Annotated in this window: 43 protein-coding genes and 1 other RNA gene (1 of these 44 only partly in view); 21 read left to right on the top strand and 23 right to left on the bottom strand. The window is 53.1% G+C overall.

From position 1 onward, the window contains the following. On the top strand, positions 1-466 hold the 3' end of the coding sequence (locus tag PMI17_RS11585; protein ID WP_007889648.1) for a TerC family protein. Its footprint begins 1100 nt before the window's first position; the window shows 466 of its 1566 coding nt (coding positions 1101-1566); its start codon lies beyond the left edge, outside the window; the stop codon is at positions 464-466. 79 nt (positions 467-545) lie between these two features. Here the strand turns inward: PMI17_RS11585 and PMI17_RS11590 are convergent, their stop codons facing one another. The 4 genes from PMI17_RS11590 to pabB all read right to left on the bottom strand — a co-directional run bounded on the left by PMI17_RS11590 (position 546) and on the right by pabB (position 5824). Next, positions 546-2108, bottom strand: a complete 1563-nt coding sequence (locus PMI17_RS11590; protein WP_007889649.1) for an EAL domain-containing protein — start codon at positions 2106-2108, stop codon at positions 546-548. A gap of 229 nt (positions 2109-2337) precedes the next feature. Continuing rightward, on the bottom strand, positions 2338-3702 hold the full coding sequence (locus tag PMI17_RS11595) for an L-serine ammonia-lyase (RefSeq protein ID WP_007889650.1): 1365 nt from the start codon (positions 3700-3702) through the stop codon (positions 2338-2340). A 192-nt stretch (positions 3703-3894) separates the two neighbouring features. After that, on the bottom strand, positions 3895-4464 hold the full coding sequence (locus PMI17_RS11600; RefSeq protein WP_007889651.1) for a CoA pyrophosphatase: 570 nt from the start codon (positions 4462-4464) through the stop codon (positions 3895-3897). Position 4465: 1 nt separating this feature from the next. Beyond that, on the bottom strand, positions 4466-5824 hold the full coding sequence (pabB, locus tag PMI17_RS11605; RefSeq protein ID WP_036620980.1) for an aminodeoxychorismate synthase component 1: 1359 nt from the start codon (positions 5822-5824) through the stop codon (positions 4466-4468). A gap of 110 nt (positions 5825-5934) precedes the next feature. Here pabB and PMI17_RS11610 point away from each other — a divergent pair, with 110 nt between their 5' ends. Continuing rightward, entirely contained in the window at positions 5935-6135 is a 201-nt protein-coding gene (locus PMI17_RS11610; RefSeq protein ID WP_007889653.1) for a YoaH family protein, read from the top strand. A 13-nt stretch (positions 6136-6148) separates the two neighbouring features. Here PMI17_RS11610 and PMI17_RS11615 read toward each other — a convergent pair whose 3' ends face one another. Next, positions 6149-6493 carry a RidA family protein gene (locus PMI17_RS11615; protein ID WP_007889654.1) on the bottom strand — a complete coding sequence of 115 codons (345 nt, stop codon included), beginning with the start codon at positions 6491-6493 and terminating at the stop codon, positions 6149-6151. 124 nt (positions 6494-6617) lie between these two features. Here PMI17_RS11615 and PMI17_RS11620 point away from each other — a divergent pair, with 124 nt between their 5' ends. From PMI17_RS11620 to rnd, 5 genes are all read left to right on the top strand, one after another. Then, the gene (locus tag PMI17_RS11620; RefSeq protein WP_007889655.1) at positions 6618-8528 is read left to right on the top strand and encodes an ATP-dependent DNA helicase; all 1911 of its coding nucleotides are present in this window, start codon (positions 6618-6620) and stop codon (positions 8526-8528) included. A gap of 52 nt (positions 8529-8580) precedes the next feature. Next, positions 8581-9279, top strand: coding sequence for a tRNA (adenosine(37)-N6)-threonylcarbamoyltransferase complex dimerization subunit type 1 TsaB (gene tsaB / locus PMI17_RS11625; protein ID WP_007889656.1), 699 nt, complete (start codon positions 8581-8583; stop codon positions 9277-9279). Positions 9280-9339: 60 nt separating this feature from the next. Continuing rightward, entirely contained in the window at positions 9340-9933 is a 594-nt protein-coding gene (locus PMI17_RS11630) for a Slp family lipoprotein (protein WP_007889657.1), read from the top strand. Between the two features lie 208 nt (positions 9934-10141). Further along, entirely contained in the window at positions 10142-11818 is a 1677-nt protein-coding gene (gene fadD, locus PMI17_RS11635; protein ID WP_152929130.1) for a long-chain-fatty-acid--CoA ligase FadD, read from the top strand. Between the two features lie 98 nt (positions 11819-11916). Further along, positions 11917-13038, top strand: coding sequence for a ribonuclease D (rnd, locus tag PMI17_RS11640; protein WP_007889660.1), 1122 nt, complete (start codon positions 11917-11919; stop codon positions 13036-13038). Between the two features lie 55 nt (positions 13039-13093). Here rnd and minE read toward each other — a convergent pair whose 3' ends face one another. Genes minE through minC form a run of 3 tightly spaced genes read right to left on the bottom strand, consistent with a single transcriptional unit; the run spans position 13094 to position 14923 of the window. Beyond that, positions 13094-13363: a cell division topological specificity factor MinE gene (gene minE / locus PMI17_RS11645; RefSeq protein ID WP_007889661.1), complete on the bottom strand. Its 270-nt coding sequence runs from the start codon at positions 13361-13363 to the stop codon at positions 13094-13096. A gap of 3 nt (positions 13364-13366) precedes the next feature. Beyond that, a complete protein-coding gene (gene minD / locus PMI17_RS11650) occupies positions 13367-14179 on the bottom strand; it encodes a septum site-determining protein MinD (protein ID WP_007889662.1) in 813 nt (270 codons plus the stop codon). 33 nt (positions 14180-14212) lie between these two features. Next, positions 14213-14923, bottom strand: coding sequence for a septum site-determining protein MinC (minC, locus tag PMI17_RS11655; protein ID WP_007889663.1), 711 nt, complete (start codon positions 14921-14923; stop codon positions 14213-14215). Positions 14924-15076: 153 nt separating this feature from the next. On the opposite strand from minC, the gene PMI17_RS11660 reads away from it, so the two are divergent. The 3 genes from PMI17_RS11660 to PMI17_RS11670 all read left to right on the top strand — a co-directional run bounded on the left by PMI17_RS11660 (position 15077) and on the right by PMI17_RS11670 (position 16790). After that, complete coding sequence (locus PMI17_RS11660) at positions 15077-15352, top strand: YcgL domain-containing protein (RefSeq protein WP_007889664.1); 276 nt, start codon at positions 15077-15079, stop codon at positions 15350-15352. Between the two features lie 267 nt (positions 15353-15619). Then, positions 15620-16279, top strand: coding sequence for a fumarylacetoacetate hydrolase family protein (locus tag PMI17_RS11665; protein ID WP_007889666.1), 660 nt, complete (start codon positions 15620-15622; stop codon positions 16277-16279). Between the two features lie 64 nt (positions 16280-16343). Continuing rightward, the gene (locus PMI17_RS11670; RefSeq protein ID WP_007889667.1) at positions 16344-16790 is read left to right on the top strand and encodes a YcgN family cysteine cluster protein; all 447 of its coding nucleotides are present in this window, start codon (positions 16344-16346) and stop codon (positions 16788-16790) included. A gap of 40 nt (positions 16791-16830) precedes the next feature. Here PMI17_RS11670 and dsbB read toward each other — a convergent pair whose 3' ends face one another. Continuing rightward, positions 16831-17361, bottom strand: a complete 531-nt coding sequence (gene dsbB / locus PMI17_RS11675; protein ID WP_007889668.1) for a disulfide bond formation protein DsbB — start codon at positions 17359-17361, stop codon at positions 16831-16833. A 320-nt stretch (positions 17362-17681) separates the two neighbouring features. Here dsbB and fadR point away from each other — a divergent pair, with 320 nt between their 5' ends. Then, on the top strand, positions 17682-18401 hold the full coding sequence (fadR, locus tag PMI17_RS11680) for a fatty acid metabolism transcriptional regulator FadR (RefSeq protein ID WP_007889669.1): 720 nt from the start codon (positions 17682-17684) through the stop codon (positions 18399-18401). A gap of 46 nt (positions 18402-18447) precedes the next feature. On the opposite strand, the gene PMI17_RS11685 is transcribed toward fadR, so the two are convergent. Then, positions 18448-19983: a SpoVR family protein gene (locus tag PMI17_RS11685; RefSeq protein WP_007889670.1), complete on the bottom strand. Its 1536-nt coding sequence runs from the start codon at positions 19981-19983 to the stop codon at positions 18448-18450. Between the two features lie 494 nt (positions 19984-20477). Here PMI17_RS11685 and PMI17_RS11690 point away from each other — a divergent pair, with 494 nt between their 5' ends. Together PMI17_RS11690 and dadX are read left to right on the top strand one after the other, a co-directional pair. Further along, entirely contained in the window at positions 20478-21779 is a 1302-nt protein-coding gene (locus PMI17_RS11690; RefSeq protein ID WP_007889671.1) for a D-amino acid dehydrogenase, read from the top strand. Between the two features lie 21 nt (positions 21780-21800). Beyond that, complete coding sequence (gene dadX / locus PMI17_RS11695; RefSeq protein ID WP_007889672.1) at positions 21801-22871, top strand: catabolic alanine racemase DadX; 1071 nt, start codon at positions 21801-21803, stop codon at positions 22869-22871. On the opposite strand, the gene PMI17_RS11700 is transcribed toward dadX, so the two are convergent. The 6 genes from PMI17_RS11700 to yeaG form a co-directional block, all read right to left on the bottom strand. Next, a complete protein-coding gene (locus PMI17_RS11700) occupies positions 22864-24057 on the bottom strand; it encodes a multidrug effflux MFS transporter (protein ID WP_007889674.1) in 1194 nt (397 codons plus the stop codon). The two genes, dadX and PMI17_RS11700, sit on opposite strands and share 8 nt — an antisense overlap. A 114-nt stretch (positions 24058-24171) precedes the next feature. After that, positions 24172-25638 (bottom strand): undecaprenyl-phosphate galactose phosphotransferase WbaP, encoded by a 1467-nt coding sequence (wbaP, locus tag PMI17_RS11705; protein WP_007889676.1) that lies wholly within the window; start codon positions 25636-25638, stop codon positions 24172-24174. Positions 25639-26014: 376 nt separating this feature from the next. Then, complete coding sequence (locus tag PMI17_RS11710) at positions 26015-26248, bottom strand: DUF1480 family protein (RefSeq protein ID WP_007889678.1); 234 nt, start codon at positions 26246-26248, stop codon at positions 26015-26017. A 77-nt stretch (positions 26249-26325) separates the two neighbouring features. Then, positions 26326-28053, bottom strand: a complete 1728-nt coding sequence (locus tag PMI17_RS11715) for a potassium/proton antiporter (protein WP_007889680.1) — start codon at positions 28051-28053, stop codon at positions 26326-26328. 231 nt (positions 28054-28284) lie between these two features. Beyond that, complete coding sequence (locus tag PMI17_RS11720) at positions 28285-29562, bottom strand: YeaH/YhbH family protein (protein ID WP_007889682.1); 1278 nt, start codon at positions 29560-29562, stop codon at positions 28285-28287. Between the two features lie 91 nt (positions 29563-29653). Continuing rightward, positions 29654-31588: a protein kinase YeaG gene (gene yeaG / locus PMI17_RS11725; RefSeq protein WP_007889683.1), complete on the bottom strand. Its 1935-nt coding sequence runs from the start codon at positions 31586-31588 to the stop codon at positions 29654-29656. Positions 31589-31995: 407 nt separating this feature from the next. Between yeaG and PMI17_RS11730 the strand changes: the two genes are divergently transcribed. Further along, a complete protein-coding gene (locus tag PMI17_RS11730; RefSeq protein WP_007889686.1) occupies positions 31996-32745 on the top strand; it encodes a MipA/OmpV family protein in 750 nt (249 codons plus the stop codon). Between the two features lie 84 nt (positions 32746-32829). Beyond that, entirely contained in the window at positions 32830-33678 is an 849-nt protein-coding gene (locus tag PMI17_RS11735; RefSeq protein ID WP_007889690.1) for an aldo/keto reductase, read from the top strand. A 21-nt stretch (positions 33679-33699) separates the two neighbouring features. On the opposite strand, the gene PMI17_RS11740 is transcribed toward PMI17_RS11735, so the two are convergent. Both PMI17_RS11740 and gapA read right to left on the bottom strand, forming a co-directional pair. After that, positions 33700-34572 (bottom strand): D-hexose-6-phosphate mutarotase, encoded by an 873-nt coding sequence (locus PMI17_RS11740; protein WP_007889693.1) that lies wholly within the window; start codon positions 34570-34572, stop codon positions 33700-33702. 74 nt (positions 34573-34646) lie between these two features. Continuing rightward, positions 34647-35645: a glyceraldehyde-3-phosphate dehydrogenase gene (gene gapA, locus PMI17_RS11745; protein ID WP_007889697.1), complete on the bottom strand. Its 999-nt coding sequence runs from the start codon at positions 35643-35645 to the stop codon at positions 34647-34649. Between the two features lie 338 nt (positions 35646-35983). On the opposite strand from gapA, the gene msrB reads away from it, so the two are divergent. Together msrB and PMI17_RS11755 are read left to right on the top strand one after the other, a co-directional pair. Next, positions 35984-36394 (top strand): peptide-methionine (R)-S-oxide reductase MsrB, encoded by a 411-nt coding sequence (gene msrB, locus PMI17_RS11750; protein WP_007889699.1) that lies wholly within the window; start codon positions 35984-35986, stop codon positions 36392-36394. Between the two features lie 2 nt (positions 36395-36396). Next, on the top strand, positions 36397-36678 hold the full coding sequence (locus PMI17_RS11755) for a YeaC family protein (RefSeq protein WP_007889700.1): 282 nt from the start codon (positions 36397-36399) through the stop codon (positions 36676-36678). A gap of 34 nt (positions 36679-36712) precedes the next feature. On the opposite strand, the gene pncA is transcribed toward PMI17_RS11755, so the two are convergent. The 3 genes from pncA to sppA all read right to left on the bottom strand — a co-directional run bounded on the left by pncA (position 36713) and on the right by sppA (position 40295). Further along, the gene (gene pncA, locus PMI17_RS11760; protein ID WP_007889701.1) at positions 36713-37321 is read right to left on the bottom strand and encodes a bifunctional nicotinamidase/pyrazinamidase; all 609 of its coding nucleotides are present in this window, start codon (positions 37319-37321) and stop codon (positions 36713-36715) included. A 15-nt stretch (positions 37322-37336) separates the two neighbouring features. After that, positions 37337-38350, bottom strand: coding sequence for an asparaginase (ansA, locus tag PMI17_RS11765; protein WP_007889703.1), 1014 nt, complete (start codon positions 38348-38350; stop codon positions 37337-37339). Positions 38351-38435: 85 nt separating this feature from the next. Then, positions 38436-40295 carry a signal peptide peptidase SppA gene (gene sppA, locus PMI17_RS11770; protein ID WP_007889705.1) on the bottom strand — a complete coding sequence of 620 codons (1860 nt, stop codon included), beginning with the start codon at positions 40293-40295 and terminating at the stop codon, positions 38436-38438. Positions 40296-40464: 169 nt separating this feature from the next. Between sppA and PMI17_RS11775 the strand changes: the two genes are divergently transcribed. The 4 genes from PMI17_RS11775 (at position 40465) to PMI17_RS11790 (ending at position 44453) form a co-directional block, all read left to right on the top strand. Further along, positions 40465-41016, top strand: coding sequence for an NAD(P)H nitroreductase (locus PMI17_RS11775; RefSeq protein WP_007889707.1), 552 nt, complete (start codon positions 40465-40467; stop codon positions 41014-41016). 153 nt (positions 41017-41169) lie between these two features. Continuing rightward, positions 41170-42213 carry a selenide, water dikinase SelD gene (gene selD / locus PMI17_RS11780; protein ID WP_007889709.1) on the top strand — a complete coding sequence of 348 codons (1044 nt, stop codon included), beginning with the start codon at positions 41170-41172 and terminating at the stop codon, positions 42211-42213. Positions 42214-42234: 21 nt separating this feature from the next. Next, positions 42235-44157 carry a DNA topoisomerase III gene (locus PMI17_RS11785; protein WP_007889711.1) on the top strand — a complete coding sequence of 641 codons (1923 nt, stop codon included), beginning with the start codon at positions 42235-42237 and terminating at the stop codon, positions 44155-44157. Then, positions 44157-44453 (top strand): YnjH family protein, encoded by a 297-nt coding sequence (locus PMI17_RS11790; RefSeq protein WP_007889714.1) that lies wholly within the window; start codon positions 44157-44159, stop codon positions 44451-44453. The genes PMI17_RS11785 and PMI17_RS11790 overlap by 1 nt, the downstream gene beginning before the upstream one ends. 34 nt (positions 44454-44487) lie before the next feature. On the opposite strand, the gene xthA is transcribed toward PMI17_RS11790, so the two are convergent. Beyond that, positions 44488-45294, bottom strand: a complete 807-nt coding sequence (xthA, locus tag PMI17_RS11795; RefSeq protein ID WP_007889716.1) for an exodeoxyribonuclease III — start codon at positions 45292-45294, stop codon at positions 44488-44490. Between the two features lie 116 nt (positions 45295-45410). After that, a non-coding RNA gene (locus tag PMI17_RS24835) (RtT sRNA) lies at positions 45411-45539 on the bottom strand. Positions 45540-45585 lie beyond the last annotated feature (46 nt).

The raw sequence follows: 45585 nt of genomic DNA on the forward strand, positions 1-45585 counted from the left end.
TGCTAACACGCCGGCGATCGTGGTACCTGAGACGTTAGACCCGATCAATCTGCTGGGCGTGCTGCGCCGTGCTAAAGGTAGCTTCGTGATCGTCACCAACGAGTTTGGTGTGGTGCAGGGCTTGATCACGCCGCTGGACGTACTGGAAGCGATTGCCGGTGAGTTCCCTGACGAAGATGAAACGCCAGATATTATCGCCGATGGCGACGGTTGGTTAGTGAAGGGCGGGACCGATCTGCACTCGCTGCAGCAGTTACTGGATCACCATGAATTGGTGAAAGCCGATGAAGATCACGCGTCGTTAGCCGGTTTGCTGATAGCGCAAAAAGGCCAGCTGCCGCTGCCAGGTGAGGTGATCGATCTGCCGCCGCTGCATTTCCAGGTGATTGAGGCGACCGATTACCGCATCGATCTGGTGCGCGTGACCAAAGATAAGCCCTTCGATCATGAAGAGCATGAAGAGTAAGTAACGCGCTTGATATGAACAAAAACGGCCATTCCGCAAGGAGTGGCCGTTTTTTTATGGGTGAAATATGTGGAAAAGTTTAGGCGCTCAGCTGGGCCTGATGTTGCGCCAGCCACAGCGGAAAATCTTCAATCGGCATTGGACGCGCGTAGAAATAGCCTTGTAAATGATCGACGCCGCGCTCACGCAGATAATGCGCTTGCTCGGCCGTTTCTACACCTTCGGCAACCAGCGAAATATTCAGGCGTTGCGCCAGTGAAATCACCATATCGGTGACGGTGGCGTTAATCGCATCAGTACCAATCGCGGCGGTAAAAATTTTGTCGATCTTCAAGACATCCGGCTTGAGATCTTTCAGATAAGCCAGCGAGCTGTGACCGGTACCGAAATCATCAATCGCCAGGCGCACGCCAATATCATGTAGCTGCGCTACCACCGATTGGTCGATCACCGGCAAGGCATCGCGTTCGGTCAGTTCGACCACCAGCTTGGGCATTGGATTGGCAGGCCACCAGATACTCTGCAGATCCTCAACTATCGCACGGTCGCGGAAGTGGCTGGCGGCAACGTTAATCGCAATGTGGAACGACGGACATTGCGGCAGATTCGGCAGCTCATTAACCACTTTCGCCAACACAAAGCGCGTTAACGGGGCAATCAGGTTTTGTCGCTCGGCCAGCGGAATAAACACGTCCGGCGCAACCCAACCCTGACGCTGGTTATGCCAACGTAACAGCAACTCCATGCCATCGCACTCACCGCTTTTAGCGTTTATTAACGGCTGGCAGTAGACCATAAATTCGTTGGCCGTGATGCCATAGCTTATCTGCCAGCTAAGACTCATGCGGTTGGCCGTCGCCAGCCAGACGATGTAGCCGATTAACAGGCTGAGCATTAGCGCCAAAGGCAGCTGCGACGGTAAGGTATTCAGTGCCAGGCGCGCCGGAGAAGGGCCGTATAAGGTGATGCTGAAGGGGTAACGTAGTGATGCCTGATCGTAAGCCACTTCGTCTTCAGAAGGCTCGGTCTGCTCAATCAGCGGATTACCATACTCAAGGCTTTGTCCGCCGACATTGAATATGGCTCGCTCAACCCATGGCAGCTGCGGCTCCAGTAGGTAATCGGTCATCAATTCAATATTGATGACCTGCAGCAATCCATCATGATTATTCAGCGATTTTGGCGTCCAGAGCAGCAGCACCGGCGATCCTTTTAACAGATCGTTGTCGGTTGCCAGCATCATGCGCTGGTTGTTGAGCGCCAGCTCAGGATAGGTTTGGCTGAAGGAGAGATTCAGTGGACCAAAAATGCTTGAGCAATACAGCGTATCGTCTTGCACCAGCAGCACGGTGCGCACGGTTTGCAGTGCGGCGATTTTCTCAATCAGCGGATAGCGCACTTGTGCGCAGGGCACACCGACCAAACCGAGGGTGTTATTGGCCGAAACATCCAGTGGCGAGAACATGCGATCGAAACGTTCAATCGCGCGGCTGGCGAAATTTAATGACTGCTGCTCAATACGTGATTTCTCTTCGATGTAGCGAAAAGTCAGCGTCAGAACCAGAACCAGCGAGGCGATCACTAACGCAATAAGCAGACGCTTACGGCGAAATTGACCCACAAATTGCTGGGGAATGAGCATCAGTAACCACCTTGCAAGACAAAGATTGAAGCCAAATTAACGTGAAGGTTATCGGCATTGAGGCGGCCAGGTTTAGTGCGGCAGAATAAAAAATCGGCACTAAAAAAAGCGCGGCCACTCAGGGCCGCGCTCGAAATCAATGTATCTGGTTTACTCTGTTGGAGGTAGCAACGGATGAAGAAAAAATTTCAACTGTTGCTTTAATCATCAATGAAGCGATGAGCAATGACTAGTCGCACTGGACCTTAATCGCCAGGCCGCCGCGCGAGGTTTCACGGTATTTAGCATTCATGTCTTTGCCGGTTTCGTACATGGTCTCAATCACTTTATCCAGCGAGACGCGCGGTTCACTGGTGCGGCGCAGCGCCATGCGCGCCGAGTTAATCGCCTTGACGGAAGCAATAGCGTTACGTTCAATGCATGGCACCTGAACCTGGCCCGCGACGGGATCGCAGGTCAGTCCCAGATTGTGTTCCATACCAATTTCCGCCGCGACACACACTTGTTCCGGGCTGCCGCCCAGCAGTTCCGCCAGACCCGCCGCGGCCATTGAGCAGGCGACGCCGACTTCGCCCTGACAACCCACTTCAGCACCAGAAATGGAGGCGTTCATTTTATACAGCACGCCAATCGCGCCAGAGGCGAGGAAGTAACGGATAAAAATGTCGGGGGTGACGGGTTCGATAAAGTGATCGTAATAGGCCAGCACCGCCGGGACGATACCGCAGGCTCCGTTAGTCGGTGCAGTTACCACGCGTCCACCCGCTGCATTCTCCTCGTTCACTGCCAGTGCGAACATATTCACCCAGTCGATCACGTCCATGGGATCGTTCGAGTGTTTATTTGATGACACCAGCAGACGACGCAGTGAGGCTGCTCGACGCGGTACACGCAATGGACCTGGCAGCACGCCTTCAGTGTTGAGGCCGCGATCGATGCATGCCTGCATGGTTTGCCAGACGTGGCCAAAATAGGCGTAAATCTCATCACGACTATGCAGCGCCAGCTCGTTTTTCATCACCAAACCCGACAGCGACAAACCGCTTTCACGACAGTGGCTAAGCAGCTCTTTGGCGGAATTAAACGGCCAGGGAACAGTCACTTCATCCAGCACCGGCTGACCGAAATGCTCTTCATCGACGATAAATCCGCCGCCAATGGAGTAGTACGTTTTGCTCAGGATCAGTAAATCACCCGCGAAGGCGAACACCGTCATGCCGTTTTCGTGCAGCGACAAGTTTTCGCTACGAAATACCATGCCGCCTTCGCGCGGGAAATCAACTTCACGTGCGCCGTTGGCTATCAGCAAGCGTTCGCGCTGCTCAACATCTTTGATAAACGCAGGAATGCCGTCGATATCAACGGTGGCCGGTTCGAAACCCGCCAGACCCATGATAATGGCGATATCGGTGTGGTGACCTTTGCCGGTGAGCGACAGAGAACCATAGACGTCGACCGCCACGCGCGTTACGTCTTGCAACTTGCCTTGTTCGGCCAGCAGGCCAACAAACTGCTTACCCGCTTTCATCGGGCCAACGGTATGCGAACTGGAGGGACCGATGCCCACTTTAAACATGTCAAAAACACTAATCACAGGTGACACTCCTCACAAATCTTATTCTGCACGGCACAAGCCGTTTATGCGGCTAATAGTAATCGCCTGTGCCCTATTACGAGCAGCTTTTCGCATGAAATAAACTAATTATAAACCACAGAAATTGTTATCCGGCTGTACAGTTGTGAAGCGGATCGATTTTCGTGATTAAAGGCTAACGAAACGGGGGGATTACGGCAGCGCGATTTGCTGACCCAGCGCGCGGATGATGCCGGCCGTCATGCCCCAGATAAAGTAATCCTCATACCATGACAACCACACCTGATGTTGGCGATGGCCACGGCGTAGCGTGAGGTCACTATAACGGCTGAGACGTAGCGCTTCAGCCAGCGGCATGGCAAAGGCACTTTCGACTTCGTCGGGGTTAAGAGACAAATCAAGATCGGCGGGAATGATTCCCACCACCGGAGTAACGGCAAAACCAGTGCTACTGGTCACCGGTGGCAGAACGCCAATAATCTGTACCTGCTCCGGCTGAATCCCCACTTCCTCCTGCGCCTCGCGCAGCGCGGTGTGGATCAGCGAATGATCGGTGGCATCCTGCATGCCGCCGGGGAAAGCAACCTGGCCAGCGTGCTTCCGCAGATGAGAAGATCGACGTGTTAACAGTAAGCCAGGTTCAGCACCGTTAATCACCGGAACCAGCACTGCTGCACGTCGTCCACTGATGGCGCTTTTGGCGGTCTGCAGCGGCGGCTGTAAGACAAAGCGGCTAAGAAATTGGTCCAGCGTTAAATTCATCTCAATTCTCATCGCGCAGGCTAGGCAGAATGCGGTTCACCTTGTGGAAGGTTTCCTGATATTCGGCGTTGAGTTCGCTGTCCGCCACTAATCCGCCGCCAGCGGCGCAGTAAAGTTGGTGGTTTTCAGCAATCAAGGTACGAATGGTGATGCTGGTGTCCATGCGACCGCACAGGCTGATGTAACCGATGCTGCCGCACCACGCATTTCGGCGATGCGGCTCTAACTCTTCGATAATCTCCATCGCGCGGATTTTTGGCGCGCCAGTAATGGAACCACCGGGGAAGCAGGCGCGCAGCAGATCGGTGGCGGTGAGTGTGGCAGGTAAACGCGCGCGAATGGTGCTAACCAGATGATGTACTGCCGGGAAAGGCTCCACCACAAACAGTTGTGGAACACTGACGCTGCCGGGCTCGGCAACGCGACCAATATCATTACGCAACAAATCAACAATCATCAGATTCTCTGCGCGATCTTTCTCTGAACTGGCGAGCTTCTCCGCCTGCAGGCGGTCGGCTGCTGCGTCAGCGAGGCGCGGCAGCGTGCCCTTAATCGGACGCGTTTCAATCTCCTGCTGCTGTAAAGAGAGGAAGCGCTCTGGCGACAAACTCAGCAGTACGCTGTTTGGCAAACGCAAGAAAGCGCTAAACGGAGCGCGATTGGCCTGGTTCAGGCGCAAAAATGCCTGCCATTCATCGCCGCGATAGCCAGCCTGAAAACGCTGTGCCAGGTTCACCTGATAGCAATCACCGGCTTGAATATACTCCTGCACCGCATGAAATCGCTGCGCATACTGCTCAAAACTGAGATTGGATTGCCACTCGCTGGTCAGGGCGAAAGGCTCCGTTTGCGGCGCGGTTTGTGTTTGTAGCCATTGCCAGCGCTGTTCCGCATCGGTGAGCGAGACCAGCGTCAGTGTTTGCTGATGGTGATCGGCGATCAACGCCCAGTCATAAATCCCCACCGCCATATCCGGCGTAGTGAGATCCTGCTGCGCGCGCTGCGGCAGGGTTTCAAAGCGACGCCCCAGATCGTAGCCAAAAAGTCCGATGGCTCCGCCCTGAAAAGGTAAATCAGCATCAAAATCTGGCGTGGCACCCAGCTCAGCACATTGCTGCTGCACCAGCAGGAGCGGATCGGCTGCAGAGAGCATCACCTTATCGCCACAGACAATTTCGGTGCTTGCGCCACGTGTGGTTAGGGTAACGCGCGGATCGGCAGTCAGGATATCAAAGCGGTTATCCGCATGATCGGCCTGGCCAGAGGTCAGCAACATCGCCCAGCACTGCTGAGCAAGCGGAGCGAAAAGGTGTAACAGCGTTTCGGGCGTATACTTCAGAACGAGGCTTTTTACCATCATGGGACAAATCACTTCAGCAAGCAGGTCGCTAGCCTGGCATATTTTTTTGTTGCTGGCACCCGTTTGTTCCACGTGGTAATAATGCGTCCCCCTAGCATCAGGAGTGAATTATGTTTACAGGTCTTCCAGCGTTATCTCACGAACAACAACAACAAGCGGTTGAGCGCATCCAGGAATTGATGGCGGGTGGTATGTCGAGCGGTCAGGCGATTGCGCAAGTGGCGCAGGAGATCCGCCAAACCTATAAAGGGGAAGGCATTCGGGCGATGTTCGAAGACGATGAGGATGAAGAAGACGACGACAACGAATAACGCCTGAACAGATTTATAGCGCGGCGATAATTTTAATTTCGACTTTATACTTTGGATTCATCAAACCGGCCTGCACGGTGCAACGCACCGGCGCATTGCCCGGGGAAACCCACGCATCCCAGGCGCGGTTCATCGCCGGGAAGTCAGTTTTCTCGACCAGGAAAATCGTCGCGTCGAGAATTTTACTTTTATCCGATCCCACCCGCGTCAAAATGGCGTCAATCACCGCCAGCGCGTTGGCGGTTTGCGCTTCTGCATCTTCATCCAGATTTTCCGGTACGCTGGTGTAATACACGGTTTGGTTATGTACTACCGCTTCCGACATGCGGTGCTCCGCATCGATACGCGTAATGGTCATGCTGTTCTCCTTTAGTTTTGCTGCGCTAGCCTGCCATATCCCAGGGGCGAATGTCATCTGTTGTGGTTGGCAGGCGGGAATCCTGACATAATTACAGTGGTTTTTAACGATGATGTGAGGAAGTGTGGCAGACGATTTTGCAGCTGATGGCGCGCTAGCGCAGGCGATTCCGGGCTTTAAACCGCGTGAAGCACAGCGCCAAATGGCACAAGCGGTCACCGAGGCGGTTAAAAAAGGTGGCGAGCTGGTGGTTGAAGCTGGCACCGGAACCGGTAAAACCTATGCCTATCTGGCCCCGGCGCTGCGCGCGAAGAAAAAAGTCATCGTCTCAACCGGTTCTAAAGCGTTGCAGGACCAGCTGTACAACCGTGATTTGCCCACCATTGCGCGAGCCTTGAAGTTCAGCGGTAAAACTGCGCTGCTGAAAGGGCGCTCCAACTATCTCTGTCTTGAACGTCTGGAACAACAAAATCAAACCGGTGGCGACCTTAGCGTGCAGGCGCTGGGTGATTTGATCAGCGTGCGCGGCTGGTCGTCAGAAACCAGTGATGGCGATGTCAGCAACTGCAGCGGCGTGGCAGAAGACAGCCCAATCTGGCCTTTTGTCACCAGCACCAATGACAACTGCCTCGGCAGCGATTGCCCGTTGTATAAAGATTGCTTCGTAGTGAAAGCGCGAAAAAAAGCCATGGACGCTGATGTGGTGGTGGTGAACCATCACCTGTTTCTCGCCGATCTGGTGGTGAAAGAGGGCGGCTTTGGCGAACTGATCCCGGAAGCCGATGTGATGATCTTCGATGAAGCGCATCAATTACCGGATATCGCCAGCCAATATTTCGGCCAGCAGTTATCGAGCCGGCAACTGCAGGATCTCGCCAAAGACATCATCATTGCCTATCGCACCGAAGTGCGCGATGTGCAGCAGTTGCAGAAATCCGCCGATCGTCTGGCGCAGTGCGCGCAGGATTTCCGGTTGACGCTGGGCGAGCCCGGTTTTCGCGGTAACCTGCGCGATCTGTTAAGCGATAACAACATTATGCGTATGTTCACTCTGCTGGATGATGCGCTCGAGCTCTGTTACGACGTTATCAAGCTGTCGCTCGGCCGTTCAGCGCTGCTGGATGCCGCGTTTGAGCGCGCGGCGTTGTATCGCACACGTTTGAAGCGTTTGCGCGCCATTAATGAACCGGGCTTCAGCTACTGGTATGAGTGTAACAGCCGCCATTTCACGCTGGCGCTTACGCCGCTGTCGGTGGCGGAACGCTTCCGGGAAGTGATGGATAACCGCAAAGCTGCGTGGATCTTCACCTCGGCAACGCTGGCGGTGAATGAGCAGATGAGCCACTTCTCAAGCCGGCTGGGCGTGGATAACGCCACCACCTTGATTCTCGACAGCCCGTTTGACTACACCCAACAAGCGTTGTTATGCGTGCCGCGCAACATGCCAGAACCTAATCATCCCGGTGGTGCGCGTCAGCTCGCACGCATGATGAAGCCGCTGATTGATGCCAACAAAGGCCGCTGCTTCTTCCTTTGCACCTCGCACAAGATGATGCGTGAGTTAGCGATAGAGTTTCGTGCTTCAATGACATTACCGGTGCTGCTGCAGGGTGAAACCAGTAAAGGACAGTTACTCAAGCAATTTCTCGAAGCCGGTAACGCGTTGCTGGTGGCGACCAGCAGCTTCTGGGAAGGTGTTGACGTGCGCGGCGATGCGTTGTCGCTGGTGATTATCGATAAGCTGCCTTTTACCTCACCTGAAGATCCGTTGCTGAAAGCGCGCATGGAAGATTGTCGCTTACGCGGTGGCGATCCCTTTAATGATGTGCAGCTGCCCGATGCGGTGATCACCCTGAAGCAGGGTGTTGGCCGCTTGATTCGCGATACCGACGATCGCGGTGTGCTGGTGATTTGCGATCAGCGTCTGGTTTCTCGCCCTTACGGCGGCCTGTTCCTCAACAGTTTGCCGCCGACGCCGCGCACACGCGATATCGCGCGCGCCATCGAGTTTGTCCGCCAGCCAGTGGATCACTAATTTGTGCCAGGCTGTGATAAGATGCGCGCCATTTTGACTCTCTGAGGTTGTTATGTCCGTCCGAATTTTAGCCCTGGACACGGCGACAGAAGCCTGTTCTGCCGCGCTGCAAAATCTGCAGCAGATTGATGCCCGCTTTGAAATCGCCCCGCGCGATCACACCCAACGTATTCTGCCGCTGGTTCAGGAGCTGTTGCAGGCGCAGCAGCTGGAGCTGACCGCGCTTGACGTACTGGCATTTGGCCGCGGCCCGGGCAGCTTTACCGGTGTGCGTATCGGCATTGGTATTGCACAAGGACTGGCGCTGGGGGCGAATCTGCCCATGATTGGTGTTTCCTCGTTAACGACGATGGCACAGGGCGCCTGGCGCTTAACCGGTGCGACACGCGTGTTGGCAGCAATTGATGCGCGGATGGGCGAGCTCTATTGGGCCGAGTATCAGCGCGACGAACATGGCGAATGGCAGGGCGTGGAAACCGAAGCGGTGATCAAACCGGAAGTGGCGATGGAGCGTATTGCCGCGTTGAGCGGTGACTGGATGACCGTCGGCACCGGCTGGCAGGCTTACCCGCATCTTATGACCGCGCCGGGCGCACAGCTTATCGCCTCAGAGGTTTTACTGCCAGCAGCTGAAGACATGCTGCCGCTGGCGCTCAGCGCCTGGCAGCGTGACGAAGCGGTGGCGGTAGAGCATGCCGAGCCGGTTTATCTGCGGAATGAAGTGGCATGGAAAAAGTTGCCGGGACGCTAAGCGGCGCGCAACTTATCTGCACCGGTTCAGTCTAATCAGAGAAATAACAGGAGAAGTGCTATGCCAATAAGTCGTAAAGGGATGTCTGGCGCTCTGTTAGCCTGCGCGCTGCTGCTCAGCGGCTGTGTTTCGGTGCCAGATTCTATTAAAGGAAGTTCTGAGCTGCCACAGCAAGATTTACTGCGCGTGATGAACGCGCCACAGCTGTATGTCGGTCAGGAATCGCGTTTCGGCGGCAAAGTGGTGAAGGTCACCAATCTTAACGGCTTAACCCGGGTAGAGATTGCCACCCAACCGCTGGATGATAGCGCGCGTCCGCGCTTAGGTGCCGCTTCGGTTGGCCGCATTTTTGCCGATATTCGCGGCTTCGTGGATCCGGTCGATCTGAACAATCAATATATTACGGTGCTGGGTAACATTAAAGGCATCGAAAAAGGGGATATCGGGAAGGCCAGCTACAACTTTGTGGTGATCGATGTACGCGGTTATCAGCGCTGGCATTTGACGCAGCAGGTGATGACACCGCCACAACCGATCGATCCCTATATTTGGTATGGCCCAACGCGCCATCGTGCGGGGTATTGGGGGCCTAATCCTTATTGGGGCATGAACCTCGGCCAGCCGGCGCAGGTGCAAACTATCCTCACCGAATAACGCTTTATCTTTTAATTTACGGCCCGGTCGCGGTGCTTGCGAGCGGGCCTTTTTATTGGACGCGCAACCGATGCGCGAAATTTAGTGATGCGCTTCGCAACCTGAAAATGCCGAAACAGGCAAACTGGTACAATCAGTTAAAATATTGTTAACAACACTGATTGTCGAGGCGGCGATGGCTACACAACAAGAATATCGGGGTGATTCTTTGAACAAGGTTTGGCTCAAACGCTATCCGCCAGATGTCCCAGCGGAAATTAGTGCCGATCGTTATACTTCTCTGGTCGATCTTTTCGAACATGCCACTCAGCAATATGCCGATCAGGTGGCATTTATCAATATGGGCCAGCCGATGACCTATCGGCAGCTGGAAAAGCAGAGCCGCGCCTTTGCGGCCTGGCTGCAGCAGGGTTTAGGCTTGAAGCAGGGCGATCGTGTGGCGTTAATGATGCCCAATCTGCTGCAATATCCGGTTGCCCTGTTTGGCGTCCTGCGCGCCGGCATGGTAGTCGTCAATGTCAATCCGCTCTACACGCCGCGCGAACTCAAACACCAACTGATTGATAGCGGGGCCAGCGCTATTGTTATCGTGTCGAACTTTGCCCACACGCTGGAAAAAGTGGTGGCCGAGACGCCAATCAAGCATGTCATGCTGACGCGTATGGGCGATCAGCTGGCACCGGTGAAAGCCACGCTGGTCAACTTCGTGGTTAAGTATGTGAAAAAGCTGGTGCCAAAATATCACCTGCCCGGCGCTGTGCCGTTCCGCAGCGCGCTGCAGCAGGGCGAGCAGATGACCTATCAGCGTCCTACCGTCACCAATGATGATTTGGCCTTCCTGCAATATACCGGTGGGACCACTGGCGTTGCCAAAGGCGCGATGTTGACGCACCGCAATATGCAGGCCAACCTGGAACAGACGAAAGCTACTTACGGCAAGCTGTTGCGCCCGGGTAAAGAGCAGGTGGTGACTGCGCTGCCGCTCTATCACATTTTTGCGCTGACGGTGAACGGACTGCTGTTCCTCGACCTCGGCGGCACGAACCTTTTGATTACTAATCCGCGCGATATTCCGGGCTTCGTTAAAGAGCTGAGCAAGTTTCCGTTTACTGCCATCACCGGCGTGAATACCTTGTTCAATGCGCTGCTGAATGATGCCAACTTCAATAAACTCGATTTCTCTACGCTGCGCCTGTCCGCTGGCGGTGGCATGGCGGTGCAAAAAGCCGTTGCTGAGCGCTGGGAAAAACTCACCGGTCACTATCTGCTGGAAGGTTACGGCCTGACCGAGTGTTCGCCACTGGTGTCGGTGAATCCGTATGATATTACCTGTCACACCGGCAGCATTGGTTTACCGGTGCCTTCCACCGACGTGCGCATTGCGGATGATGAAGATAAAGAGGTGCCGCCGGGTGAGCCGGGCGAGCTGTGCATTCGTGGTCCGCAGGTAATGACCGGCTACTGGCAGCGCGCCGATGCCACCGATGAAGTGCTGAAAAATGGCTGGCTGCATACCGGTGATATTGTTACCGTTGATAGCGAAGGCTTTATTCGCATCGTCGATCGTAAAAAAGACATGATTCTGGTGTCGGGCTTTAACGTGTATCCTAACGAGATTGAAGATGTGCTGATGCAGCACGAGAAAGTGCGTGAAGCCGCGGCGATTGGCGTACCGAGCGATCTGTCAGGCGAAGCAGTAAAAGTGTGCATCGTGAAGAAAGATCCGTCATTGACGAAAGAGGAAGTGCTGGATCATTGCCGCCGCCAGCTCACCGGCTACAAAGTGCCGAAGATTATCGAGTTTCGTGACGAGTTGCCGAAGACCAACGTGGGCAAAATATTGCGCCGCGAATTGCGTGATGAGGCGAAGCGAGAAGGGCAGTAACGCGCCATTCTCCTCAGGTTAACGCCGGCACAGTCCGGCGTTTTTATTGCTTTTAACATGGAGCGCTGCGCGTAGTTTGCCGCAGCGAGAAAGACAACGTGAATTACACCCTGATCGACCAAAATGACCAACTGGCCGCCGTGTGCGAGAAAGCACGCCAACATGCTGCCGTGGCGCTGGATACCGAATTTGTGCGCACCCGCACCTACTATCCGCAGCTCGGCCTGATTCAGCTGTTTGATGGCGACCAGCTGATCCTGATCGATCCGCTTAATATCAGTGACTGGACGCCGTTCGTGGCGTTGCTGCAGGATAAGCAGGTCACCAAATTCCTCCACGCCGGTGGAGAAGATCTTGAGGTGTTCCTGCATCGCTTCAAGTGCCTGCCCGATCCGATGATCGATACGCAAATACTGGCAGCCTTCAGTGGTCAGGCGCTGTCATGGGGCTTTGCCTCGATGGTGATGCACTTTAACCAAATCGAGTTGGATAAAAGCGAATCGCGCACCGATTGGCTGGCGCGTCCGCTGACTGAGCGTCAGTGTGAATATGCCGCTGCCGATGTTGCTTATCTGCTGCCGATTGCCCATCAGCTGATTACGCAGACAGAAGCGGCCGGCAACATGGCGGCGGCGTTGAGCGAATGCGACACGCTGTGTCAGCGCCGTCTTGACGTGCTGCAACCCGAAGAAGCCTGGCGTGACATCACCAATGCGTGGCAGTTGCGCCCACGCCAGCTGGCAGCCTTGCAGCGTCTGGCTGCGTGGCGTCTGAACATTGCGCGCCAAAAAGATATGGCGGTGAACTTTGTTGTGCGCGAAGAGAATCTGTGGAAAGTGGCGCGCTTTATGCCGGGCAGCCTTGGCGAGCTGGATCATTTAGGGCTGAACGGCCATGAGATCCGTTTCCACGGTAAAGCGATGGTGGCGCTGGTGGCTGAAGCACAGGCACAGGATGAAGCTACCTTGCCGCAGCCGCTGCCGAATCTTATCGATCATCCGCACTATAAGCAGGCCTTCAAAGCCATTAAAGCGCTGGTGCAACAGGTGAGCGAGGAGAGTGGATTTAGTCAGGAGTTGCTGGCATCACGCCGCCAGATCAATCAGGTGCTGAGTGTTTATTGGGGATTGAAGAACGCTTCGCGCACACCTGAGCTGCTAACAGGCTGGCGAGGTGATTTGCTGAAGGCGGGTATCGACGAGATCCTGCAGGCACTGTAAGTGCAGCATTTTCCCCTGCGTAATACCGCAGGGGAAAATCAGGAAACCGCTTTAATCATTTAGGAACGTCTTCCGGCTCCGGCAGCGTTACGTTGAGCTCAAGGATGGAGATATCATCCCCTTTCTGATCCAGCTGAACGGTCACCATATCCGGGTCAATTTTTACGTATTTACAGATCACTTCCAAAATATCGCGCTTCAGCTGCGGCAGGTAATGGGGCTCACTGTCGCCCCTTCTGCGTTCGGCTACGATAATCTGCAGCCTTTCCTTGGCTATATTGGCTGTGTTCTTCTTACGGGATAAAAAGAAATCAAGTAATGCCATTGGTTATCCCCCGAACAGGCGTTTAAGGAAACCCTTCTTCTCTTCTTCAATAAAGCGGAAGGGGCGTTCTTCGCCAAGCAGGCGATCTACGGTATCAGCATAGGCTTTACCGGCGTCAGCGTTTGCGTCGAGGATCACCGGCTCACCCTGGTTAGAAGCACGCAGCACAGATTGATCTTCCGGAATCACACCAACCAGTGGAATGCGCAGAATTTCCAGCACATCTTCCATGCTCAACATATCACCGCGGGTGACGCGGCCTGGATTGTAACGGGTCAGCAGCAGATGCTCTTTCACCGGATCCTGGCTGTTCTCGGCACGACGTGATTTAGACGAGATGATGCCAAGAATACGGTCCGAGTCACGAACTGAAGAGACTTCCGGGTTGGTGGTGATGATGGCTTCATCGGCGAAATACAACGCCATCAGCGCACCGGTTTCAATGCCCGCCGGTGAGTCACACACAATGAAGTCGAACTCCATCGCCGCCAAATCATTCAGCACTTTCTCAACGCCTTCACGGGTCAGCGCATCTTTATCGCGCGTTTGCGAAGCCGGCAAAATGTAGAGTTGCTCAGTACGCTTGTCACGGATCAGCGCCTGGTTCAGTGTGGCATCACCCTGAATAACGTTAACAAAGTCGTACACCACGCGGCGTTCACAGCCCATGATTAAATCCAGGTTACGCAGGCCGATATCGAAATCGATGACGACCGTTTTTTTGCCTTTCTGCGCTAACCCGGTGGCGATGGCCGCGCTTGACGTGGTCTTGCCAACGCCCCCTTTACCCGATGTAACTACAATAATGCGTGCCATAAATGTTGATTTCCTTAACGAAAGAAAAGGGGCTTAATTAAGTGTCTGAATGGTAAGCGCGCCCTCTATCAGGCTTAGGCGTGCCGCTTTACCAAAGAATTCCGCCGGGATCTGATCGATCATCCAATATTCCCCGGCAATTGAGACCAACTCTGCGGCGAGGTTGGTACAAAAAATCTGGCTATCGCTTTGGCCACCCACGCCGGCCAACGCACGGCCTCGCATCATGCCATAGATATGGATATTCCCGTCGGCTACCAGCTCGGCACCGGCGCTGACGCTGTTGGTGACGATGAGATCGGCATTACGCGCATAAATCTGTTGGCCCGAACGCACTGGCGTATTAATGATGCGCGTTTTACTGACGGCTTCTGCCGTTACCGCGGGAAGCACCGGGGCGGCTTCGACAACCGGAGCACTCGCCTGTTTGCGACTCTCTTTACCTTCAGAGAGTACCGGCAAACCTGCGCGGGCAATCATTTTTTTCAGGGCTTCATCTTTGCAACCGCTGACGCCAACGATACGTAAACCCGTCGCCATCACCGCTTGTTGCATCTGCTTCCAGTTAATGTCGCCTGTCAACGCTGATACATTGAGCACCACGGGCGCATTCAGTAAAAAGGCCGGTGCCTGATCGATTTTTTCCTGGAGCGCCTGACGAATCACCTCGGGTTGCGAATGATGCAGATGAACGACTGACAGGGTAAAACTGCTTCCCTTGAATTCGATTGGCGTTTGCGACATCTTTGCTGACTCAGTCCTGTTTTACGACCTTTAAATGTACGTCGATAAAATCGGCAATAACATCAAACGGTCAATATTCGAAGTTCTGCAAGCATGTTATAGTTACTGCTATATTCAGGCAAGTGACGCCATCGGTTAATTCGAGTAAAAAATATGTTTTGTGTGATCTACAGAAGCCCGCAACGTGAACAGACTTATCTGTATGTTGAAAAAAAAGACGATTTCTCCCGCGTACCAGAAGAACTGCTGCGTGGCTTCGGCAAACCCCAGCTGGCCATGGTGCTGTCGCTGGATAAGCGTGACAAGCTGGCTAACGCGGATATCAATAAAGTTAAGCAAGGTTTAAGCGAACACGGCTATTATTTACAAATTCCACCACCGGTTGAAAGTCTGCTCAACATTCATCTCGATCAGGGTAAAAAAGATTAATTCAGATTCATCTGTAAAATATATCCTGTAGAAATAATCAGTGCTATTTGCGTTAATTAACTGCCCGCGTTAACCCTTTATTGCGGGCAATTATCCAGGCGTTTGCAGATTTTGTTGTATACGATTAACGACTTTTGACAATTTCCACCACGCCTGCCGCCACAAACCCGCTAATATATTCCCTCTCAGCCTGCCGCGTTCCGGCACTGAATTCGACTTACTCGCCAGTCGCACTGGCGGCAAACACAACTCAAGCAGGGGAATAGCATGTATCAGCATCGTAACTGGCAGGGCGCTCTGTTGGATTATCCGGTCAGCAAAGTGGTTTGCGTCGGCAGCAACTATGCTAAACACATAAAGGAAATGGGAAGTGCCACGCCAACCGAGCCTGTGGTGTTTATCAAACCGGAAACCGCGGTCTGCGATCTGCGCCAGCCGCTGTCGATTCCGGCAACCTTTGGTGAAGTGCATCATGAAGTGGAGCTGGCGGTGCTGATTGGCTCGACGCTGAAGCAGGCGAGCGAAGAACATGTCGCTAAAGCAATTGCCGGTTACGGCGTTGCGCTGGATTTGACTCTACGCGATGTGCAGGCGGGGTTGAAGAAAGCGGGTCAACCGTGGGAAAAATCGAAAGGCTTTGATAATTCATGTCCGCTGTCAGGATTTATACCGGCGGCAGAATTCGGCGGCGATCCACAGAATACCGAGCTGAAGCTGATCGTGAATGGCGAGGTGCGTCAGCACGGTACGACTGCCGATATGATCCACAAAATTTTGCCGCTGATTGCCTACATGAGCCAGTATTTCACGCTGCGCGCAGGTGACGTGATCCTAACCGGAACGCCTGAAGGCGTTGGCCCGATGCGCTCTGGCGATAAACTGGAAGTATCACTTGCCGGTCACGGTATTTCCACGCGCGTACTGTAAAACTTGCATCACCGCACCTGAAGCTTTATAAGGTGCGGTCTTATTATCAACCCGGACCGCCATCATGACTGAACAACCTTTCTGGCAGACTAAACGCCTTGACCAAATGAACGACGCAGAGTGGGAATCCCTGTGCGACGGCTGTGGCCAATGTTGCCTGAATAAGTTGCAGGATGCGGACACCGATGAGATCTACTTCACCAACGTCGCCTGTAATCAGCTGAACATCAAAACCTGCCAATGTCGCAGCTACGAGCGTCGTTTTGAGTTAGAAGAGAACTGCATCAAGCTGACGCGCGAAAATCTCACCAGTTTTGAATGGCTGCCGCGTACCTGTGCGTATCGCGTGTTAGGGGAAGGGAAAACTTTGCCGGCCTGGCATCCGCTGATCGCCGGCTCTAAAAAAGCGATGCATGCCCAGCGCATTTCCGTGCGTTTTATTGCGGTGCGTGAGAGTGAAGTGCGCGATTGGGAAGAGCATATAATTGATCGACCAGACCGTAACGGTTAAACATAAAACAGGCAGCTATGGCTGCCTGTTTTGTTTGTGCTTAACGTCCGAACAGATCGCGGCGTTTAGGTTTAAACGGTTGGGCAATTAACACCAGCAGCGCGACCAACAGATACGCCGCGAAAATCACAATCATCCACTGCGGCATGCTCCAGGTCAGGAAAGTCCAGCCACGTTCGGCGCAGTCGCCGCTGGCGACAAACACCGAGGGCAGCCATTTATCCAGCGGCAGCCAGGTGGGGAAACGCGCCGCAAAATCGCAGGTGACAAATGGATTGGGGTGCAGCTGAATCATGGTGTGGTCGTAGGAGAGGCGAACCCCTTCAATGGCGCTATAAATCCAGATCAGGATCGCCGCCCAGCGCAGCGGCGTTTTTGGCGCGATGGCACCCACGATGCCTGCACCCATCACACCAAACAGTGCGCAACGCTCATAAATACACATCACGCAGGGTTGCAATCCCATCACGTGTTGAAAATACAAAGCCGTCAATTCAAAAGCCAGAGCCGTTAGGGCCAGCAAAAGCCAGGCACCTCGTCCACGCGAGCATTGATTCAAATATCGCAACATATTGCTTTCCCTGTAACCGTTAATGTTTCGCAGTGTAAACCAAAAGCGCACCCGTGCCAGCCAGGCAGCGGGAAAAAATCATGTACAAAAATGACTTAAGTCTGGTTGAAGTGAAAAAAGAGTGGACTCAAAAGGCGAGAGAAAATCTGTCGGCAACAAGCGCAGCGCAAACGTATGCTTTGTTGCACTAGCGTGTCTGAAAACACAGCTGAATTTTGCGCCAGCGCGCGCTTTTAATCGTTTGGCAGGCTATTTCCGCTATAGCCGCTCTGGTATGATGAGTCGCATTACGATAAAGAAAGCAACGAGAAATAAATGCTATGGTGATTAAGGCGCAGAGCCCTGCGGGATTTGCTGAAGAGTATATTATTGAAAGCATCTGGAACAGTCGTTTTCCGCCGGGATCCATTCTACCTGCCGAACGTGAGCTTTCTGAACTGATTGGCGTGACTCGCACCACGCTGCGTGAAGTGTTGCAGCGCCTGGCACGTGATGGCTGGTTGACCATCCAACATGGCAAGCCGACACGCGTAAATGATTTCTGGGAAACCTCTGGTTTAAACATCCTCGAAACGCTGGCCCGACTCGACCACGATAGCGTGCCGCAACTGATTGATAATTTGCTATCGGTGCGTACCAACATCTCTTCCATTTTTATCAGCCGTGCACTGCGCCATCATCCAGAAAAAGCGCGTGAAGTGTTGGAAAATGCGCTGAGTGAGGAGGATAAAGCAGAGGCTTACACCGAGCTCGATTATCGTGTGTTTCGCGGTTTGGCGTTTGCGTCCGGTAACCCGATTTATGGTTTGATTTTGAATGGCCTGAAAGGGTTGTATACCCGTGTGGGTCGTCACTACTTCTCCAGTCTGGAAGCCCGTGAACTGGCGCGTAACTTCTATCGCCAACTGGCCGATCTGTGCGTGGCAAATCCTTCGCAGGAGCAAATTGTCGATAGCGTACGTGAATACGGTCGACGCAGCGGTGAGATTTGGCACAAGATGCAGAAAAGCATGCCGGATGATTTGGCCAGCAAGCGATAACCAGCAATAAAAGGAAAACCGGACGTTAACAGTCCGGTTTTTTGTTTTATAGCGTTGGACCGCGCGTGGGCGATCGATCCAGCAACTCTACACTGCCGTCTTCATTCTGCTGTTCCAGAATCACGTCAAAGCCCCACAAACGATGCACATGCTTCAGGACCTCTTTGCGGCTCTTATCGAGCGGCGCCCGCTGTTGCGGCACATAACGCAGCGTCAATGAGCGATCGCCACGTAAGTCGACATTATAAACCTGAATGTTAGGTTCCAGATTGCTCAGATTATATTGTGCCGACAGCTGCTGCCGAATGGCGCGATAACCCGCTTCGTCATGAATGGCCGCAATTTCGAGGAAATTGTTGCGGTCATCGTCCATCACCGTAAATAACCGGAAATCACGCATCACTTTTGGCGACAGGAACTGGCTGATGAAGCTTTCGTCCTTGAATTCACGCATGGCAAAATGCATGGTTTTCAGCCAGTCGGAACCGGCAATGTCAGGGAACCAGTAGCGGTCTTCTTCGGTAGGTGTTTGACAGATGCGCTTGATGTCCTGGAACATCGCAAAGCCCAGCGCATACGGGTTGATGCCGTTATACCACTGACTGTTATAGGGCGGCTGATACACCACGTTAGTGTGGCTATGCAGGAACTCCATCATAAAGCGTTCCGACACTTTGCCCTCGTCATACAGATGATTAAGGATGGTGTAGTGCCAGAATGTCGCCCAGCCTTCGTTCATCACCTGCGTCTGTTTTTGCGGATAAAAATACTGGCTGACCTTACGCACAATACGCAGCACTTCACGTTGCCACGACTCCAGCAGCGGCGCATTTTTCTCCATGAAATAGAGCAGGTTCTCCTGTGGCTCAGAGGGATAGCGCGATGCCTGGATGTGCACCGATTCCTTCTCTTTACGCGGTAGCGTGCGCCAAAGTGTATTTACCTGGCTCTGCAGATACTCTTCGCGGCTCTGCTGACGGGCCTTCTCTTCCTGCAGCGAAATTTTTTGCGGACGTTTATAGCGATCAACGCCGTAATTCATCAACGCGTGGCAGGAATCGAGCAGGCGCTCAACTTCCTCGACGCCATAGCGCTCTTCGCAATCGGTGATGTAATTTCTGGCGAATAACAGGTAATCAACAATCGAACTGGCATCGGTCCAACTGCGGAACAGATAGTTATTTTTAAAGAAAGAGTTGTGGCCATAACAGGCGTGCGCCATCACCAGCGCCTGCATGGTCATGGTGTTCTCTTCCATCAAATAGGCGATACACGGATTGGAATTAATCACGATTTCATAAGCCAGGCCTTGCTGACCGTGCTTATAGCGTTGTTCGGTTTCGATGAATTTCTTGCCAAACGACCAGTGTGCATAGTTGATCGGCATACCCACGCTGGAGTACGCATCCATCATCTGTTCGGAGGTGATCACTTCGATTTGGTGCGGATAGGTTTCCAGTCCGTAGCTTTTCGCTACGCGGTCAATTTCCGCCAGATAATCATCCAGCAGTTCGAAGGTCCAGTCTGGGCCGTCACTGAGTCGTTTACTGTTGCGGGTTGGCTCGTCAAAGATTGTCGTCATAGCGCACCTCTGTTTTGCAAGCGGCAGGGATCACCTGTCACGATCGTTTAAGGCCTCATCCTGAGTAAAGATGGCCCAATAAAACTGAGCGAACACTTCAATGATAGTCCACTGTCGCCTATCCGAAACTGAATCTCAATTGAATTCTTTTGGCAGAAAATCATTCAAAAAGCGTCAGTTAAGCTGATACTTATGGTAAGTGTTGGTTTTATTTCAATTGTCAGGATAATATTCTGTTTATAAGTGCATTGTATGACTGCGGCGCTTTCTCCTGAAAAAAGGTAAAACCCCTACCTGACGCATAATAAATGGCTGATTAAGCGATTAAAGGCATAAAAAATCCTGATTTTTGATGTGATGCATGATTTCAGTGTGCAGTTAGGTGAAAAACATGTGAAATATGGCGGTCAAATGTAAGATTTGATGGGCGGTGAAATTATTCTGCCCTGGGCTTGGTTAATAGTTAATTATTCTTTTGCTGCGACGAGGGGCTTATGCGCGTAGTAATTCTTGGTAGTGGTGTGGTTGGGGTAGCAAGCGCATGGTATCTGGCACAGGCTGGGCACGAGGTGACGGTCATCGATCGTCAACCCGCAGCGGCGCTGGAAACCAGCGCCGGTAATGCCGGACAGATCTCGCCGGGCTACGCTGCGCCCTGGGCGGCGCCGGGCGTTCCGCTCAAAGCTGTCAAATGGATGTTTCAGCGTCACGCGCCGCTGGCGGTACGTTTGGACGGCAGCAAGTTCCAGCTGGAATGGATGTGGAATATGTTGCGTAACTGCGACATGCAGCACTATCAAGAGAATAAAAGCCGCATGGTACGCATTGCGGAGTACAGCCGCGACTGCCTGAAAACGCTGCGTGCCAGCACCGGTATTGCTTACGAAGGTCGCCAGGGCGGAACGCTGCAACTTTTTCGTACTCAGCAGCAGTTTGCCAGTGCCAGCAAAGATATTGCGGTGCTGCGTGATGCTGGCGTGCCTTATGAGCTACTCGAGGCACATCAACTGAAAAATGTCGAACCGGCATTAGCGGCGACCGCCCACAAGCTTACCGGCGGTTTACGCTTGCCCAACGATGAAACCGGCGATTGCCAGCTGTTCACCCAACGACTGGCAGAGATGGCAGCGGCGGCGGGCGTCACTTTCCGCTACAACACATCGGTCGACCAACTGCTGCGCGAGGGCAACCGCATTTACGGCGTGAAGTGTGGCGAGGAAGTGATTAAAGCCGATGCTTACGTAGTGGCGTTTGGTTCCTATTCCACAGCGTTACTGAAAGATATCCTGGCGATCCCGGTGTACCCGCTGAAAGGCTATTCGTTAACCATTCCGATTAAAAATGCTGATGCTGCACCGGTTTCCACCATCCTTGATGAAACCTACAAAGTGGCGGTGACGCGCTTTGACGATCGCATCCGCGTGGGCGGCATGGCAGAAATTGTTGGTTTTAACACCAAACTGTTGCCGGCACGACGCGAAACGCTGGAGATGGTCGTCCGCGATCTTTATCCTGAAGGCGGATATGTCGAACAGGCCACGTTCTGGACCGGCTTGCGTCCGATGACGCCAGACGGTACGCCGATTGTGGGGCGCACGCCGCTCTCAAATCTCTATCTCAATACCGGTCACGGTACGCTGGGATGGACGATGGCTTGTGGTTCCGGTCAGCTGTTGGCCGATTTAATTTCCGGTCAGAAACCGGCGATTGCCGCAGATGATTTGTCAGTGCTGCGCTACCTGCCGGGTTTTGAGCCACATGCGTCGCCACTGCGTAACGCCAACGCGGCGCGTTGAAACCCCAGGGAGAGTACAAGCATGTCACGTCCAACCGGTGCCACCATCAGTCGCCAGGCACTGCGTCATAATCTGGCCACTGTGCGTCAGGCGGCTCCTCAGTCGCACGTCTGGTCAGTGGTAAAAGCCAATGCGTATGGCCACGGCGTGGCCCGCGTGTGGCAAAGCCTCGCCGAAACTGATGGTTTTGCGCTGCTGAATATGGAAGAGGCGATTTTGCTGCGTGAGCAGGGATGGAAAAAACCGATCCTACTGTTGGAGGGCTTCTTCCATGCCGACGATTTAGTGCTGATCGATCGCTATCGTCTCACCACCAGCGTACACAGTAACTGGCAGATTCAGGCGCTCGCCAAGGCACATCTGTCGGCACCGATCGATGTCTACCTGAAAATCAACAGCGGCATGAATCGGTTAGGTTTTCGGCCTGAACTGGCGCAGGCGGCGTGGCAAAAACTGCGCGCATTGCCTAACGTCGGTGAAATGACGCTGATGGCGCACTTTGCCGATGCCGAAAACCCGCAAGGCATCATTGAGCCGATGAAGCGCGTTGAGCAGGCAGCGGAAGGACTCGGTTGTCCACGCTCCTTGTCGAATTCTGCTGCCACGCTGTGGCATCCGGAAGCGCATTTTGACTGGGTGCGTCCTGGCATCATCCTGTATGGCGCATCGCCGAGCGGTGACTGGCAGGATATCGCCAGCACCGGATTGCAGCCGGTGATGACACTCCACAGCGAGATCATTGGTGTACAGCAATTGAATGCCGGTGATGGTGTCGGTTACGGCTATCGCTATCATGCTGGTGCAGCGCAGCGTATTGGTATTGTTGCCTGTGGTTACGCCGACGGCTATCCACGTCATGCACCCACCGGAACGCCGGTCAGCGTTGATGGCGTGCGCACACAAACGCTGGGCGCGATATCCATGGATATGATGATGATCGATCTGGAACCCTGCCCGCAGGCCGGAATTGGTTCGAAGGTTGAGCTATGGGGGAATCAGGTGAAGATTGATGAAGTGGCAAAAGCTGCCGGAACGGTGGGCTACGAGCTGATGTGTGCGCTTGCGCCACGCGTTCCGGTTGAGGTTATTTAAGCGCGGTCACGCTGCCGTGCATCTTCTTGCTGCAGCGCCAGGCGATCAGAGCCAGCGCTGCACCTGTCAACATCATTAACGCCAGCGATGATTTCTCTGCAACGGGCAGTGCCACGATTGCCATGCTGCCACCTGCGCCACACGCCATCTGAATAAAACCTTGGAGGGCCGCGGCAACACCCGCTTGCTGCTGATAGGGCTCCAGCGCGTAGCTGGTGGCCGGCCCCACCGTGAACGCCAATCCTGCTACCGAAACCGCTACCGGAATCATGTATAGCGCCCAATGATTTTGCCATGCCGCGGGTAGCAGCGTGGTGCCCATCATCAGCAGAATCGCGCCAATCAGCATCGTGGCAAAACCCATCGCCAGGCAGAACGGACGTCCCGCTTTGCGAATCGTTTTATTCACGAAGGCGCTCACCAGCATGATCCAGAAGCCGTTGGCACCAAATGCGAAGGAGAACTGCAGCGGCGTGAGGCCACCTTCGGTCATCAGCACGTGCGGCGCTAGCGAAACATACGTCAGCACCATGCCCAGCGCGCCCGCATTGGCAAAAGCGAAGGCGAGGAAGCGCGGTTCACGCGCGATCGCAGCATACTGCGCTAGCGGTAGACCTTTGACGCGCAGCGTGTCCGCAGGACGCGTTTCCGGCAGCCACAGCAGTACGATCAAACCGATAACCAGCGCATAACCGCACAGGAACCAGAACGGCATACGCCAGCCGTAGGCTTCAGCCAGAATCCCGCCCAGTAGCGGTGCCAGCGCTGGCACGATATTCAGTGCGCCGTTGAGAAAGCCATAGGCGCGCGCGGCATCTTCGCCACTGAGGCGATCGCGCACGCCGCTGAATGCCACCACCGCGGTGCAGCACACGGCACAGCCCTGAATGATACGTGCGAGGAAGAACACCGGCCAAAGCGTCGCAGTGGCAGCAATCGCGCTGCCGATGATATAAAGCCCCAGGCCGATCAGCGCGATCGGTTTACGGCCAAAGTTATCCACCAACGGTCCGGTGACCAGCTGACCGATGCCCATCACTAACAAAAACAGCGGAATGGTGATCTGGATAAGACTCACCGGGCTGTTCAGTCCATCGGCGATTTGCGGCAGAGTAGGGAGGTAAAGATCAATACCAAGCGGCGCCAGCAGCACCAGGCTTAGCAGAATTAAGGTGAATTTTTGCATTACGAACCGAACGACCTGTTAAACAAGCGGGAAGGGTAATGACTCTGCGGGGAAAAAGAAAGGGATAAAAAAATGCGATGCCTGCCAACGTGCACAGGCACCGCGTCGAGGGTATTAGTAAGCGCCGTCGCGACGTACCACGACACCTGCGGTTTTAAACAGAATGGCGATGTCCGTCCACAGCGCCCAGTTCTTCACGTACCAGGAGTCGAAGTAAACGCGCGTATCGTAGTCGATGTCGTTACGGCCACTAACCTGCCACAGACCGGTCATGCCCGGCTTGGCCATCAGGTAGTAATCAACATCGCCGGCATAGCGCTCCAGTTCCGCTTCAATCACCGGACGTGGACCCACCAGGCTCATTTCGCCGCGAATCACGTTCCACAGCTGTGGCAACTCATCAAGGCTGGTTTTACGCAGGAAGTTACCAATTTTGGTGACGCGCGGGTCGTTTTTCAGTTTGAAATCACGATCCCACTCGGCATGTGCCTCCTCGCTGGTCGCCAGCAGGTTTTGCAGCACTTCCTGCGAGTTAGTGACCATTGAACGGAACTTCAGGCACTTGAACTTCACGCCATCTTGTCCCACGCGTTCATGGCCATAAATCGCATTGCCACCATCGCGTTTCACCATCGCACACAGCAGACCAAACACCGGTCCAAGGAACAGCAGCAGTAGCGAGGCCACCACGATGTCGAAAGTACGTTTCAGGAAGCGGGAAGAGCGTTTCGCCAGGTTATTGCTCACGCGCAAGATCATCACTTCATGACTGAAGATAAATGACATGTCGGTGCCATACAGCGGCACACCACGCAGCGTAGGGATCACGGAAATCGAACGGCATTTCATTTTGGACAGGAACTTCAGCCATTTATCGCGCACCACTTGCTGCTCAAACTCGGTGGCGACGATAAATTGCGTGTTGTCACGGTCCATGGTCTGCCAGTTAATATCTTTCCAGGTAATTACCGGCACGCCGTTCACTTTTTCATGTTGTTGGTCATCATCCAGCGAGATAAAGGCCTGCACGTTATAACCCAGGATCTCTTCACTTTGCAGCGCCGCATAAGCTTCCATCGCATTTTTGCCGGAACCAATGATGATGGTTTCCTTCTGCCATTGGCCCGCGCGGTTGATTGCGCGTTTCACTACCGCGCGCATCAGCGGCAGCAGCAGCAGGGCGTAGGTCCAGCTAAATACCCAAACCATGCGCGAGAAGTCCCATTTCGAGAAGGCAATCAGCGCCAGATCGAGCAGAGAGAAGACGAACAGCGTCTTGATGACTTCTTTCAATTCAAACCAAAACGGCTTGCGGTAAGTGTAGTGACGCATGCGTACCCAGAACCAGGCGGTACAAAGCACCGAAAGGCCTAATTGGGCAATAAACCGGTATTCAATCTGCTGTGGCGGAATAAAGGTATCCAGTTCGCCCCAAATACCTTGAACGGTAGCGGCAGATAAAAACAATGCCAGATTTAACGCAATTAAATCCGATAAGCTAAGTGCGACTTTTGCGATGAGATTTTTGCGCAGTCCGCTCCACGAGCGGGTTGCGCTATTCATTATCAAAGTACTTGCCATAAAACCTGCTCTCTTTTCTTAAGTAAAAGATGGCCTGACCAGAATCAAGTACGCGCTCAGGAGTGGTCCGCTGAAAAGCAGAAAAAATAATATTTTCAGCGAGATATAAGTCAGTGCTGCCATAAGCGCTGCAAGGAAAGGGCCGTTTGAGACGTGATGCACGTCACGAAAAGCTGCAGCAACGTTTAAGAGTATGCAGGAGTTATTTGACAGAGTTAATATGGAAATAGTCTGAAAAGGAAATAAATGACTAAAGAAATAATTGGATAATCGTTTGAAATATAAGGTTAAAAGTAAAATAAACTGCAATATGGCGCTTCATTTTAAGACAACTTTTCGGAATGACCGCCATTGGCTCAATGGCGGTGAGAAACGATCAGGCAGGTTTTTTTAGGACCCACAGGTCCTGCTGTTTATCATAATGTCCGATTTGCAGATCGACTGCCTCGCCATCAATCCACGCCGGTACACTGGTTTCCACATCCCAGCCGTCGAGTTGGTCACTCAGGCCGGGATTGGTGTGGCAGGGAATACTCACAGTATCGACATTGTCAGTATTGAACTCTGCATCAACAATTTCATAACGACCAATCTTCACCACGTGTCCCATAACATTCTCCCGTATTTGCTGGGCTGAGTAGTGAGCATAGTCGTTCACACGCCTTTTACGAGCGTTAAAGACTCGGATTATTCCTTGTCTTCACTCACGCGCACGCCAATTTTGACGATTTGATTGTCCTCTTTTTCGGCTACTGTCCAGGTGAGTTGATTCCATTCCACCTGATCGCCGACCACCGGCGTGCTGCCTAACAGGCTCATCACCAGCTGACCCAGCGATTGCTGATCGTTGGTCTGCTCATCCAGTTCCAGCCCGTAAATTTGGGCGACATCGCGCAGGCGCGCCTCGGCATCAAGAATAAAGTCGCCGAAGAAGCGCTGATCGAGCGATACCGGAGGCGACTGGCTGAACATCTTGCCTAACGCCGGCAAATCGCGCTCGCGGCCAATGACGCACAGTACATCGCCTTCTTTAAGACGCGTATTGCCGTTCGGGTGCATCAACGCGTTATCGCGGAACAGCGCGGCGATGCGGGTTTCACGCGGCATCTGTAAATCGCGCAGCGCGGCGCCGACGCACCACTTATCGGCGCTCAGTTGATAGATGAACTGCTCCCACGGATTTTCCGGATGGATATCCAGCCCAACGCGACTGATTGGCGAGGCGGTCGGCGGCACCACCACTTTGGCGCGTTTTGCGGCATAACCGAGCGAGGTGCCTTGGAGCATCAGCGAAACCAGTACCACAAAGAACGCGATATTAAAGTAGAGCTTGGCGTTTTCCAGCCCAGCCATCATCGGGAAAACGGCGAGGATGATCGGCACCGCGCCACGCAGGCCGACCCAACTAATAAAGATTCGTTCACGGCCGGTGAAGCCTTTAAAAGGTAACAGGCCAACGAGGATGGAAAGTGGGCGAGCCACCAAAATCAACCATAGTGACAGAATCATCGCTGGCACCGCGATGTGCCAAAGATCGGACGGCGTTACCAGCAACCCCAACACGATGAACATGCCGATTTGGCTCAGCCAGGCCATGCCGTCAAAGGTTTGCAGGATGCCGTGGCGGTTACGAATGGGGCTATTACCCAACAGGAAACCGCAGAGATAGACCGCCAGGATGCCGCTGCCTTCCATTACTGTGGTGAGGGCAAATACGATGATGCCGCCGCTTACTGCCAGCAGCGGATACAAACCCTGCGCAAGGTTAATGCGGTTAATCAGCTGCTGTAGCGCCCAGCCGCCGCCGAGGCCTAACACAATGCCCAGACCAAACTGCTGAACCAGATGAACCACGAACATCCAGCTTAATCCAGACTGGCCTTGTTGAATCATGTCGATCAGCGTGATGGTAAGAAACACCGCCATGGGATCGTTACTGCCGGATTCGATCTCCAGCGTTGAGCTAACACGTTCATTCAGGCCTTTATCGCCCAGCAGTGAAAACACCGCCGCGGCATCGGTGGAACCGATAATCGCGCCAATCAGAAAGCCCTGCATCAAGTCGAGTTTGAATAACCAGGCTGCGGCGACGCCGGTTAATCCGGCGGTGATCATTACGCCGACTGTCGCCAACGATAGCGCTGGACCGAGCGCCACTTTCAGTGAGGACGCTTTAGTCCGCATGCCGCCATCCAGCAGGATAATGGCTAACGCGAGGTTAGAGACCAGATAGGCAACCGGATAGTTATCGAACGCGATGCCGCCAATGCCGTCAATGCCGGCCAACATGCCGAGAGCAAGGAAGATCACCAGAATAGGAATGCCAAGGCGGGATGAAAAGGAACTGAGCAAAATACTTGCTGCTACCAGCACGGACCCAATAATGAACAAACTGTAAATCATGCTGGCATTCAACGGCATTCTCCTGCGGCGGGAACAAAAAAGACAAACTGCGGGGGATTCACACAGACAAGGTGAAAAGATAATGCCTTATCAATAGCTTGTCAGCGCTTAATTGCACATTTTTTCATTCTGTGGGGCCGTATCCCATATAAGGCTACATTTGTATGAAAATGCAACAGGAATTGGCAAGGATTGAGGTTTGCTGCTGATAAGAAAAAGCCGGTCAGTGACCGGCTTATACATTCAGGCTTCAGCCGCCTGTTTGTGGAAAAGCTCTCTAAATACCGGATAGATATCTTCTGGCTCACGAATATGCTGGATTGCAAAGTTATCGAACATCGCCTGCAGGTGTTCATACTCGCGCCACAAGGTCTGGTGGGCGCGGCGCGTAATTTCAATGTAGCTGTAATAACGCACAACCGGCAGAATATGCTTGGCTAAAATCTCGTGACAGAGTGGGGAATCATCGGCCCAGTTGTCACCGTCTGAGGCTTGCGCCGCATAAATGTTCCACTGCGCCGGGTCATAGCGCTCTTTTACCACTTCATCCATCAGCTTGAGGGCACTGGATACAATAGTGCCGCCCGTTTCCTGCGAGTAGAAGAACTCCTGTTCATCAACTTCTTTCGCCTGGGTGTGATGGCGAATGTAAACCACATCAACGTTCTTATAGGTGCGGCTCAGGAAAAGATACAGCAGGATATAGAAGCGCTTCGCCATATCTTTAGTGGCTTGATCCATCGAACCTGACACGTCCATCAAACAGAACATCACGGCCTGACTGGACGGTTCTGGCCGCTTCTCGAAGTTTTTGTAGCGCAGGTCAAAGGTATCGATAAACGGCACACGCTCAATGCGCGCGCGCAACTCAGCGATCTCTTTACGTAGGCGTTCTTCTTCCAGCAACTGGGCTGGTTCACTGTTTTCTACTTCCGTCAGCGTCGCTTCCAGCTCGTTTAGCATGCGGCGTTTACCCGCCGTCATCGCTGTACGCCGCGCCAGCGAGTTCTGTAACGAACGCACCACGCTGATGTTAGCCGGCGTACCGTTTGAGGTGTAGCCAGCGCGATGGGTTTTGTACTCGTTTAACTGACGATGCTGATTCTTACGCAGGTTCGGCAACGCCAAATCTTCGAACAGCAGATCGAGATATTCATCTTTTGAGATCTGGAAGACGAATTCATCCTGACCATCACCGTCCTGGCTCGCATTCCCCTGGCCGCTGCCACCGCCGCTGCCGCCACCTTGTGGGCGCTCAATGCGGTCGTTTTGTACGAAGTGATCGTTCCCGGGGTGAACGCGATGGCGATTGCCGCCGCGGCCCTGGTGGAAACTCGGCTCATTGATATCGTCAATTGGAATCGAGACCGATTCGCCGCTCTCGACATCGGTCACCGAACGCTTATTGATGGCCTCGGAGATCGACTGCTTGATTTGCGACTTATAACGGCGCAGAAAACGCTGCCGATTGACGGCGCTTTTATTCTTACCGTTGAGACGCCGATCGATAAAATAGGCCATAAAACTCCCCCAAGCTGCATTGTAAGCTTAGGCCGGGATTCCCCGGCCTCCTGTGGCAGCGCTCGAGCGCCGCGTCGCTTACAGGTAACGATTATGACGACTTACGCACGCGCAGATACCATTCACACAGCAGGCGTACTTGCTTGCGGGTATAGCCTTTTTCCATCATGCGATCGACAAAATCGTCGTGTTTTTTCTGCTCGTCCGTTGAGGTTTTGGTATTGAACGAAATGACTGGCAGCAACTCTTCGGTATTGGAGAACATCTTCTTCTCGATGACCGTGCGCAGTTTTTCGTAGCTGGTCCAGTTCGGGTTGCGACCGCTGTTTTGCGCCCGGGCACGCAGCACAAAGTTCACGATCTCGTTGCGGAAATCTTTCGGGTTACTGATCCCGGCAGGTTTCTCGATCTTTTCCAGTTCGGCGTTCAGCGATTCACGGTCAAACAGTTGTCCGGTGTCGGGATCACGATATTCCTGATCCTGAATCCAGAAATCGGCATAGGTGACGTAGCGATCAAAGATGTTCTGCCCGTATTCAGAGTAAGACTCCAGATACGCGGTTTGAATCTCTTTACCGATGAACTCTGCGTATTTCGGAATCAGATAGCCTTTCAGATGCTCCAGATACTTCTCAGCTTGATCCTGTGGGAACTGCTCACGTTCTATTTGCTGCTCCAGCACGTAAAACAGATGTACCGGGTTGGCCGCCACTTCAGCATGATCGAAGTTAAACACGCGCGACAGAATTTTGAAGGCGAAGCGAGTGGAGAGGCCATTCATACCTTCATCAACGCCGGCGTAATCGTGATACTCCTGCCAGGATTTCGCTTTTGGATCGGTATCTTTCAGGCTTTCACCATCATAGACGCGCATTTTCGAGTAAATGCTGGAGTTTTCCGGCTCTTTCAGACGTGACAGAATGGAGAACCTGGCCAATGTTTCCAACGTACCCGGTGCACATGGCGCGGTGGTCAATTCACTGTGATCCAACAGTTTGTTGTAAATCTTGATCTCTTCGGAAACGCGTAAGCAATAAGGCACTTTGACGATATAGACACGGTCAAGGAACGCCTCATTATTTTTGTTGTTCCGGAAGGTGACCCATTCTGATTCATTAGAGTGCGCCAGAATGATGCCGTTAAACGGCAGGGCAGAGATGCCTTCGGTACCGTTGTAGTTACCTTCTTGTGTCGCGGTCAACAGGGGATGAAGCACTTTGATAGGTGCTTTAAACATCTCAACGAACTCCATCACACCCTGGTTAGCGCGGCACAATGCACCGGAATAGCCATAAGCATCAGGATCGTTTTGCGCATGGTTTTCCAGTTTACGGATATCCACTTTACCGACCAGCGCGGAGATATCCTGGTTGTTCTCATCACCTGGTTCAGTTTTGGCAATGGCAACCTGTTCAAGAATCGATGGCCACACCTTAACGACTTTGAAGCGGGTAATATCGCCGCCAAACTCATGCAGGCGTTTTGCCGCCCACGGCGACATGATGGTGCCGAGGTAACGCCGCGGCACGCCATACTCTTTTTCCAGAATATTGGCGTCTTCCTGCGGGTTAAACAGACAGAGTGGATGATCGTTTACCGGGCTGCGTTCGCCGTCAGCGCTCAGCACATAGATAGGAACGCGCTGCATCAGTGCTTTTAGACGTTCAGCCAGCGAAGATTTACCGCCGCCCACTGGACCCAGTAAATAGAGAATTTGTTTCTTCTCTTCCAAACCCTGCGCGGCATGTTTCAGGTAAGAAACGATTTGCTCAATCGCCTCCTCCATACCGTAAAACTCTTCAAAGGCAGGGTAGCGTCCCATGACGCGGTTGGAGAAAATTCTGGAAAGGCGTGGCTCTTGCGCAGTGTCAACCATCACCGGCTCACCGATGGCCATTAATAGTCGCTCGGCAGCGTTGGCGTATGCACTGCGATCCTGTTTACAGATGGCGAGGAATTCCTGCAATGTGAACTCTTCGTCCTTGGCAGCTTCATAACGCTGACGATAGTGATCGAATATATTCATAGCGATGCCCGTCCTTTCGTTTTTAGCACAGGTAAAGGAGCGTAATAAAATTGTCTAGCTGCTCCCGGAAGATATTCTTTAATGAGTACAGCAACCCTTATGCCAACCTGACGTTTTTTTATCGGGATACACAATTCTTTTGGTTACTCTGCTCGTACAAAAAGTCTCGTCTTACATTTAACTGTAGAAGGCATTCAGAAAACCTGCTGCCACTTTTCTCCTTATTCAGCGATATATCAATAACAAAGTCTCATAAGCACTGAGGCTTTCAGCCTAAGCAGGTAGGGCAACCAGGCGCCTCAGATAATTCTGTTGCGCGGTTGCGAGAGCATCATTAAACGTTAACCGATGGCAAAAATTTGGTTAGACTCTGCGTGTGATTGTTATATTAATGGACTGAACAAATTGTGAACCAATTCAAACTTAAAGCGCTTGCTGTTGCTATTCCTTGTTATTTTGCGGCGTTCGGCACTCATGCAGAACCCTTATCTCTCGGTGCTTCGGTCATTTATGCACAGTCACCTTATCGTGGTGGTCAAGACCGTTACCTGCCGATTCCAGTGATTAATTACGAAGGTGAAAATTTCTGGTTCCGCAGCCTGCAGGGTGGCTATTACCTGTGGAAAGACCCACAGAATCAGCTGTCGCTGACTGTGCTGGGATCGCCACAAAAGTACGATCCTAAAGATAACGATTTGGGTGATATGAAGGGGCTGGATAAGCGCCGCATGACGCTGATGGCGGGTGCCAGCTATCGTCATGTCGCCGACTGGGGCATTGTGCGCACCTCATTGCTTGGCGATGTGCTTAATAACAGCAATGGCATGCTCTGGGATATCACTTATTTATATCGCTTTGATTTCGGTGCGTTCAGCCTGACACCGGGTATTGGCGCGCTGTGGAACAGTGCCAATCAGAACCGCTACTATTATGGTGTTTCTTCACATGAAAGCGCGCGTACCGGTATTTCTGAATACCACCCAGATGATAGCTGGTCGCCGTATGTCGAGATGAATGCCAGCTATAAAATCAGCGACAGCTGGAACGCCAGTTTGTCAGGACGCTATACGCGTTTCGACAGCGAAATTAAAGACAGTCCAATGGTCGATAAAGATGGCCAGTTCACACTCTGGACTGGCGTAAGTTATAGCTTCTAAAAACTAAAATTAACGCCTCGTATTGAGGCGTTTTTTTTACATTGCACGTTTAGCGAGCCCCAATTTAGCGCAGCCGGAGGAGTAATGAAGACCATTAAATTTAACGGTGAATCTGCCTTACCCGCTATCGGCCAGGGAACCTGGTATATGGGCGAAAACGCCGCGCAGCGCGGTCAGGAAGTGGCGGCATTACAGGCCGGGCTCGACCACGGCTTAAAAGTCATTGATACCGCCGAAATGTATGCCGAAGGTGGCGCGGAAGACGTTGTTGGAGAAGCGCTGCGTGGACGTCGCGATCAAGCCTGGCTAGTGTCCAAAGTCTACCCCTGGAACGCCGGTGAAGTTGACGCGTTTGAGGCCTGCGAGCGCAGTTTGCGCCGCCTGCAAACCGATTATCTGGATCTTTATCTTCTACACTGGCGCGGTAATGTGCCTTTAGAAGAGACCATTCGCGCGATGCAGTCTTTACAGCAGCAGGGCAAAATCCGCCACTGGGGCGTATCGAATTTTGACCATGACGATATGCTTGAACTGTGGAATGAGCCAGGCGGCAATGCTTGTGTAACCAACCAGGTGCTCTACCATTTGGCCTCACGTGGCATTGAGTATGATTTGTTGCCGCTGTGTCAGCAGCGCGAGGTGCCAGTCATGGCTTATTGCCCTCTGGCGCAAGCCGGCCGACTGCGTCAGGCATTATTTGAAGATGGGCAATTGCAGCAGATTGCACAACAGAAGGGCATCAGCGTAGCGCAAGTTATGCTGGCCTGGGTGATCCGTCAGAAAGGGGTTTTAGCCATTCCTAAAGCCAGCAGCGTAGCTCACGTACAGCAGAATGCCGCGGCGTTAACCATCGATTTAACTCACGAAGAGCTCGCCATAATTGATCGCGCATTCCCTGCGCCGCAGCATAAAACCGCACTGGATGTGGTTTAGCGGCGCTAACGCCGCATCATCTTATTTGTTAACGACGCGAATCGTGGTGCCGAGGCGAGCAGGTGATTCGCCAGCGCTCTTAAGCGGCTTATTAATACGCGCGGTTTCGACGCAAACCATGGTCTTATAGCCTTCAGTGGGCATATCGCCCATGCTACAAGACAATTCAGGCCCTGGGTTCCACGTGACAACGTCACTTTGATAGTGATGGTAGACTTCGATCTGGCGTCTGCCGCCTCTGTCATGAATGACGCTACAATCATCAGCAGCGGTGTGGATACGATCCACACGATTCGGGTAAGTCTGTTTACCCTCCGATGCGCCAATGGCGTTATCGTTAACCTTATCGATATAGCTATTGCCTAAACCACTGACTTCAACTTGTGCGATATCGGCAATATGGAAATAGCTGTGGAGCGCTGCCGTGGCTTCATAATCGCCGTAGGCTTCAAGCTCGATTTCACAATGCTCAGCGATACGGAAACGGGCAAGTAAGGTGAAATCATGCGGCCACAGCTTTTTAGTTTGTGCATTGCTTTCCAGTGTAAAGGTGAGCAATACCGCATCTTCGTTTTCATCGTGAGCAGTTAGCGTCCACGGCATGTTGCGTGCAAAACCGTGCGCTGGTTCGCCCGCTGGGCCAAACCATGGCCAGCAAATTGGCACGCCTCCGCGAATGGCTTTACCGCTAGTGAATGGCGTCTTTTCACTGAGCCAAATCACCGGCTGTTGTCCGCTGGGCTGCCATGACAGAAGGTGGGCGCCCTGTAACGCAATTGCGGCGCGCACTTTAGGATGGCTGATTACCACAATCGGTAAATCACCTTGCTGCCGTTGTGACAGATAAGGGGTGATTTGATTGACTACCGGCAGGGTATAAAGCGTATCTTGCATGGTCAGACCTTCTCATTATTCAGTCGAAAAAAAGGGGCGACCGAAGTCACCCCTTGTCTGTTTCACAGATTAGCTTACTTAGAAGCTACCAGTGCAATCAGGTCGAGAACTTTGTGTGAGTAACCGGTTTCGTTATCGTACCAGGAAACCAGTTTCACGAAGTTGTCGTTCAGAGCGATACCTGCTTTAGCATCGAATACTGAAGTCAGGGTTTCGCCGTTGAAGTCGGTAGAAACGACGTCGTCTTCGATATAGCCCAGCACGCCTTTCATTTTGCCTTCTGACTCAGCTTTGATCACTGCACAAATTTCTTTGTAAGTGGCTGGTTTTTCCAGGCGAACAGTCAGGTCAACAACAGAAACGTTCGGAGTAGGAACGCGGAACGCCATACCAGTCAGTTTGCCATTCAGTTCTGGCAGAACAACGCCAACTGCTTTAGCTGCACCGGTAGAAGATGGGATGATGTTCTGAGCTGCGCCGCGGCCGCCGCGCCAGTCTTTGTGAGACGGGCCATCAACAGTTTTCTGAGTTGCGGTGGTAGCGTGCACAGTGGTCATCAGGCCTTCAACAATACCGAAGTTGTCGTTGATGACTTTAGCCAGTGGTGCCAGGCAGTTAGTGGTGCAAGACGCGTTAGAAACGATGTCCTGGCCAGCATACTTGTCAAAGTTAGCGCCACGAACAAACATTGGGGTGCTGTCTTTAGATGGACCAGTCAGAACCACTTTCTTCGCGCCAGCCGTGATGTGTTTACGTGCAGTTTCGTCGGTCAGGAAGATACCGGTCGCTTCAGCAACAACGTCAACACCCACTTCGTCCCATTTCAGGTTAGCCGGGTCTTTCTCAGCGGTAACACGGATTTTCTTACCGTTAACAATCAGTGCACCGTCTTTCACTTCTACAGTGCCGTCAAAACGACCGTGAGTAGAGTCATACTTCAGCATGTAAGCCATGTAATCGGCGTCCAGCAGATCGTTGATCGCGACGATTTCGATGTCAGAACGCTGCTGCGCAGCACGGAAAACGATGCGACCGATACGGCCAAAACCGTTGATACCTACTTTGATAGTCATATATTCCACCAGCTATTTGTTAGTGAATAAAAGGTTGGCTGTAAAATTACAAAAACCTTACCAGGCGTCAAGCGGAATCGTGTCAATTGTTGCGACAGGTCAATTCCAACGCCAGGAATAATTCGTTGCGCAATCGCTTACGCAGCACCCTTATTGCGCGCCTATGTTACGCCGAATGCGGGCTGAAAAGGGATGACTTTTGCAAAGGGTGATCACCATCACAAAATCGAGCTATGGCAGAAGGGTCGGATGCGTTAGCACGAAATAAGACCCGATAGATGTTGTACGTTTGTTAGAATACTAGTCGATTTTTTCAGAATGACACTCCGGAACTCAAAATGGCTAAAGATACCGCACCCGACGCAAAAATCGCACAGCTTTCAGAAATGCAGCGCTATGTCACTCAGCATCGTGGAACGGAGCCCCCTTTCTCGGGCGCCTTGCTGCACAACAAACAGGACGGTATCTACCACTGCTTAGTCTGTAACTCCCCCCTGTTTCTCTCTGAAACGAAATATGATTCAGGTTGCGGCTGGCCAAGCTTCTATCAACCCTTCAATGACGATGCGATCCGTTATCTGGAAGATGATTCACACGGTATGCATCGGGTGGAAATTCGTTGTGGCAACTGTGATGCCCATCTTGGCCATGTTTTCCCGGACGGCCCACAACCGAGCGGCGAGCGCTACTGTGTGAACTCCGCTTCGCTGAACTTCACTGATGAGCAGGGCAATCAGCAAGAGGGCTAAGTATGAAACAGGAACTGGAAGCGATGCTGGCGGCAATGACGCCGGAAGTGTATGAGCGATTGTCTACCGCAGTTGAAACCGGTAAATGGCCGGATGGCGTCGCCCTGACGCAAGAGCAGAAGGATAATTGCCTGCAGCTGGTCATGTTGTGGCAGGCGCGCCACAATGACGATCCACAGCATATGACCATCAGCAAAGGTGGGGATATGGTCATGAAGTCGAAAAAACAGCTGAAAGAAGAGTTCGGTATCGAGCCCGATGTCACGCGCATCAACCTGCACTAAAAGCAAAAGGGCTGGTTGCTGCCAGCCCTCATTTTCAGATTAATACCGCGCCTTGCGCTGCCATCTGTGCGAACGCAATGTCGCTATCATCCGGATTCAGGTTCACGCCGCGGCAGCCCTCTTTGACGACCTCAACGTTATAGCCCAGTTCTAACGCATCCAGCACGCTGTACTTGACGCAGTAATCGGTCGCAATGCCCAACATTACTAAATCGCTGATACCACGCTCGCGCAGCCAGCTATCGAGTTCAGTTTTACGGCGGTGGCCATTATCAAAGAAGGCACTGTAGCTATCCACCTCGACATCGCCGCCCTTATGGAACACGGCATCGATCAAAGATCGATCGAGGTCAGGGTGGAAATCCGCACCGACAGAGTTTTCAATACCATGATCGGGCCACCAAATCTGCGCTAAACCGTTTAATTCACCCAAGGTATAAACAGGTTCACCGGAGATTGAGGCGAAGCTGCCGTGATTGGCGGGATGCCAGTCCTGCAAAGCCACCACGCACTCGCCGCGCTCGTGAAACTCACGCGCGTAACGGTTGGCCACGGCCACCGTTTGGTCGCCATCACGTACCGCCATTGGGCCGCCGGGGCAAAAGTCGTTCTGAATATCGATAATTATCAATGCCCGCTTCATTACTTTCGCTCCGTATCAATCTTCGGTCAGTTCGCCGCGTAAATTTTGCTGCATTTTGGCACGAATTTCCGCGCTGGTAAGGTCCTGACTCAATAAAAAGTGCAGTTTTGTTAATGTTGCCTCAACGGTAAGATCAAAACCGCTGATCACGCCGGCGTGTTCCAGGGCATTTCCCGTAGCGTAGCCGCCCATATTCACCTTGCCGGACATACACTGCGTTAGATTAACCACCACAATGCCGCGATCGTTGGCTTGCTGTAGTTCCGAGAGGAACTCGGCATTCTGCGGCGCATTACCCACGCCATAAGATCGCAGAATCAATGCCTTTACTGGTTGACGCAGGAAGTTACGCACTACGTCAGCGGAAATACCCGGATAGATCGTCACGACACCAATGGGCTGCGGCGTAATCGGATGCACAATCAGCGCGCCTTTACCTTGTGGTGCCGGCGGAGTATTCAGTCGACGAATGTGAATTCCAGCTTCGAGTAGCGGTGATAGATTCGGGGAAGCGAAGGCATTAAAGCCATCAGCGTGTGCCTTTGTGGTACGGTTGCCACGGAACAGCGTGTTGTTGAAGAACAGGGCGACTTCACTGATTGGATAATTTGCTGCGACATACAGCGAGTTCAGCAGATTTTGCTGTCCATCGGAACGCAGCTCCGCCAATGGAATTTGCGAACCGGTAACGATGACCGGCTTAGCGAGGTTTTCCAGCATAAATGAGAGCGCCGAAGCGGTGAACGCCATGGTATCGGTGCCATGCAGAATGACAAAACCGTCATAAAGGTCGTAGTTTTGCTGAATATCATTAGCAATCGATTGCCAATCCTGCGGCGTCATGTCCGAGGAGTCCATCAGCGGCTGATATTCATGGATAGTAAAATCGGGCATTTCAGGCCGGTGGAATTCGGGCATGTTTGCCAGCTGCTGCTGTAAATGACCGGAGACCGGAATGTAGCCCTGCGCAGAGCGCTGCATCCCGATGGTGCCGCCTGTGTAGGCTACATAGATATTTTTCTTTTGCATGATGAAACTCAGACTTGCCGTAAAGCGCGCAGTATAAGGGGATTGCGAACGAAAAGCAGCCCGACCAGCGGCCGGGCTGTAAAGATTAGCGTACGTTGCCGCAGTTGAGGCAAAAAGCGTAGCGATTTTGCGGATCGTTGAGATTATTAAGCAAGCCAGGCTGCTGTTTAACCGCGCTCATCACATCAAGCATCGGAGCAGGTAGCCAGACTTTCAACGCTGCGGGCAATACCGCCTGCACCGAAGCGTTCATCTGATTCAGCAATAAATCGAGCATGCCCGGTTCATCCTGATACCAACTCAGTTCCGGTTTCGCGACTTTCGCCAACTCGGCGGCTTTTGCCACGGCGTCGTCAAAGTCTCCCAGCGCATCAACTAAACCATTAGCCTTGGCATCGCTGCCGGTCCAGACGTGGCCTTGTGCAATAGCATTAATTTGCTCAGGCGTTTTATGGCGTGAAGTGGCGACCAAACCAACAAAGTTGCGATAACCATTCTCGATGGTGAGCTGCATCAGCTGTTGTACTTCAGGCGGCAGAGCTTTGGTGGTCGCGACATCCGCCAGTGGTGAAGTCGCGACACCGTCAGTGTGCACGCCAACCGAGCTCAGGCTGTTTTCCACGGTATTAATCACGCCAAAGATACCGATCGAACCGGTAAGCGTGCTCGGTGCCGCCACGATGTAATCGGCAGGTGTGGAAATCCAGTAACCTCCTGAAGCCGCCATACCACCCATAGAAACCACTACCGGTTTGCCGGCATCGTGGGCTGCCGCTAGCTCTTCACGAATCGCTTCTGATGCCGTTACGCTGCCGCCAGGGCTATTAACACGCAGTACAATCGCTTTAATTTTCGGGTCAAGACGCGCATCGCGAATCTGCGATGCAGTGGTATCACCACCGACATTCCCCGCGCTCTCTTCACCGTCCATGATGGCACCGCTAGCGAGGATTACCGCGATGTTCCCATCCTGACTTTGCGGCGGTTGTTTAACGTTATAGTCGTAGATACTTACGCTACGATAATCGTTATTCGCTTTGTCCCAGCCGAACGTTTTGACCAGCTCCTGATCGGCGGCTGCGCGCGTATCAAGCACATCGACTAATTTATTGTTCAGCGCGTATTTTGCCGTATCGCCCTGAACAGCTTGCAGGCCACTAATAATGCCAGCAGCACCAGGGAAGAGCTGATCGGCGGTAATCTGGCGATTGGCTGCAACGGTGTTCAGGTAGTTCTGCCACAACTGACCCACCCAACGGCCGTCGGCATCACGCGCTTCAGGTGACATATCGTCACGCAGGAACGGCTCAACCGCAGATTTATAAGTACCCACGCGGAACACGTGCGAGCTGACTTTCAGCTTATCCAGCAGGCTTTTGTAATACAGGCCGTTAGTCGCGAAACCGTGTAAATCCACCGTGCCTTGTGGCGACAGGTAAACTTTGTTGGCGTAGCTGGCGATGTAGTACTGCGCCTGGCTGTAGCTGTCGCCGACCGCATAAATCGGTTTTCCGGCATCACGGAATTCACGCAGCGCTTTACCGACATATTGCAGCGAAGGTTGATCGCCACCAGCGAAGTCACGTAACTCCAGCACAATACCGGTAATGTTTTTATCGGTTTTCGCCTGGCGAATCGCATCCACCACATCAAACAGTGAGTTCTCCTGCAGGCGATCGCCATTTGCGCCTAACAATTGACGGCTAATACGACTCAGACGATTGCTGACCGAAGGTTTATCGACCAGCACGCCGCTCAGATCGATTTTCAGCGCGCCTTGCTGAACGGGTTCACTGTTGCTGGAACTGGAAACTTGCATCCAAATCCCAACGCCCGCCAGGATCAATACAATAAGAAATAAATTAAGAATAAATTCCCGAATAAAATTCAGCACCCGCCACGTCCAGCGGAACAGACCGGAAATAATTCGCCACAATGTGCGCATAAACTCTCCATATTCACGTAACAGGGCAGCCAGCACGCGGTCTGCCCCGATGTCGGGTTCATCCTAAAGAGCGGCGTGCGAAAAGTCAGCAGGAAATCGCGCCAGACTGTTACAAAAGATCGTGCTGTGCCAGGATTAGCCCACGCTTTTTATTCATGGGAGAAGAATAATGGATGCACTGGACTTATTAGTTAATCGCCGCTCGGCATCGCGTCTGGCAGAACCGGCCCCAGCGGGCGAAGCGCTGCAAAATATTCTGCACGCAGCGTTACGCGCGCCGGATCATGGCACGCTGCAGCCGTGGCGCTTCATCATTATCGAAAATGAAGGGCGCGACCGCTTTGGCAAATTGCTGGAACAAGCCGCACGTGACAGCGATCTTGAGCAGAAAGCCATCGACAAAGCAGCGGCTGCGCCATTTCGCGCGCCGATGATCATCACTGTGGTGGCGCATTGTGAAGAGAACGCCAAAGTACCGCATTGGGAACAGTTGGCTTCTGCCAGTTGCGCGGTGATGGCAATGCAAATGGCCGCCGTGGCACAAGGCTTCAACGGCATCTGGCGCAGCGGTCCCTGGACCGATCATCCATCAGTACGCCAAGCCTTCGGCTGCCGTGAACAGGATGCCATTGTCGGCTTCCTCTATCTGGGCACGCCGCAGTTGAAAGCCAACACTACCGTGGTGGCGCCTGACACGGCGCAGTTTGTCAGTTATTTCTGACAGACAGCAGCAGGCTTTTGCGGCACGTTAAGCGCTGTTGCAGAGATTGCACAGAGCCTGTGCGAAAGATCGAGGTTAGGTCGTGCAGCACTTACCACCCGCGAACAGCCAGGCTAACATAGCGCCTTCTGATCAGCGCATAAGGACGTCGCCATGAGTGAACCTCTTCGTTTAACGCAATACAGCCATGGTGCTGGATGCGGCTGCAAAATTTCGCCGCAGATATTGGAAACCATTCTCCGCAGTGAGTTGACTCCGTTCCACGATCCGCAACTGCTGGTGGGGAATGAAACGCGCGATGATGCTGCGGTATACGATCTGGGTAACGGTACGGCAGTGGTTAGCACCACCGATTTCTTTATGCCGATCGTCGACGATCCTTTTACCTTTGGCCGTATCGCCGCCACTAACGCCATTAGCGATATCTACGCAATGGGCGGAAAACCGATCATGGCGATCGCCATTTTAGGCTGGCCGGTGAATGTGCTAAGTCCGGAAGTGGCGCAGCAAGTGGTCGACGGTGGGCGGGCAGCCTGTCAGGCTGCGGGTATTGCGCTGGCTGGCGGCCATTCGATTGATGCGCCTGAGCCAATTTTCGGCCTGGCCGTGACCGGCATTGTTGATGTGGCGCGCGTGAAAAAGAACAGCGCGGCGCAGGCCGGATGTCAGCTGTTTCTCACCAAACCGCTGGGCATCGGTATCCTCACTACCGCTGAGAAAAAAGGCCTGCTGCGGCCTGAACATCAGGCGCTGGCAGCAGATGTGATGTGTCAGCTAAATAGCGCCGGGGCGGAATTTGCCAAACTTGCTGGCGTTAGCGCCATGACTGATGTGACCGGTTTTGGCTTACTGGGTCACCTCAGCGAAATCTGTCACGGTTCTGGATTGCGAGCCGAGGTGAACGCGGCAAATGTACCGCGTTTAGCGGGTGTTGATGATTATATTGCCGCTGGAGCAGTGCCGGGCGGCACCAGCCGTAATTTCGCCAGTTACGGTGCGCATGTTTCACCAATCGATGATGCCACCCGTGCGCTGCTGTGCGATCCGCAAACGTCCGGCGGCCTGCTGGTGGCGGTTCAACCCAGCGCTATCGAGGCGTTCACGCGCTGTGCCGCTGAAGCAGGCGTGCAAGTTGCGTCGATTGGTGAGCTATTTGCCGCCGAATCTGATCGTCCTTTGATTACCGTAGTTACCTGACGTTAAGGAACGACGCCATCCATGCGTTTGTTTATTGCCGAAAAACCCAGCTTAGCGCGTGCGATTGCCGACGTGTTGCCGAAGCCGCATCGACGCGGCGACGGCTATATTGCCTGTGGGAATGACCAGGTTGTGACCTGGTGTGTCGGGCACCTGCTAGAGCAGGCGCAGCCCGACAGTTATGACAGCCGCTATGCGCGCTGGAATCTGGCCGATTTGCCGATCATTCCGGAAAAGTGGCGCTTGCAGCCGCGTCCCTCGGTGGCGAAGCAACTGAAAGTGATTGAAGGATTGTTGCAGCAAGCCAGTATGGTAGTGCATGCGGGGGACCCCGACCGTGAAGGGCAACTGCTGGTGGATGAAGTGCTGGATTATCTGCAACTCGCGCCAGAAAAACGCCAAACGGTACAGCGTTGCCTGATTAACGATCTCAATCCTTCGGCAGTGGAGCGTGCCGTAGGACGCTTACGTGAGAACCGTGAATTCATTCCACTCTGTGTGTCTGCGCTAGCGCGGTCGCGTGCTGACTGGCTGTATGGCATCAATATGACCCGCGCATGGACCTTGCTGGGGCGTAATGCCGGTTACGATGGCGTGCTGTCGGTCGGCCGTGTACAAACGCCGGTACTGGGTTTGGTGGTGCGGCGTGATGAAGAGATTGAGAACTTTATCCCGAAGGATTACTTCGAAGTCAAAGCGCACATCGTTACGCCAAAAGAAGAACGTTTTGTTGCTAGCTGGGTGCCGAGCGATGCCTGTGAACCCTGGCAGGATGAAGAGGGGCGGCTGCTGCACCGTCCGCTGGCAGATCATGTGCTGGAGCGCATCAATGGCAAACCTGCGCTAGTCACCGGATACAACGATAAACGTGAATCCGATACCGCGCCGCTGCCTTTCTCTCTGTCTGGCCTGCAGATAGAGGCGGGTAAGCGTTATGGCCTCAGTGCGCAGAATGTGCTGGATTGCTGCCAGCGCCTGTACGAAACCCATAAACTGATTACTTACCCACGTTCCGATAGCCGTTATCTGCCCGATGAGCATTTTGCCGGGCGCCATGCAGTATTGAACGCGATTCAGGCCCATCAACCTAATCTGACACCGCCAACGGACTTCAACCCGGATCAGAAGAACCGCTGTTGGGATGATAAAAAAGTCGATGCGCACCACGCCATTATTCCCACCGCGCGCGCCAGTAAGGTTAATCTGACCGAAAATGAAGCCAATATTTACGGCTTGATAGCGCGCCAATATCTCATGCAGTTTTGTCCCGATGCGGTGTTCCGCAAGTGCGTTATTGACCTCGATATTGGCGGCGGCAAGTTTATTGCCAAAGCACGTTTTCTGGCGGAAGCCGGCTGGCGCGCATTATTAGGCAGCAAAGAGCGCGATGAGGAGAATGATGGCACGCCATTGCCGGTGGTAAGTAAAGGCGATGAGTTGCTCTGTGAGCGCGGCGAAGTGCTGGCCAAACAAACGCAACCGCCACGCCCGTTCACTGATGCCACCTTATTATCGGCTATGACCGGCATTGCACGCTTCGTGCAGGATAAAGAATTAAAGAAAGTCCTGCGCGCAACCGATGGTTTAGGTACGGAGGCGACGCGAGCAGGTATTATTGAATTACTGTTTCGCCGCACTTTCCTGGTGAAAAAAGGTCGCTATATTCACTCGACAGAGGCGGGCAGGGCGCTGATTCATGCGTTGCCTGAAATGGCTGCGCGGCCGGATATGACGGCGCAGTGGGAATCGACGCTGACGCGCATCAGTGAAAAATCCTGCCGCTACGATGAGTTTATGCAACCGCTGGTCAGCACCTTAATCGGGTTGATTGGTGAAGCACGCCAGCGTCCGTCGCTACAGGCCTTTCGCGGATTGACTGCGCCTGGGCTAAAAAAGAGAGCTAAACCGAAAACGGCTCGTCGCAAAACCAAGGAGACAGAGTGATGCGTTATGCAATGTTGCTGCTGAGCGGACTGTTGTTATGCAGTACCTCTGCGCTGGCCAACCGCCAGCCGGAGAGTAATCGTATGGGCAATACGGATGTGGTGGTGGATATGCCTGACGAAGTGTGGACGCAGGGCAAAAACAGTCGCCAAAGCGACTGCATGCAGTGCTGTACCTATGAGAATCGTAGCTATTCTGAAGGTGCGGTGGTGAAGGCGGAAGGTGTGCTGTTGCAATGTGGACGGGACGAAAAAGTCTTGGGCACAAATCCACTCATCTGGAAGATCATCAAATAAAAACAGCGTGGCGATTTACCGCCACGCTGTTTCCTCACAGCTTAAACGTCGACCAAACGGGCGCGTGATCAGACGGTTTTTCCATACTGCGAATGTCGTAATCGATACCGCTCTCAATACAACGCGACGCCAGTGGCTGGCTCGCTAACAACAGATCGATGCGTAACCCACGATTATCATCAAAGCCTTTTGAGCGGTAGTCAAACCACGAGAAGCGGTCGTTGGTTGCCGGGAATTTGTCGCGCCAGGTATCAACCAACCCCCACTGCAGTAAGCGATCCATCCATTCACGCTCTTCAGGCAGGAACGAACATTTACCGGTGCGCAGCCAACGCTTGCGACTCTCTTCACCAATGCCGATATCAAAATCGGTGCTGCTGATGTTCATGTCACCCATGATCAACACCGGTTTATCGACGGCTAATTGCTGCTCAAGATAGCTTTGCAGATCGCGATAAAACTTCTCTTTGGCGGGGAATTTGGTGGGGTGGTCGCGGCTTTCTCCTTGTGGGAAATAGCCGTTAATTACGGTGATATCGCCGATCGGGCTGGGGATTTCCGCCATGATCAAACGACGCTGCGCATCTTCTTCATCGCCGGGGAAACCACGGCTCACGCTTATCGGCTCCGCTTTCGTCAGCAGTGCGACACCATAATGACCTTTTTGCCCGTGATAAAATACGTGATAGCCCAGTTTGCTGACGTCCTCGAGCGGGAACATATCGTCATGCACTTTGGTTTCCTGCAAGCCAATAACATCGGGTTGATGCTGCTCAACCAGCGCTTCTAATTGATGAGGACGTGCACGCAAGCCGTTGATGTTGAAAGAGACAAATTTCATTTCGCTGCCATTTCTATCCGCAAAAGTATGGCGGGATGGTAACGAGTTTTTAGGTAAATGTCATGATGTGTAGAGAGAGAAAACAAGGATTAAAGCTGAGAGAGGAGAATATTCGGTGGTGGTGGGAGAAGGATTATTCGACGCGATGCGTCTTACCCTTCGGGCCGCGCTGAAGCGCGTTGTCTCACGTTGTTCGACTCGAACCTTCAGTCGAAGCTTCTCATCCTTCTCACGAAGCAAAATATAAGTTTGGGGATTTAATTGAAGAGGGAGAATATTCGGTGGTGGTGG

The sequence above is a fragment of the Pantoea sp. GM01 genome, assembly GCF_000282675.1.
Taxonomy (GTDB): Bacteria; Pseudomonadota; Gammaproteobacteria; order Enterobacterales; family Enterobacteriaceae; genus Pantoea; species Pantoea nemavictus.

Excerpts from the sequence above, each read along its gene's own strand:
- PMI17_RS11720 (WP_007889682.1), bottom strand. The coding sequence starts at position 29,562 with ATGGCCTATTTTATCGATCGGCGTCTCAACGGTAAGAATAAAAGCGCC.
- PMI17_RS11790 (WP_007889714.1), top strand. The coding sequence starts at position 44,157 with ATGCGTTATGCAATGTTGCTGCTGAGCGGACTGTTGTTATGCAGTACC.
- PMI17_RS11610 (WP_007889653.1), top strand. The coding sequence starts at position 5,935 with ATGTTTACAGGTCTTCCAGCGTTATCTCACGAACAACAACAACAAGCG.
- gapA (WP_007889697.1), bottom strand. The coding sequence starts at position 35,645 with ATGACTATCAAAGTAGGTATCAACGGTTTTGGCCGTATCGGTCGCATC.
- tsaB (WP_007889656.1), top strand. The coding sequence starts at position 8,581 with ATGTCCGTCCGAATTTTAGCCCTGGACACGGCGACAGAAGCCTGTTCT.
- PMI17_RS11660 (WP_007889664.1), top strand. The coding sequence starts at position 15,077 with ATGTTTTGTGTGATCTACAGAAGCCCGCAACGTGAACAGACTTATCTG.
- minE (WP_007889661.1), bottom strand. The coding sequence starts at position 13,363 with ATGGCATTACTTGATTTCTTTTTATCCCGTAAGAAGAACACAGCCAAT.
- fadR (WP_007889669.1), top strand. The coding sequence starts at position 17,682 with ATGGTGATTAAGGCGCAGAGCCCTGCGGGATTTGCTGAAGAGTATATT.
- PMI17_RS11670 (WP_007889667.1), top strand. The coding sequence starts at position 16,344 with ATGACTGAACAACCTTTCTGGCAGACTAAACGCCTTGACCAAATGAAC.
- dsbB (WP_007889668.1), bottom strand. The coding sequence starts at position 17,361 with ATGTTGCGATATTTGAATCAATGCTCGCGTGGACGAGGTGCCTGGCTT.
- wbaP (WP_007889676.1), bottom strand. The coding sequence starts at position 25,638 with ATGGCAAGTACTTTGATAATGAATAGCGCAACCCGCTCGTGGAGCGGA.
- selD (WP_007889709.1), top strand. The coding sequence starts at position 41,170 with ATGAGTGAACCTCTTCGTTTAACGCAATACAGCCATGGTGCTGGATGC.
- yeaG (WP_007889683.1), bottom strand. The coding sequence starts at position 31,588 with ATGAATATATTCGATCACTATCGTCAGCGTTATGAAGCTGCCAAGGAC.
- PMI17_RS11735 (WP_007889690.1), top strand. The coding sequence starts at position 32,830 with ATGAAGACCATTAAATTTAACGGTGAATCTGCCTTACCCGCTATCGGC.
- PMI17_RS11775 (WP_007889707.1), top strand. The coding sequence starts at position 40,465 with ATGGATGCACTGGACTTATTAGTTAATCGCCGCTCGGCATCGCGTCTG.
- dadX (WP_007889672.1), top strand. The coding sequence starts at position 21,801 with ATGTCACGTCCAACCGGTGCCACCATCAGTCGCCAGGCACTGCGTCAT.
- pabB (WP_036620980.1), bottom strand. The coding sequence starts at position 5,824 with ATGATGGTAAAAAGCCTCGTTCTGAAGTATACGCCCGAAACGCTGTTA.
- PMI17_RS11590 (WP_007889649.1), bottom strand. The coding sequence starts at position 2,108 with ATGCTCATTCCCCAGCAATTTGTGGGTCAATTTCGCCGTAAGCGTCTG.
- msrB (WP_007889699.1), top strand. The coding sequence starts at position 35,984 with ATGGCTAAAGATACCGCACCCGACGCAAAAATCGCACAGCTTTCAGAA.
- PMI17_RS11690 (WP_007889671.1), top strand. The coding sequence starts at position 20,478 with ATGCGCGTAGTAATTCTTGGTAGTGGTGTGGTTGGGGTAGCAAGCGCA.
- xthA (WP_007889716.1), bottom strand. The coding sequence starts at position 45,294 with ATGAAATTTGTCTCTTTCAACATCAACGGCTTGCGTGCACGTCCTCAT.
- PMI17_RS11740 (WP_007889693.1), bottom strand. The coding sequence starts at position 34,572 with ATGCAAGATACGCTTTATACCCTGCCGGTAGTCAATCAAATCACCCCT.
- sppA (WP_007889705.1), bottom strand. The coding sequence starts at position 40,295 with ATGCGCACATTGTGGCGAATTATTTCCGGTCTGTTCCGCTGGACGTGG.
- PMI17_RS11630 (WP_007889657.1), top strand. The coding sequence starts at position 9,340 with ATGCCAATAAGTCGTAAAGGGATGTCTGGCGCTCTGTTAGCCTGCGCG.
- PMI17_RS11600 (WP_007889651.1), bottom strand. The coding sequence starts at position 4,464 with ATGAATTTAACGCTGGACCAATTTCTTAGCCGCTTTGTCTTACAGCCG.
- PMI17_RS11785 (WP_007889711.1), top strand. The coding sequence starts at position 42,235 with ATGCGTTTGTTTATTGCCGAAAAACCCAGCTTAGCGCGTGCGATTGCC.
- pncA (WP_007889701.1), bottom strand. The coding sequence starts at position 37,321 with ATGAAGCGGGCATTGATAATTATCGATATTCAGAACGACTTTTGCCCC.
- minC (WP_007889663.1), bottom strand. The coding sequence starts at position 14,923 with ATGTCGCAAACGCCAATCGAATTCAAGGGAAGCAGTTTTACCCTGTCA.
- PMI17_RS11710 (WP_007889678.1), bottom strand. The coding sequence starts at position 26,248 with ATGGGACACGTGGTGAAGATTGGTCGTTATGAAATTGTTGATGCAGAG.
- PMI17_RS11700 (WP_007889674.1), bottom strand. The coding sequence starts at position 24,057 with ATGCAAAAATTCACCTTAATTCTGCTAAGCCTGGTGCTGCTGGCGCCG.
- PMI17_RS11665 (WP_007889666.1), top strand. The coding sequence starts at position 15,620 with ATGTATCAGCATCGTAACTGGCAGGGCGCTCTGTTGGATTATCCGGTC.
- ansA (WP_007889703.1), bottom strand. The coding sequence starts at position 38,350 with ATGCAAAAGAAAAATATCTATGTAGCCTACACAGGCGGCACCATCGGG.
- PMI17_RS11685 (WP_007889670.1), bottom strand. The coding sequence starts at position 19,983 with ATGACGACAATCTTTGACGAGCCAACCCGCAACAGTAAACGACTCAGT.
- PMI17_RS11615 (WP_007889654.1), bottom strand. The coding sequence starts at position 6,493 with ATGACCATTACGCGTATCGATGCGGAGCACCGCATGTCGGAAGCGGTA.
- PMI17_RS11755 (WP_007889700.1), top strand. The coding sequence starts at position 36,397 with ATGAAACAGGAACTGGAAGCGATGCTGGCGGCAATGACGCCGGAAGTG.
- minD (WP_007889662.1), bottom strand. The coding sequence starts at position 14,179 with ATGGCACGCATTATTGTAGTTACATCGGGTAAAGGGGGCGTTGGCAAG.